The sequence below is a fragment of the Clostridium aminobutyricum genome (assembly GCF_017255415.1).
Taxonomy (GTDB): Bacteria; Bacillota; Clostridia; order Peptostreptococcales; family Anaerovoracaceae; genus Aminipila; species Aminipila aminobutyrica.
Genome location: NZ_JAFJZZ010000001.1, coordinates 286,731 through 344,401 on the forward strand (window position 1 = coordinate 286,731; position 57,671 = coordinate 344,401).

Here is a 57,671-nt window from a genome sequence, read left to right on the forward strand (position 1 = left end):
CATGAATATGCCGGAAATTGACGGAGCCCTTGTAGGAGGTGCCAGCTTGATTCCGGAAGATTTTATTGAAATCGTTAACTTTTAAGAATATGTATGGAGAGAAGGGAAAAAGAAGATGCCATTTATTGAAGACGTAATCGCACGTGAAGTGCTTGATTCCAGAGGAAACCCGACGGTAGAAGTAGAAATTTATTTAGAAGACGGCTCTATGGGAAGAGCAATCGTTCCTTCCGGTGCCTCTACAGGGGCGCATGAAGCTGTGGAGCTTAGAGATGGCGATAAGGCAAGATATTTAGGAAAAGGAACGTTAAAAGCGGTAGAAAATGTAAATGATATTATCGCGGAAGAAATCATCGGTTACAATGTGCTTGACCAGGTAGGACTAGACAAGTTGATGATTGAATTAGACGGAACGCCAAATAAGAGCAAACTAGGTGCGAATGCTATTTTAGCCGTATCCATGGCGGCAGCTGATGCAGCGGCAAATAGCCTAGGACTTCCTCTATTCCAGTATCTTGGAGGTGTAAACGGAAAGACTCTTCCGACACCTATGATGAATATTTTAAACGGCGGTTCCCATGCGGACAATACGGTTGATATTCAGGAATTTATGATTATGCCAGTTGGTGCTCCTTCTTTCAGAGAAGCCCTTCGAATGGGTGCAGAAGTATTTCACCATCTAAAGTCTGTTCTAAAAAGCAGAGGCATGAATACAGCTGTTGGCGATGAAGGCGGATTTGCACCGAACCTTGCTACAAATGAAGAAGCGATTCAGGTTATTATTGAAGCAATTGAAAAGGCGGGGTATAACCCGGGTAATGACATTAAAATTGCGCTTGATGTAGCGGCAAGTGAATTTTATGATGAAGCTGCAAAAATATATAATCTTGCAGGCGAAGGTGTGAAGAGAACAGCTGAAGAAATGATCGCTTACTATGAAATGTTGATTTCGAAGTATCCGATTATCTCTATTGAAGATGGACTTGCTGAAGACGATTGGGAAGGCTGGAAGGCTCTGACAGATCGAATCGGTCAGAAGGTTCAGTTGGTGGGAGACGATTTATTTGTAACCAATACAGCAAGATTAGAAGAAGGCATTGAAAAGGGTATTGCAAATTCCATTTTGATCAAAGTAAATCAAATCGGTACATTGACAGAAACTTTTGATGCTATTGAAATGGCGAAAAAAGCGGGATATACGGCGGTTGTTTCTCACAGAAGCGGAGAAACGGAAGATGTAACCATTGCCGATATAGTAGTGGGATTAAATGCAGGACAGATCAAGACTGGTTCTCTTTCCAGAACAGATCGAATTGCGAAGTACAATCAGCTTCTTCGAATTGAAGAACTGTTGGATACCTCCGGTCAGTATGCAGGAGCGAAAGCATTCTACAATTTGCGTGCGTAGTCGAGCAAATTATATCCGTTCTAACTTTGCGGCAAAGCCGAAAGGTGAATCGAGGAACTGATACAATTTGAAAGTAATGTACATTGGCGTAAAATCAACGTGTTTGAGGGCTTTTTTCTCCTTTATTCGAGAAAAAAGCCTTGATTTTTTGACAAGCTTATGATAGACTCAAGTAGTTAATCACGTGCAGGAGGTGAAGAGATGAAAACATTTCTTATGATAATACTTGCAATTGCTAGTATCGTTTTGATAGCTAGTATTTTATTGCAGTCCGGAAATAGTGCTGGCTTAGCTGGTTCGATCGGCGGAGGAGCGGAACAATTATTTGGTAAGAAAAAGAGTAAGGGATATGAAGCTGTATTAAGTAAAATTACAACTGTCGCAGCAGTTTGTTTCATTGCGGTTTCACTGGCTTTAGTATCTATTGAGTAGTAAGTAATTGATTAATTAACGTTAATATATCTTAGCTTCATTATTATTTTATTTCTATAAAAATATTGCTTTTACATTAAGAGGTGTCCAAGACGCCTCTTAACTTGCATTAAAAGTAAAGAGGAGGTATTATCAAATGAATCAATTTTTGCAAGTAGCTGCACCAATTGCAGCGATCCTTGCGCTGGTATTTGCGTACGGGCTTACATCTTGGATTACCAAGGTGGATGAAGGAAATGACCGGATGAAGGAAATTGCCGGCTACATCCGAGAAGGTGCCATGGCTTTTTTGAGGAGAGAGTACAAGACAATGGTATTTGTTATCGTAGTGTTAGCTTTACTGATTGGATTCTTCATTGACTATGTTTCAGGTATTCTCTATGTAGTAGGAGCGGTACTGTCGGTATTGGCAGGTTTCTTCGGCATGAATGTTGCAACAAGAGGGAACGTAAGAACCGCAAATGCAGCAATGGAATCCGGTATAGGCAAAGCACTGAAAGTAGCATTTCGTTCTGGTGCAGTAATGGGACTTTGTGTAACAGGCCTTGGTCTTTTAGGATTGGGCATTGTATTCTTAGTTCTTGACATAGCTACTCTAGAGCAATGTGTTACCGGCTTTGGACTTGGGGCATCCTCTATGGCCTTGTTCGGACGTGTAGGCGGTGGTATCTATACAAAGGCTGCGGACGTTGGTGCCGACTTAGTAGGTAAAGTGGAAGCCGGAATCCCGGAAGATGATCCAAGAAATCCGGCGGTTATTGCGGACAATGTAGGGGACAACGTAGGCGACGTTGCCGGTATGGGCTCTGACCTTTTTGAATCCTATGTTGGTTCTATTATTTCTGCGATCACGCTTGCTGCGGTAGCTGCAGCGAACTCCAACGGAGCATTTGATCAGACAGCAGCAGCATTATTCCCAATGGTACTTTCTGCAATCGGTATTATAGCGTCTATTATTGGTATCATGGGCGTTAGAGGTAAAGAAGGCGGAAACCCTTCTCAGGCTCTAAACATGGGAACTTATATTTCCGGTATTGTTGTCATCATAGCTTCGTTTATATTATCAAAGACAATGCTTGGAAGCTTTGACTATGCCATTGCTATTATCGCTGGTTTAGTCTGCGGTATTGCGATCGGAAAAATTACAGAAATTTATACTTCTGGAGACTATAAACATGTTAAGACTATTGCAGAACAGTCACAGACTGGTGCTGCTACAACCATCATTTCTGGTTTAGGTGTTGGTATGTTATCCACCGTATGGCCCGTTATCTTTATTTGTATAGGGATTTTTGTAGCATTCCAGTTCGCTGGGTTATATGGAATTGCTCTTTCCGCAGTAGGTATGCTTTCCACAACCGCTATGACTGTTGCGGTAGACGCATATGGTCCGGTATCGGATAATGCCGGTGGTATTGCAGAAATGAGTGAACTTCCGCACGAAGTTAGAGAAATTACGGACAAGCTTGATGCTGTAGGGAATACAACAGCTGCTATTGGTAAAGGCTTTGCTATTGCTTCTGCCGCATTAACGGCGCTTGCACTGTTCGCATCCTATGCAACCGTTGCGAAGCTTACGGAAATCAGCTTACTTGACCCAATGGTAATCATCGGATTATTTATCGGAGCAATGCTTCCTTTCTTATTCACAGCAATGACGATGAATTCTGTTGGCAAAGCTGCTAATCAGATGATTGAAGAAGTAAGAAGACAGTTCCGAACAGATAAAGGTATCATGGAAGGTACATCAAAACCTGATTATGCAACATGTGTAGATATTTCAACAAAAGCTGCACTTAAGGAAATGGTTGCTCCTGGACTACTTGCAATCATCGCTCCTTTAGCTGTAGGTATTGTTCTTGGTACAGAAGCCTTAGGCGGAATGCTTGCAGGATCACTTTCTGCCGGTGTATTGTTAGCGATTATGATGGCTAACGCTGGCGGCGCTTGGGACAATGCAAAGAAGTACATCGAAAGCGGACACTTCGGCGGAAAGGGCTCTGAGCCTCATAAAGCTGCAGTTGTCGGTGATACGGTAGGAGATCCGTTCAAGGATACCTCCGGTCCTTCTATCAACATTCTGATCAAACTTATGACGATTGTAGCAGTCGTGTTTGCTCCATTGTTTTTATCAGTTGGCGGGCTTTTATAATACGAAATCAATCATGAATGTGACTAATAGGTGTATCTCTTAGAGTACACCTATTTTTTATTGCCGTATTGTGACTCATACCAAAAAATATACTTAATAATTGTTGAGTATTACAATTATTGTTGACTAATGAAAAGAATCGTATTATTATATAATATAATAATACAAAAAATCGGGCAAATAATCACGTCGATATTTTTTTCAAAATGAAACTTAACCATAAATCGGCAGATTGAAAGAGAGGAAAGAAAGTCATGAAATACAATTTTCCAATTACAAGAACTACAACGCCTAAAGCGAAACCGGATCCGGACACTTTACGATTTGGTCAGCTTTTTACAGACCATATGTTTATTATGGAATATACAACCGGTAAGGGTTGGCACGACGGTAAGATTGTTCCTTATGCGCCGCTACAGATTGAACCTGCTGCTGCAGTATTTCATTATGCACAGGAAATGTTTGAAGGTTTAAAAGCCTACAAATCAAAGGACGGAAGAGTGCTTTTGTTCAGACCGGATATGAACGCAAAGAGAACAACAAGTACGAATGAAAGAATGTGCATTCCTCATTTAGATGAAGAATTAATGGTGGAAGCTATTAAGGCTGTTGTGAATGTTGATAAAGATTGGATTCCTGAAAAAAAGGGAACTTCACTATACATAAGACCATTTATTATTGCTGACGAACCGTTTTTAGGAGTAAGACCTTCTGACCATTATTTGTTTATGGTTATTTTAAGTCCTGTAGGACCTTATTATGAAGGCGGTCTCGCGCCTACCAAGATTTTCGTCGAAGATGATTTTGTAAGGGCCACTCCTGGCGGTACAGGATTTGCCAAAATCGGAGGCAACTACGCGGCTGGAATGAAGTCACAGGAGAAAGCACATGAAAAAGGTTATGAACAAGTATTATGGCTTGACGGTGTAGAAAGAAAGTATGTAGAGGAAATCGGAACTTCCAATGCGTTCTTTAAGATTCACGATGAAGTTATCACCGCACCTCTTTCCGGAACGATTTTACCGGGTATTACAAGAGACTCTGTCATTAACCTCCTAAAGCAGTGGGGCATTAAGGTTTCAGAAAGAAGATTGACCATCGAAGAGGTTTTTGAAGCCGGCAAACAAGGAAAACTGATTGAAATGTTTGCTACCGGTACGGCCGCTGTGATCTCTCCGGTAGGAGAACTTTCTTGGAAAGATGAAAAGGTTGTCATTAACAATGGTGAGATTGGAGAATTGTCTCAGAAACTTTATGACGAATTATATGGACTTCAGATTGGTGAAGTAGAAGATACATTGGGCTGGACAGTACAAGTATAAAAGAGTAAAGGACCGTGAACTATCCGTTTTTCGGTCCTTTTTATATGCATAAAATAAACAGTTATTCTATTGTTTGTTGTACGACGGAAAAATCAATTTCCCGCTCTTCAATATCGGCGCGTTGCACTTCAATTCGGATTCTATCCCCCAGTGCGTAAATTTTATTGGTATGATGACCGATAAATCGATATTTGGATTCATCATAATCGTAATAATCATCTGTCAACGCTTCCACGCGTACCAATCCTTCAATGGTATTTTCAAGCTGAACATAAAAACCGTAATTGGTGATGCCGCTGATTACTCCATCAAATTCTTGACCGATGCGATAAGACATATATTCGGTTTTTTTCAGCTTTTCAACTTCACGTTCCAATTCTTGAGCCGCGCGCTCTGCCTTTGATGACAGATCGGCTGCAATTTCGGTGATTTTTCTCAGCTGCTTGCTTCGTTTCTCGTTTAGCTTGCCTTCAATGGACTCTTTAATGATTCGATGAATCATTAAATCCGGGTATCTTCTGATCGGAGACGTAAAATGACAATAAAACTTTACCCCTAATCCGAAGTGCCCATTGCAGGCTACATCATAAAAAGCTTTTTTCATTGCGCGGAGCATTACAGTATTGACTACATTTTCGTATGTTTCACCTTTCACCTGTCTTAGAATATCGCTTAATACTCTTGGATGAACATTTTCAGTATTTCCTTTCATCAGAACACCAAAACCACGCACAAACGTTTTAAATTCATCCATACGGTCTTGGTCGGGTTTCTCATGAACCCGATAAACAAAAGGGGAATCCAGCCAATAAAAATGTTCCGCTATGGTTTCATTGGCAATCAGCATGAATTCTTCTATGATACGATTTGCAATACGTCTTTCAGCCGTTTCTATAGTGATTGGTATGCCTGAATCGTCTAATGTAATATAAGCTTCGTCAAAATCAAAATCAAGGCTTCCGCGGCTATCTCTGCGTTTATTTAAAATGGCAGCCAATTCTTTCATCATTAAAAGTTCTTCGTAGATATCATCGTACTTAGAAATTAAATCTATTGCATTTTTTTCTAACATATCGGAGACATCATCATAAACCATACGATGCATAGAATGGATGACACTTTTATAAATGTCATGACCAACCACATCTCCGTTCGTATCTATTTCCATGTTAATAGAAAGCGTTAAACGGTCTACAGAAGGGTTTAAACTGCAAATACCATTCGACAGTGCTTTCGGTAGCATAGGGATGACCTGATCCACCAGATAAATACTGGTGCCTCTTTTTAACGCCTCTTTATCCATTGCGCTGTCTTCTTTTACATAATGAGTAACGTCGGCAATATGCACTCCGAGTAAATAATTACCGTTACTTAGCTTTTCTATAGAAACTGCATCATCTAAATCCTTGGCATCTGCGCCATCAATGGTAATAATTTTTTTGTCTCTTAAATCAATTCTACCTATAAGTTCTTCAGCGGTGATCGGTTCAAAATCTTCTTTCTCCAACAATTTTATTTTCGAGATAGCTTTTGCCTCGGCATTTACTCTGCTGGGAAAAGTCTGAAACAAATTATATTGCCGGATTAAAGATTTTATATCTCCTCCAGGCTCACCGTTTCGACTGATCACTTCTATAATTTTTCCCTCTGCGCTATTTCCGTTTTCAGGGAATTTTGTTATTTGAACAACTACTTTATCACCGGTCTGCGAATTTCTAAAATCACTTTTCTTCACGAAGATATCGGCATTGCTAAACCGCTTATCATCAGGCACCACAAAACCGAAACGATTACTTTTTTCAAAAGTTCCTACGATCTCGGTAATCCCATGATGGAGTATCTTTTCTATAGCGCCTTCTCTGGATTTATTGGAATTACTAGGTGGATATAAGGATACCTGCACCGTATCACCATGCATAGCGCCGTTTATATTTTTAGCTGCAATAAATATATCTTTTTGTTCTGCAGGTTTGGAATTGCCTTTCTCTTCTTCATCTGACTCAGTTTCAGATATAATTGGTGTAACAAAGCCAAATCCCCTTTTATGCTTTGAAAGTATCCCTTCTATTACCTCTCCGTGCGTGGGTGGATTTTTATATATTCGGCGTGTAGTCGTACTATCTGATTGCTTATTCTTTTTCTCTTTATTAAAAATTATTTTACTCATATTATTATTATATCACAAAGTGATTCTTTTAAATATTTAATCTTATAAAGGAATGCATAAGTTTGTAAATTGCCCTTTAAAAAAACAAAAGGATGGAAAAATCCATCCTTTTTGTTTCATTATTGATTATCAGGCGTATTGGCTTTATTTGAGATGGAACCATCGGTGGTATTTGTATCATTTAGAGGATTTACATTATTCCTGTCATTGTCTAAAATACCATTGTTATCATCGTCATTTAAGATGCCATCTCGATTGTTATCATCATTCACAATCCCACCATTTGTTGTGTTTCCTGGGGTATCAGGATCAATTGTGGTAGGATTATTGTTTCCGCAACCTGAGAATGCCACCATTACCATAATCAATAAAAGTCCAAGCAAAATTCGTGCTTTCTTCAAATTATTCAACTCCTCTCTTTTTTCATTCTTATTATGAACCAATTTAAATATTTTAATCATAAATCCTAAATCAATATGAACTGAATTATTTACTATTAAATGTGAAGCATTAACATTTTAAAAAATTTTAAAAATATGATAAATTTATTGAGTGAAAATGATTTTATATACGAATGTATAATTGAGGAAATAAATTAATGAAAAAATATAGCATATTGGAAAGAGGAAACTATGAACGATAATGAGCTGATATTGCTTTTGAAGAGTGATCCGCAGGAAGGCCTGACAAAAGCAATTGATTTGTATGGGGGAACCGTTAAATGGATTATACAAAAAATTATAGGGAATCACTGTCAACAAGATACGGAAGAATGTGTTTCTGATACATTTGTAAAATTGTGGCAAGGAATAGATCGGTTTCAGAACGATAATGGGGTCCTTCTAAAAAGCTATTTGTATGGAATCGCAAGGCATACGGCTATTGATTTTTGCAGAAAGCGGAATGCACAAGAAGAACTGTTTCCGATTGAAGAAAACGATTTAGGTATCCATGTAGACGTCACGGAAGAACTGGCAAAATCAGAAAATATTCGAATTCTCCAAGAAGCAGTAGATGCTTTGCCTGAACCGGATCGAAAAATATTTATAAGGCGGTACTTTTTGCAAGAAAGGATTAACGCGATTGCAGAATCGCTTTCAATTAGTCCGAAGGTGGTAGAAAACAAATTGTACCGCGGAAAAAAAGTGCTCAAGGATTCGTTGATTGAAAGGGGAATAATATTATGAATAGATTGGATGAACTGATGGATTACTATCAATTGAAGGATGAAAAAGCGATAGAGGAAATGCCAATTGATGAAGATGAAAAGCAGCGAATCTTACATGCTGTTTTAGAGAAAGCAGGATTACAGGAAAAAGAAATAGTAAAAACATATTCAAAAAATATCCGCAAGAGACGATTAGGAATTTTACTAGCAGCTTGCATTTCGGTGTTTGCTATGGGGGCAGTTGGTTTTGCCGCGGTGAGTTTAAACGGTGGAATGCTCAGCTTCTTTAATCCTAAAAGTCAGGAAGAAACTGAATTGCTCAATAGCATCGGAATGATTATTGATAAACAAGTGTCCGCTAATGGGCTGACCATTGATGTGAAAGAAGCAGTGGGAGACAGCAACGCGGTTTATGTGATGTTTGACATTATAGCACCGGAGGGAATGGTCCTGGATAAGGAACAATATACTTTTGTAACAAATAATATTCAAATTGGAGGTGCTATAGGTAGTTACGGAATGGGATATTCTTTCCAGGAACTGGAGGATGCGAATAAAACGGACAATAGGATACCAATGATGTTATGTCTGAGTTCCAGTAAAAAATTAGTGGGGGAAAATATGACGATAAGCTTTGAAGATTTCTCCACTTATAAGACCGAAGAAGAAATGGCAACCATTCCGCAGATGACAGAACCGGGAACAGCTGGAGATGAAAATGATTGGTATCATATTCTTATACAAGGAGAATGGAAGATCACTTTTCCTTTAAATTATAAAGATAATTCTCTTTGTTGGAATGTGAATCAAAAGATAAGTTATAAAGATATGGAAGTAAATGTGAAACAAATAAGATTGTCTCCAATTTCCATCAATATGACTTTAAACAATTTGGATTTGAAACATCATGATGTGATGGAAGCACCTTGGCTCATTCATATGAAAAATGGTGATGTGATTGATTTGAATAAGTGCGGTCGAGGAGCTTATACCGGCTCTCTTAAAGGAACGATTATTGATGCACAATTTGATCAAATTGTTCGGCTCGAAGATGTTGAATCCATTGAATTTTGCGGTACTATTATTCCAGTAAAAATCTAAAGGGGAATGATGTTAATATAAAAAAGAAGGGGCATTCTATTTGAAGAATGCCCCTTCTTTTTTATAGGATATCGATTGTTGTTGGATTACATCACACCGTTCGGCTTTGAAATTGCGGAGAGCGCATCTCCTGCTTCATCTACGTAAATAGGCTTACGTGCAATATCGGCGAGGGAAATGATCCCGACTAACCGATCATTGGAGACAACCGGTAAACGGCGAACTTGATGCTTCGCGAGCAACATCGCCGCATCATGTGTATTCATATTTGGTGTTGCACAGGATACATCTCTTGTCATAACGTCTTCGGCTTTTGAAGCGTCTTTCCCTGAGGCAACAGCGCGTAATACGATATCTCTATCTGTTATGATACCTAGAACTCTACCATTATCGTTACACACAGGAATGGAGCCCACATTTTCTTGTTTCATCTGCTGAGCAACCTGTGAAAGTGGCGTTTCTGGACGCACACAGCTTACGCTGGGAGTCATAAGATCTTTTATTAACATAATTCTCATCTCCTTTATTTTTTATATGAAAAAAAAGCAGGCTTTTTGAATTTAGCTTGCTCTTTTCTGTTCTTTTTTATTCTACATTTCTAATGGTAGCTATATTTGTCCGGATTCCAGAAGGAAGGAACAAACAGTACAACTATGGTAAATAATTCCAAACGACCGACAATCATTAACATGCATAAAACAAGACGAAGCGGTGGGCAGTAAACGCTATAATCCGCATCACTAACTAAACCAAAACCTAACCCTGTATTAGAAATCATTGCCAATGAAGAGGACAAGGTTGTAAATAAATCGAGATTTTGAAGTGATAATAGAAGTGATGAAAAAACGATTATCACAAAAAACAACATGATGAATGCCGTGAGGTGAGATACTTTTTGTGCGGAGATGGCTTCTCCACCCAGTTTAACCGCATAAACGGAACGTGGGTGAATTCTTTTCATAAAACCACGGCCGATTAACTTCATAGCTACCAAGAATCGGATCACTTTGATGGACCCGCAGGTAGAAGAGGAGCACCCTCCTATTAACATGAGCATACAAAGGATACTCATACAAAAAGTAGGCCAAGATTCCTGTTCGACAATGGCAAAGCCTGAAGTCGTGGAAAAAGATACAACGTGGAAGATCCCATATCTCAGAGAATTCATAAAGTTATAGGAACCTGTAAAATACAAGGTGGCCACAACTAAAGCAGAACTGATTCCCAAGATAGCAGCGTATCCACGAAATTCAATATCATGTAAAACGATACGCCAATTTCTGTTCAATACATGATAATAAAGGGTGAAGTTAATGGATGCTAAAAAAGTAAAAGTACAAACAATAATCTCAATATACAAGCTATCATAGGATAGAAAGACATCATACATGGAGGTTAATCCGCTGGTGCTTACGCTGCCCATTGTCGTAATGATGGCATCAAATGTATCCATAGGACTGAGCAAAAGCAACAGGAATTCCAATATGGTAAAGGAACAGTAAAATAGGTACAGCATTTTAGAGGAATCGGAGATACGATTCGCCACCTTACTGAGGGAGATCCCCGGCACTTCAGCGTAGGCTAAAGAGTAGGCGCTGATTCCTAATGCCGGTAATATGGAAATGGCAAGAACCAATATTCCCATTCCGCCAAGCCAACTTGAAACGCCTTTCCACATGACCAGACTGTGTGGAAGGGATTCTAGATCAACGACAGAGGCTCCGGTTGTCGTAAAGCCGGCCACCGATTCAAAAATACCATCTACAAGTGCATAACCTGAAATCAGGTAAGGAAGTGCTCCCAATAAAGAAGCGGTAATCCAACAGGAAGAAACCACTAAATAGCCGTCACGCATTCTCAATTTTTGCGATTCAGGTTTTATAAAAATAAAACCGATATATCCAGACAATATTAAGATAAGCATCAATATGAAAAAGCTGGTAACTTCTCTCCATTCTTGATAAATAAATGCAGTAGCAAGAGGAACGGACATCGTTCCTCCGATAAGGACCGTTACAAGGCATAAAATTTTAAAAATTAAACGATAGTTAAATGACATAACAAAAACCTCTTATTTATCATAAAGCCAGAACTTACGAGTGAATAACATAAGAAATGTAAATAACTCAAGACGTCCTGCTAACATGAAGAGCGACAATAAAAATTTAACAGGGGATGAAAAGAAACCGAAGTTATTTACAGGTCCTACTAAATTAAAACCAGGGCCGACATTTCCTATGCAAGTAAGTACTGCACTGAAAGAAGTTACAATATCAATACCCTCTAAGCAGATTAGAATCGTACCTACCAGCACTGTTGCAATGTATAAAAAAATAAAGTTAGCAATAGATGAAACGGTATCGATACTAAGTTTCTTCTCATTTATTTTTACCGAAATAATCACATTCGGGTGAAGCCTTACTGCGATACCTCTGCCGATTAGTTTTAACATAACCAGTATGCGGATCACTTTGATTCCCCCTCCGGTGGAGGAAGAGCAGCCGCCAACGCAAAAGAGTATCAAAAGAACCATTTTGCTGAAAGTAGGCCAAACGTCATAGTCTGCCGACATAAAACCTGTAGTCGTCAAAATAGAGGCAACTTGGAAAGAAGAAAAACGTAACGATTCCCCTATCCCTTTGTAAATACCGGTTACAAATAAATTCAGCGTAATGAATAGGATCGCCATAGCTACTATCCAAAGATAAAATTTGAATTCGCTGTCTGCAAAAAGGTTTTTGATTCCGCCTTTATTTTTAAAAGCATAAAAATATAAGTTGAAGTTAATCGCAGATAAAAGCATAAAAGTAGTAATGATCCCATCAATTAATGGGCTATTAAAATGTGCGACGCTATCATTATAATTTGAAAAACCGCCTGTACCGACTGAGCCGAAGGTATGTGTAAGCGCATCATATAAATTTGTACCGGCAAGCAGTAAACAGATGACTTCCAAAAATGTAAGTATTAAATAAATCTGATACAACCGTTTGGCTGTATCAGAAATCTTCGGTGTAATTTTATCTAAGGTCGGTCCTGGTGCTTCTGAAGCCGCAATCAGGTTTGCACCTATTCCTAAAGAAGGAAGAAACGCAACAGCAAACACCAATATCCCCATACCACCGATCCAATTGGTAAAAGACCGCCAAAATAGAATTCCTTTTGGCAGAGATTCTATTTCTTTTAATATGGTGGCACCGGTAGTCGTTAAGCCGGAAGATGTTTCAAAAAATGCATCAAAAAAGTTGGGTATTGCGCCAGAAGCAATAAAAGGAATCGCCCCTACAACCGATGCTAAAATCCAACCTACAGACACGATAAGGAAACCATCTCGTGCAGTAAGACGGGTTCGAGTAGGAGTTATCCCAAAATAAATAACAAGCCCGATGAGCAAGGTAGAAACAATGGTTACGATAAAGGTAATAGCTGTCTCCAGCTCATTGTAAAGTATCGATACAATGAGTGGAAAAATCATTACTCCGCCCATTACCATCATCAGGGCTCCTAGGGACCTGAAAAATAGTTTGAAGTTTAAATTCATGATGCTTATCTCCTACTTAAAAAACTTGGTCTATTGCTCGTAAGCATTTTCTCAAGATCGGATAAGGCAGACAGCAACGACACGGTAATTACTCTATCTCCTTCTAATATCTTGGTTTCACCTGACGGAATGATGACATCTAAGCCTCGATGAAGAGCTGCAATGATCACCCCATCCGGTAAATGAAGATTCTTTAAAGGGGTATTGATGAGCGGCATATGCTTCTCTGCAATGATTTCCATGATTTCTGCTTGTCCTTGAATCAACTGTGAGGAAATAACACGTTTGGATCCTTGAATAAAACGAATAATGCTGGCTGCAGTGATATCCAGTGGATTTAAGGCCATATCAATCCCCATCTTTTCAATTAAGTCTGCATAACTTGCACGGCTAACTTTTGCAATAACATCTTCTATGTTATGCTGCTTAGCCATTAACGCTAAAAGAAGATTGTCTTCATCAAAGCCTGTTGCGGTAACAACCGCATCCATATCGTTCAAATTTTCCTCTTCCAATAAACTGATATCCGTTGCATCCCCATGTAAAATCATAACATCATCAAGGTGAGCCGCTAAATAATGGCAGCGGGCTTTGTCTTTTTCAATGATCTTTACGGCAATACCGAATTCTGCTAGTTTTTTAGCCAGATATAGACCGGTTTTTCCTCCACCGATAATCATCACTTTTTGCAGTCCGGTGTATTTACCCTTTTCATGTACTTTTGAAGAGAGCTTTTGAATCGGAAGCCGCTGTCCCATGATGTATAAACCGTCTCCTGCATGTATGGTAGTTTCTCCATGAGGGATGATAATCTTGCCGTTTCTTGAAATGGATACGACGAGCATATTCGGGAAAATTTGGCCGATATTAAACATAGAAACCCCAATAATCTGAGGCATCTTATTGGCAGGGAATTCAAGTAAGGATACTTTCCCGCTGGAAAATATCCCGTTGCTTAAAGAATACTTTTCGACTAAGTATTTGTATATTTCTACGGTAATAGCTAAGTCCGGGTTCACAATAAAGTCGATACCCATGGTTTCCTTTATAAAGCCCATTTGATTCATATGTTCAGGATCTCGCACTCTGGCAATAACCTTTGAACACCCAAGCTTTTTCGCAAAGGAAGCGATGACGATATTTTTTTCATCTCGATCGGTTGCAGCAAGAAAATAGTCGAACGTTCCTATTTTCATTTCTTCTAATATGCTGATTTGTTTTGCATTGGCATTGACCGTCAAAATATCCATGTGACTGGTCAGTTTTTGCAGTACTTCTTCATCCTTATCGATAATCGTCACGGAATGATCGCCTACTAATAGTGCTTCGGCAATTTTCAGTCCTAATTTACCAGCACCGGCTATAGCTATTTTCATTTTCTGTTTCCTCTTTTTCAATGTTATTTTAGACCTTCAGGCCTAGTGGATTAAATACGAAATGCTACTGTTTCCAATAGCGTAAAGTTATTATACCACTTGATTTTTGTTTCGCAACATTTATTTGCAAGATGGTATGAAATAGTCTAAAATGAAAGAAATAATAACATTAATATGCATATAAATCGTAAATAAATAGAGATAAATTGCAGAGTGAAAGTCAAAGGAGTAAAAAATGAAGATAAAACGTATTGTTGGAGGCAATTTGGAAAGCAACGGATATATTCTATATCAGAATGAGGGCGGACACTGTTTTGTTATTGATCCGGGTTATAATGCGGAAAAATTCGCTGTGCAAATTCAAAAAATGAAGTTAACGGCAGATGGTATTTTGCTGACGCATCATCATTACGATCATACCGGAGCTGTAGATAAACTCAGTGACTTGGTGGAGTGCCCTATTTATATGCACTGGGGTGATCTGGAGATCTATCGCGGAACGGTTCATCATACGTTAGAGGACGGAGATGTATTGGTACTGGATGGAGAGAACATAAAAGTGTTGCACACGCCGGGACATACGGAAGGAAGTGTTTGCTTTTACTCGGAAGACAGCAAGCTGGTGTTTACCGGAGACACTATTTTTAATATAGATTTGGGACGTACGGACTTAGAGGACGGATCGGACTATAAAATGGAACAGTCTATCCGAGACGTGATTGACAAGTGGGAAAATGATATAATGATCTATCCAGGACATGGCGACTCCTGTACGATGAAGTATGTACGGCAACATAATAAAGAATTCTTGGATATTATAGAAAGGTAATTTCAATGGCGATAAAATTAATTGCATTAGATTTGGATGGAACCACATTAAATAGTTTAGGTAAGCTATCCGACGTAAATAGGCAAGCACTGAATGCCGCTACTGCAAATGGCGTGCATGTTGTTATTGCCACAGGGAGGGTGCGGTCTGCACTGCCGGAAGATATTTTAAATGTATCCGGTATAGAATATGCTATCACTTCGAACGGAGCAGCCATTACCGATTTGCGGAAAGAGAAGGTTGTATACCAAAATTGTATTGCCTCAGAAGCCATTACGGGGGTCTATGAATTGTTAAGTCAATATCCTTTCATGGTAGAAATCTTCCTAAATGGAAAGGCCTTTGTAGAAAAACATATTTACGACAACATCGATAAGCTCGGATTCACACCGAAACATACCAATTACATTAAACAGACGAGACTCCCCTATGAAAATGTCTTAACGTATATGGTACAGAACCGCAGTATCATTGAAAATATTAACATCAATTTTGCGAATCAAGAGGATAGAATCATGATGAGGGAACGGTTAAAACAGCTCCACAAGGTGACCATAACCACTTCCTTTGATCATAATCTGGAAATCGGCGGAGAGACTACCAGCAAAGCGGATGCCTTGAGAAACCTTTGCACCACTTTAGGGGTAAATGAAAGGGAAATCATGGCCTGTGGAGACAGTCCGAATGATGAAGTGATGATGAGTGTTGCGGGACTTCCGGTGGCTATGGGGAACGCTAAGCCGTCCGTAAAAGAGATATCAAAGTATATTACCGGAACCAATGATGAAAATGGAGTGGCTCAGGCAATACATAAATTTGTATTAGGGTAAAAAGGTGGCTTCGCCACGCCCATATTTCCTATAAATAAAAAATAAGACCAGTCTTATGGAGAGAGGTAGGCTGGTTTTTTTTGTTTGTCTATTTGACAAAATATTACATTTAATATAAAATATAGAAAAAAGAACGGAGATAACAATGAATCTAGGGAGTTATGGGGAGGCAATAGCGGCCACTTATTTGGAATCAAAAGGATATAAAATAGTAGAAAAAAATTTTAGATGTAAGCTGGGTGAAATTGATATTATTGCAAGCCAAAGAGATATGCTGGTTTTTATTGAAGTTAAAACTCGAAGCAGTACAGCCTATGGACTTCCTTGTGAGGCTGTGAATAAAAAAAAGCAGCTGCATCTGATACGAACGGCAGCGTTTTATTTACTTAAAAATCATATAGGGGAAATAGACCAGCGAATGGATGTTGTTGAGGTTCTTTATAGGGAAGATCACGTTTACATACGACATCTGGAGAATGCTTTTTAAAGGCAAGGAGGAATACGATGTTTTCAAAGATATATACAGGGGTATTGCATGGGATTGATGCGGAGCTGGTAACTGTAGAAACTCATTTGGCACAAGGTTTGCCGTCTTTATCGGTAGTGGGTCTGCCGGACATGATGGTAAGAGAGGCTAAAGAGCGAGTTCGGGCTGCTATGATAAATTCCGGATATACTTTCCCGGCTAAAAGAATTACGGTCAATCTATCACCGGCACATTCCAAAAAAGAAGGAAGTCATTTTGATTTACCCATGGCAATGGGAATTCTCGCTTCTATGGGAACCGTAAGTAATTCAGCACTTCACGAATATGCCTTTTTAGGGGAATTATCATTAGATGGAAGAATCAATCGGGTAAATGGTGTACTTCCGCTTGTAATCGGACTAAAAGAGAACGGCTTGCGCAAAATTGTACTGCCTTTCGATAACATAAAAGAAGGCGCATTGGTAAAGGGCGTGGAATTGTATCCGATCAACGATTTGTCTTCTTTAATCGACCATTTTACAAGCAAAGAAGAAATACTGTCTTTTAAGGAGGGAGAAACCCGGAATCGAAAAAGGATTGATTACAAAGACGATTACTCGGACGTGAAGGGACAAGAGGCGGTAAAGAGAGCCATTACGATATGCTGTGCCGGTGCACATGGGCTGCTGCTGATAGGACCGCCTGGGGCAGGAAAATCCATGATAGCGAAGAGAATTCCGACCGTATTGCCTGAAATGACCTATGAAGAATGTTTGGAGGTCACAAAGTTATACAGCGTAGCAGGGGAATTGTCGAAAGAAAGACCTTTGATTACTGAACGGCCTTTTCGTGCTCCACATCATACTATATCCGGAGCTGCGTTAGCCGGAGGCGGGTCCAAACCGAAGCCGGGAGAAATTTCATTAGCTCACCTAGGGGTACTTTTTTTAGATGAATTGGCAGAATTTAATAGAAACACATTGGAACTGCTCAGGCAGCCGTTGGAAGACGATTGCATTACCATTTGCCGAACAGGAGGAACGTTTACCTTCCCTTCGGATGTGATGCTAATAGCTGCAAGCAATCCATGCAAATGCGGCTATTATGGAGATGCGACTCATGAATGTATCTGTACACAGACTCAAATCAATCAATATCGGTCAAAACTATCGGGGCCGCTATTAGATCGAATTGACGTTCATCTGGAAATTATCCCGGTGTCCTATAAAGAATTGGAGGGCTATGAATCGCAAGCTTGTAAAAGTTCCGATGAAATGAGAAAAGAGGTTGACCGCGCCCGGGATATTCAACTGGAAAGATATAAAAATCAAGGTATTTTATTTAATTCACAGTTAACGAACAGACTCGTGCAGAAATACTGTGAATTGGATTCAGACGGAAAAGAATTGGTTCAGCTGGCTTTTGAGCGATTCTCTTTAAGTGCCCGGGCACACCATAAAATTCTTAAACTGGCGAGAACTATTGCCGATATCGATGAGAAGGAAAAGATACAAGCCGTTCATCTTGCGGAAGCGATACAATACCGCAATTTAGATAAAAGGAGGTAAGCGTATACTATGAAAAGAGAAGACCGGATTCAATGTGTAGCGCTTTCATCGCCGAGTTATCCAGTACTTTTAAGGGAAATAGAAGACCCGCCGCAAACCTTATACTTCATAGGGGATATTCGTTTGGCCTCTATGCCTGCAGTCGCTGTGGTGGGATCTCGAAAGGCAACTTCCTACGGGAAGTGGGCGGCTTTTGAAATCGGAAAGCGGCTGGCAGAAAATGAAATGGTTGTTGTAAGCGGGATGGCATGGGGTGTGGATTCTTACAGCCATCAAGGGGCGCTTGAACTAAAAGGAAAAACGGTTGCCGTACTGGGATGCGGAATCGATCTTTGTTATCCGGCCGGCAACAGAAAACTTCGAAATCAAATTTTGGAGCAAGGATTGATTGTATCGGAATATCCACCGGGATATACTGCTAAAAAATTTACGTTCCCCTTGAGAAATCGAATTATCAGCGGATTATGTGCTGCTACGGTGATTGTAGAAGCAGGATTAAGCAGCGGTTCCCTTATCACCGCCGAAAGAGCCGCAGAACAAGGCAGGCATGTTTTTGCTCTTCCCGGAAACATCAACAGCATTCATTCAATAGGAACCAATAAACTGATCCAAGACGGGGCGTATCCTTTGGTCGTGGTTGATGATATTTTTGATGTCCTCGGTGTAAAAAAGAAAGAAAAAGAAAATAGTTTCAACCATTTGGGAGAAGATGAAAAAAAGATTCTGTCAGTCATTATGCAGGCCAGTGAAGTATCTATTGATTTTATTTGTAAACACGTAAAAATGGAACCTTCACAAGTCATCCCAATTCTTACTATTCTTGAAATGAAGGGAATCATTTATTCGTCTTTGGGAAAAATTTTTGTTGCAAATTTTAAATAATGAAACCATCATCAGAAATTGCAATCAGCGAAGAGTACCAAGTCACTTGAGACTATATAAATTTCCAAGAGAAGTAAAAATTGGAATACATCCAATACTTACTTCTTTATTTTTCTGCATATAATCAAATACTTTAAATGAGATACAAATTTAATCGTATTTACTCGACTAAGAATAATTTAAAAATGTTTTTTTTAGCCATCTCAATCATTATGATTTTCGGAATAAAAGGAATCATTTACTCGACTTTGGAAAAAATTTTTATTGCAAAGTAATCAAAATACAAATATAATCATTTTTTGTAATGTAACATACATATTTAATAAGTAAGAAATTTTCCGCAGGAGGATCAGTATATGGCAAATTCCAAGACTTTGGTGATCGTTGAGTCACCTTCTAAGGCAAAAACGATAGGAAAGTTCCTAGGAAGCAAATACAAGGTAGTTGCTTCTGTTGGACATGTTAGAGATTTGCCTAAAAGCAAGTTAGGAATTGACATTGACAATAATTTTGAACCGCAGTATATTTCCATACGAGGAAAAGGCGATGTAATCAAGGCGATGCGGCAGGAAGCTAAAAATGCCGATAAAATATATCTCGCAACCGACCCGGATAGGGAAGGGGAGGCTATTTCTTGGCATATTGCTTATCTACTAGGTTTAGATGACAAACAAGCTTGCCGAATCGTATTTAATGAGATTACTAAAAATGCTATTCAACATGCGGTAAAAAATCCAAGAACAATTGATGCAAAATTAGTGGATGCACAGCAAGCAAGACGTGTGTTGGACCGACTGGTTGGATATCAGATAAGTCCATTGCTATGGAGAAAAATAAGAAGAGGCTTAAGTGCAGGACGTGTTCAGTCTGCCGCGCTTAAGCTTATTTGTGATAGAGAAAATGCAATTCAGGCCTTTGAACCACAAGAATACTGGAACATTGCAGCAATATTATCAGATCAAGCAGAACGGAATAAAACATCTGCAAAGAAAAAATTTACTGCAAAATTAATCGAATATAAAGGGAAGAAGATCACTGTAAATAATAAAGAATCTGCGGAAGAGATCGTAAATGCTTTAAATCAGCATAAATATATTGTAAAGAAAGTTGAAAAGAAAGAGCGAAGCAAAAAATCATATGCTCCGTTTACCACAAGCAGCCTTCAGCAAGATGCAGCCAATAAGCTGAGCTTTTATACGAAGAAAACCATGATGATTGCACAGCAGCTATATGAAGGAATTGAAGTGAAAGGACATGGCACCGTAGGTTTAGTGACTTATATCAGAACGGATTCCGTAAGAATATCGGATGAAGCAAAGAGTGCTGCAAAAGAATTTATAGAAAGACAATACGGGAAAGAATATAGTGCAAATAATGTTTTTTCCAATAAGAAAAAGGATGTTCAGGATGCGCATGAGGCGATCCGGCCGAGTTATGTGGATCTAACACCGGAAGAGGTCAAGGAATCTTTAACAAAAGATCAATACAATCTTTATAAACTGATCTGGTCGAGATTTATGGCCAGCCAAATGACTGCCGCCGTTTATGATTCTGTAGCAGCGGAAATTGAAAACGGAGACTATACGTTAAAAGCAAATGGTTCTAAGTTAAAATTTGATGGGTATCTAAGAGTTTATCAGGAAAGCAATGAGGATGATGATGAAAAAATGCTGCCTCATCTGGAAGACGGCCAACAACTTGGCTTGGTAGAATTATTAAGCGAACAGAACTTCACGCAGCCTCCGGCAAGATATACGGAAGCCAGCTTAGTAAAGGATTTGGAAGAAAAGAATATTGGAAGACCTAGTACTTACGCGCCTATTATTGCAACGCTGATGGAGCGAAAATATGTATCCAGAGAAAAAAAGTCTTTGCTGCCGACTGACTTGGGGTCCATTGTTACTCAATTGATGGAAAAGTATTTCAAAGAAATTGTAGATGTTGGTTTCACTGCAGAACTGGAAGACCGACTGGATGACATAGAAGTAAAGAACTTGGATTGGAAAGTTATTGTTGACGATTTCTATAAAGTATTAAAAGATGAGATTGAGGTTGCTGATAAAGAAATTGAGAAGGTAAAGCTGGAAGATGAACTGACCGGAGAAATCTGTGAACTGTGCGGCAAACCTATGGCTAAGAAAAGCGGGCGGTTTGGGGATTTCATTGCATGCACAGGCTATCCGGAATGCAAAAATACCAAACCTATTATTAATAAAATTGATGCGCAGTGTCCAAAATGCGGGAAGGATATTATTGCAAGAAAGGGTAAGAACGGTAGACTGTTCTATGGCTGCAGCGGATATCCGGAATGCAATCAAGTATATTGGAATAAACCGACGAATAAAAAATGTCCGGAATGCGGAGCTTTATTGCTCGAAAAAAAGACAAAAAATAGTTCTTTCGTGTGTTCCAATAGTGAATGTGGGTATAAAGAGTAAGAGAAAGCGAGGGACGATTAAATGATAGAATTTCATGCAACTACCATTGTAGCAGTAAAACGAGGAGAAAATGACATCTGCATAGGGGGAGATGGTCAGGTAACTATGGGTGAAAAAACCATCATGAAGAGTAAAGCAAAAAAGGTAAGGAAGATTTATAAGAATTCTGTTATAACAGGTTTTGCGGGATCTGTTTCCGATGCTTTTGCGTTAACAGAAAAATTCGAAAAGAAACTGGATGAGCATTCCGGCAACTTAAAAAAAGCTGCGGTATCATTGGCTCAGAATTGGCGGTCCGATAAAGCCATGAGAAATTTGGAAGCCTTAATGATTGCAGCAGACAAAGAAAGTATGCTTTTAATTTCCGGTAATGGAGAAGTGATAGAACCGGATCAGAATTTTATAGCGATCGGCTCCGGTGGAAATTATGCCTATGCAGCAGCAAGCGCCTTATTTAATAACACGCAGATGAGTGCAGAGGAGATTGTAAGGGAATCGCTGAGAATAGCGGCTTCTATTTGCGTTTATACCAATGACAATATTTCTGTTGAAAAATTATAGGAGGAAGACATGAGCGAATTATATAGCATGACTCCAAAACAGATTGTTGCGGAGCTTGATAAATATATTATTGGACAGGACGAAGCGAAAAAATCGGTAGCTGTTGCCTTGCGAAACCGATATAGAAGAAGCTTGCTGCCCGAAGAAATGAGAGAAGAGATCACTCCGAAGAATATTTTAATGATGGGACCTACAGGGGTCGGTAAAACGGAAATAGCAAGAAGACTTGCTAAGCTGATGGATGCGCCGTTTGTAAAAGTCGAGGCGACTAAGTTTACTGAAGTTGGGTATGTCGGCAGAGATGTTGACTCAATGATAAGAGATTTAGTAGAGGCTTCTATTCGTATTACGAAACAGAATAGATTACAGGAAAAGTATTCGATTGCGGAAGAAATTGCAGAGGAAAAAATCATTGAAGCCATTATTCCGGGAAAGAAGAAATCTTCCTCCGGCAGCAGCAACCTAAGAGGACCATTTGACTTTATTTTAAGCGGAGGATATCAGGGCCAAAAATCTCAGCTTGAACAGGGAGAATCGGGTACTGCTGAAGTCAGTGATGTAGAACTGGCCAGAGAGCAGGTAAGACAGCAGCTTAGAGAAGGCATGCTGGAAGAACAGTTTATTGAAATTCAAGTAAATGAAACACCTAAATCTAGCTCGCTGGACTTGGGAAATGAAGGTATGAGTATTGCTATCGGTAATATCTTCGGTGATATGATGCCTCCAAAAAAGAAAAAGAAAAAGGTTCGCGTGAAAGATGCTCGAAAGATATTACGTGAACAGGAAGCTCAGAATTTAATTGACATGGATCAAGTAACCGAAGAAGCTTTACAGAGCGCGGAACAGGATGGAATCATTTTTATTGATGAAATTGATAAGATTGCCTCCGGCTCCACTTACAGATCCGGAGCGGATGTGTCCAGAGAAGGTGTACAGCGAGATATCTTGCCGATTGTCGAAGGCAGTGTAGTAAATACGAAATATGGGCCGGTAAAAACGGATCATGTCTTATTCATAGGTGCCGGTGCGTTCCATACCGCTAAACCGACCGATTTAATTCCTGAATTGCAAGGAAGATTTCCAATACGGGTGGAACTGGAGAATTTAACAAGAGAATCTTTCGTGCAGATTTTAACGGTGCCGGAAAATGCATTGTTAAAGCAGCATAAGATGCTCCTGGAAACAGAAGGTATCAAGCTTACGTTTACTGAAAGTGCTATAGAAGAGATTGCGACCATGGCTTTCCTGATGAATGAGCAGACAGAAAATATTGGAGCGAGAAGACTTCATACGATTATGGAAAAACTTCTTGAAGATATTTCGTTCAACATTCCGGATATGAAGGAAGAAGAAATTATTATTGATGAAGAATATGTAAAGGAAAAGTTTGTAGAAAAGATTCATGTAGATGATATAGACAAATTTATTCTTTAAATTTTCGAAAATAAACAGATTGGTACTGCTTTTATAGGATCAATCTGTTTTTTCATTTGATAATGCAGAAGTTGACCGAATTGTTTGCAATAGCAAAAGTTTTTCGAAAAGTCAAAAAACACCTTGATTACTTGTATGAAAAAAGATATTATGTTATAGAGGAAAAATTGAGGCAATAAAAAATATGTAAAGATGATGAGTATAAAAGGAGAATATAGGAAAGTATGGGAAAAGACATTTTAAGTAAAGTGAGAAAGTTGAATTGGGTGCTTCAAGAAAGTGCCGCGGGTGCTTTTTCGTTTGATGAATTATGTAACATTCTGAGTGACCTCATGGACGCAAATGTTTATATCACAAACAGAAAAGGTAAAGTAATCGGTGTACACTATAAAATTAAATCAGACAGCTCTACTATTACTGACCCGGAAACAGGAAGCGAAAAGTTTCCTAATGAGTATAATGATGCTCTCATGAAGGTTACTAAAACAGAAGCGAACTTAAAAGCAGAAGATGCTCTTGAGATTTTTAAGTATGATTATGATACATACGATAAGCTTCACACCATTATTCCTATTTTAGGCGGAGGCCAGAGATGGGGAACTCTTATCTGCACCAGATATCAGCCTGAATTTAATAATGAAGATTTAGTGTTGGGCGAATACGGTGCTACTGTAGTCGGATTAGAGATACAGAGAAGGAAAACAGTAGAGATTGAAGAGGATGCCAGAAAGAGAGCGGTCGTTCAAATGGCGATAGGCACGTTATCTTATTCCGAAATTGAAGCGGTACAGCAGATCTTTGCTGAATTAAACGGATCAGAAGGATTGCTGGTAGCAAGTAAAATTGCAGACAGGTCCGGTATCACCAGATCGGTTATCGTCAATGCACTTCGTAAATTGGAGAGTGCAGGCGTTATTGAATCCCGTTCACTAGGAATGAAGGGAACCCACATCAAGATATTGAATCCAAAGTTCTATGATGAACTTGCCAAGATGGATATATAGCTTTCATATAAATCAAAGTTTGCACAAACCACCCTCTTGCAGCATATTTTAATATAGCTGTTTGGGGGTGTTTTTATGTTTGGGTGGCGTTCTAGACAACGGTTTAAAGCTTGTGGTCACAAAAAAAGAGGGGGAACTATCGTTTTTTGTTTTATTATTATTTTAGTTTTAGCGATATCGAGCGTCTGGCGTTTTTATGCGGTCATACATCCCTCTATTGATTCAATCGCACAAATTAAAGCAAAGGAAATGGTAACCTATGCGATCAATGAAGCAACCTGTAAACAGTTTTTTAAAGAATCAGCCAATATAAACAATTTACTTATCATAAATACAAACAATGAGGGAAATATAGAACTAGTGCAGTCCAACACGGTTGCGATGAATATCTTAGCAGCAGAATTAAGTAAAGAAATAAAGCAATCCTATGCAAAGATGGAACCTTCCGTCATACCGGTGCCGTTAGGTACGATTTTAGGGAGTCAGATTTTGTCTCAGAGCGATTTAAAAGTAAACTTGAAGGTATTACCCCTAAGTGTATCTAGTTTGAATTTTTACAGCGAATTTGAGACGAAAGGAATTAATCAGACCAAATATAAAGTATACATAGAATTGACTAGCAAAGTTCGAGTTTTGGCTCCGTTTTCTTCTAAAAGCATGGAGATTAAAAACGTTGTGTTAGTAGCGGAGGCTGTTATTTTAGGAAAAGTACCGAACAGCTATGTGGTTGTACCAAAGGAGAATCTTTTAGATGCAACAAATGGGCAGGAACTTTAAAAAGAGGATGGAATGAATCGTCAAAGCTGCATATTCCTTTAGGGATGGCTTTATGATATAATGAATATAATTAATTGAAGCTGGGGAATTTCCGTATGGCACCTACCAGATCTTTGGAGCATACGGCGACACAGCTTGTAAGATATAATGAATGCAATGATTGATCCGGCGTTGCCGTAAGGAAGCATTCATTGAATCATACAGCGACACAGCTTGTAAGATATAATGAACACTATGATTGAATACGGCGTTGCCGTAATGTAGTGTTCATTGAATCCCACGGCGACATGCTTGTGTGATATAATGGGGGTTTATGTTAAGATTTAATGAAAATAATGAAGTAATTGAAAAAGAAGAATACAAAGCCATTCTGGTTGGATTACAGATGAATGAAGATATTTCGTATTCGATGGAAGAATTGGAAGGGCTTGCTGAAGCTGCAGGTATGAAGGTTTTAGGACGCATGATTCAAAACCTGGAAAGACCTAATAATACCACCTATATAGGAAAGGGCAAGGCGGAAGAGCTGGCGGAGCTATGCAGTAATATGGAGGCCGATACGGTACTCTTTAACGACGAACTGTCGGGTATGCAGCTTCGAAATTTAGAAGATGCTCTTAATGTGCGGGTAATTGACCGAACGATTCTTATTTTAGATATTTTTGCTGCCAGAGCCGTATCCAAAGAAGGTAAACTGCAGGTGGAACTGGCACAATTGCAATATCGTATGCCTAGGCTTATTGGATTTGGCAAAAGCTTATCTAGACTCGGTGGTGGAATTGGAACCAGAGGACCGGGAGAAAAAAAGCTGGAAACTGACAGAAGACATATTCAAAGAAGAATGGAAGACATTAAAACAGAAATCGTTGAGATTAAAAATAACAGAACCGTACAAAGGGCAAAACGTGAGAAATCAGGACTTCCGATAGTTGCGTTGGTGGGATATACCAATGCCGGTAAGTCCGCCATTATGAATAAGCTTTTAGCCTTGGTGGAACGAGAAGAAAAAATGGTGTTGGAAAAAGATATGCTTTTTGCAACCCTTGATACTTCACAAAGAAGCATTAAGTTGGACACCAATTATGAGTTTATACTGATCGACACAGTAGGCTTTGTCAGCAAACTGCCTCATGCTTTAGTAAAAGCTTTTAAAGCTACTTTAGAAGAAGTAAATTATGCGGATTTACTTTTGCATGTGGTAGACGCATCCTATGAAGCGAATAACTTTCATATAGAGGTCACCAACAAGGTTTTATCTGAAATAGGAGCCGGAAATAAGGAAAAAATAGTAGTGTATAATAAAATTGATCTTGTAGAAGGAGAAGTTTTGCCTTCTGGAGATACGGAGTCTATCTATATTTCTGCTAAACGCGGAGACCATTTTGAACAATTGGTGGATATTATTAAGGAAAAACTCTTTTCTGACAGAATAAGGGCCAAGCTTCTTATTCCTTTTGGCAGAGGGGACATTTCTTCTTATCTATGCGAAAAAGCCTTGGTCATGTCCATGGACTATGTGGAAACAGGAACGTTATTTGATGTGGAATTATCTCATGCAGATTATAGTAGGTTAAAGGAATATGATACGGTATAATACAATTTTAAAAGCTGCATCTGTCGAACAAATCATTGATAAGTCAAAATTCATCGCATCCGTCTGCCCTGTGGAAAACAAGGTGGAGGCGGATGCCTTTATCGCTGAAATAAGGAGCAAATATAAAGATGCTACACACAATGTGCCTGCAATGGTCATCGGAGATAAGTTCCAAATCCAATGGGCCAGTGATGATGGCGAACCGCAAGGAACTGCCGGTGCTCCAATTGTTCAAATGCTTGTAAAAGAAGGTGTAACCAATCTTGCTGTTGTTGTGACGCGATATTTCGGAGGCATAAAACTAGGTACGGGAGGATTGGTCCGGGCTTATACCAGTTCGGCTAAGCTGGGACTATCAGAAGCAGGACTTTGTGCTGTGAAAGATATGCATGTTGTGTTGGTGAAATTAGATTATACATATTTAAGCAAGCTGCAAAACTTATCCCAAAGCGAGGACTTTGAGATTCAACATTTAATTTATGAAGATGCAGTAACAGCTCAATTATGTACAGACCCGGAAAATGAGTTCAATTTAAAAGAAATGCTGAGCAATTTAACGGGAGGAACTGTTCTGTTTTTGGAACAGAAAGTGGAGCAGATCAAAGTATCGATTGGATAGAATGGCTGAATTGTAAGCATTTGGCGTAGATGAAACGGCACTCTGAGTTACTCTTTAAAATTAAGGTTAAAGTTTTAATAAGAAAATGTAAAAAAAGTGTTTGACATGGATATCATGCTATGCTAAGATATAAATCGTCGCTGAGAAATGTGACAAATTGTTCCAAGGTAGCTCAATGGTGGAGCACTCGGCTGTTAACCGATAGGCTGTGGGTTCGAGCCCCACCCTTGGAGCCAATTTTTTCAACAGATATAGCTTTTATAGTAAGACGGGAGTCCTATGCAGAAAGCTGACTGAGTAAAGAAGGAATTGGAAATAAATAAAAAAAGTGCTTGACAAAGGCTACGACGCAGAATATAATAATCTAGCGCGCTGAAGTTAAAAAGCACGAAAAAACGAAAAATAAATAAGAAAATAAAAAACAAAAGAAAAAATGCTTGACACGATGGACAAGATAATGTATGCTAAATAAGTGTGTCGAGCAGTTCAAAACTACTTAACACGAAATGATTTGGGCGTTTAGCTCAGCTGGGAGAGCATCTGCCTTACAAGCAGAGGGTCATAGGTTCGAGCCCTATAACGCCCACCAAATCAACAAGGCCTGGTAGTTCAGTTGGTTAGAATGCCAGCCTGTCACGCTGGAGGTCGTCGGTTCGAGCCCGATCCAGGTCGCCAAATTTAACTAGTAATTAAGAACATACGCTGGTGTGGCTCAACGGTAGAGCAGCTGATTTGTAATCAGCAGGTTGGGGGTTCGATTCCCTCCACCAGCTCCAATTCAATAAATTTCGAGGGTTTCCCGAGTGGCCAAAGGGGGCGGACTGTAAATCCGTTAGCTGAGCTTTCGGTGGTTCGAATCCACCACCCTCGACCAATAAATTAAAAATTAATAAACCTATACATGCGGAAGTGGCTCAGGGGTAGAGCATCGCCTTGCCAAGGCGAGGGTCGCGAGTTCGAATCTCGTCTTCCGCTCCAATTATGCGGATGTAGTTCAATGGTAGAACCTCAGCCTTCCAAGCTGATGGCGTGAGTTCGATTCTCATCATCCGCTCCATTTTTTTAGCTAACTTGTTAGCTATTGTGGGCTCATAGCTCAGCTGGATAGAGCAACGGCCTTCTAAGCCGTGTGTCCGGGGTTCGAATCCCTGTGGGCTCACCAATTTGATATTGAGAATGGGGTATAGCCAAGCCGGTAAGGCAACGGACTTTGACTCCGTCATTCGTAGGTTCGAGTCCTGCTACCCCAGCCATACGACCCATTAGCTCAGTTGGCAGAGCACTTGACTTTTAATCAAGGTGTCCCGAGTTCGAATCTCGGATGGGTCACCAATTAAAGGTGTAGAGAGATAAAGTAGTAGAACTCATAGATGATGGAGAGGTGTCCGAGCGGTTTAAGGAGCTGGTCTTGAAAACCAGTGACTCCGAAAGGGGCCGTGGGTTCGAATCCCACCCTCTCCGCCACAAAGTAGTATTAAGCTTGGAGAAGTACTCAAGTAGGCTAAAGAGGACGGTTTGCTAAACCGTTAGGGTTCGTAAGGGCCGCATGGGTTCGAATCCCATCTTCTCCGCCACATATATAGGGGTATAGCTCAGTTGGTAGAGCGATAGTCTCCAAAACTATGCGCCGTGGGTTCAAGTCCTACTACCCCTGCCAATTTCAACTGAATAGTATATTATCGGGGTGTAGCGCAGCTTGGTAGCGCAACTGGTTTGGGACCAGTGGGCCGCGGGTTCAAATCCTGCCACCCCGACCATTTTAAAAGACATGGGCCATTAGCTCAGTTGGTCAGAGCGTCCGGCTCATAACCGGCAGGTCCCGGGTTCAAGTCCCTGATGGCCCACCATATATAATTAAATAAAAATGATACGCCCAGATAGCTCAGTAGGTAGAGCAGAGGACTGAAAATCCTCGTGTCCTTGGTTCGATTCCGAGTCTGGGCACCATTTTTTACAAAAGTAGTTCCTTGCAGACAATGTGTCCGAGGGGCTATTTTTTTATTCTAAAAAGTTTTAATGGTAGCTTTTTATGATATTCTGTCCATATCGCAAGCGATATCTCCTCCGTAAAAAAAAATCTCTTAGCTATAAAACTAAGAGATACGGGGATAGTCAATTGACTTAAAGAATATGTACGCTGTTAAAAAATAATATAGTAACAAGATAAGAAACACCGGCAATAATGCAGGAAAATGCGATCACCTTCGATTTAATCTTAGATTCCTTATCAAATACAGCCATAGAGGTGATGAAAGCGATGACAAGGCCCACAAGAGCGATCAGGGTCATCGTGTTAATTATGGCAGTATACCCTTTGAAAAAGAAACAAAGTCCGGTCAGAAGTGCAACGGTCAATAAGTATTTTATCGCTCCTCCATTATTGAAGATGACGGGAACCAGCAGCGCTGCCCATATGATCCCGATTAAAGCACATTTCGAAATTAGCCATAATAAATCCATTCTTATTTGTATCCTCCATTTGTAATAAGATAATTATATTTGATTTTACCATGAAATTCAATTAAAATGATAGAAAAGGATAGGAGGAAGAAGAGTGGCACAATTATATTATAGATATAGCACGATGAATGCAGGAAAGTCCATAGAATTAATTAAAGTGGCATACAACTACGAGGAAAGAGGTAAGCGTGTTCTTACACTGGTTCCTAGTGTTGATAATAGATATGGAACGGGGATTATCACTTCTCGTATAGGGATTCAGAGGGAAGCCGTGATCGTTGGTGAAGATACAAATATTCTGGAACTGTTTTTAGAAGAAAGTAAAAAGAAGAAAATTGACTGTGTCTTGGTGGATGAATGTCAGTTTCTAAGAAAGCATCACGTTCAAGAGTTAGTCGAAATTGTGGATAGCTGTGATGTTCCGGTACTGGCCTACGGATTAAAGAACGATTTTAGAAATGAGCTCTTTGAAGGCTCGTATTACATGCTGGTGTATGCAGACAAAATTGAAGAAATTAAAACCATCTGCTGGTGTGGAAGAAAAGCGACGATGGTAGCCAGAGTGGTAGACGGCAGATTTGTAAAACAAGGAGAACAGGTACTGGTAGGCGGAAACGACATGTACATATCGCTTTGCAGAAAACATTATAACGACGGGAGACTTGCATCGGAAGAGTAGCAAGTCTCTTCTTTTTATCTTAAAAGCGATCACTGGCAGGCTGCTTTTCTCTTGCTTTTTTTCCTTGCCAAGTCCCACGGTTTTTAAGCTCCCTATGAATCCCGTTGAGAATGCTTCTCTTCTGAAAACTCCATTCGGGACTGATCAGAATAGGACGAGGAGCGTCAGCCGTCATTCGGTGTATCGTAATTTCCGGCGGAATGATTTCAAGAGCGTCAACGACAAGACTGATATATTCTTCCATGCTGTTAAAAGGAACATAGTCAGGATAATTTTTTTCCATTTGTGAACCCCTTACGACATTTAATAAGTGGAGCTTGATACCAAAAATATTATCTTGGCAAACATATCTCACAGAATGTAACATCTCTTCTTTGGTTTCACCCGGCAATCCCAAAATAAGATGAACGACAGTGCGTATATTTCGTTCAGATAGTCTTTGAATGGCTTCATCGTACACATCAAGTGTATAACAACGATTGATCAGGTCTGCAGTTCGATCATGTGCTGTTTGCAAGCCGAGCTCCACCCATAAAAAAGTTTTCTGATTGATCTCGGAAAGCAATTCATACGTCTCTTCCGTGATACAATCCGGCCTTGTTGCGATGGCAATTCCTGATATTTCCGGGTTTTTCAATACTGAATCATATGTTTCTCTTAATTCTTTTACAGGAGCGTAGGTGTTGCTATAACTTTGGAAATAGGCTAAATGTTTGCTATTGGGCCATTTATCGGACAAAAGTTTAATTTGTCCGTCTATATCACTGGCGAAATCACCGGAACCGTCTGCAGAGCAAAAAATGCAGCCGCCTGTTCCTTTACTGCCATCTCGGTTTGGACAGGTAAACCCGCCTTCCAAGGAAAGTTTGATCGTTTTTTGACCAAAATATTTCTTTAAATAAGCTCCGATGGTGTTGATCGGCTCTTGTTGGTTAATCAGATTGTTAATCATTTGAATTCCTTTTTACTGAGTAATTTCATAACTATTATACCACTATACCACAAAAAATCACACGGCGACACGGCTTGTGTGGTATAATAATTACTATTGATTTAAATGAAACAAGCTGAAATGAAGAGTAAGAATGAACTCTAGGGGGAATTCAGATGAAAAATATAAAAGAATCAAAACCAGCAAGCATGATAGAACATGTTTGTTTAAAAGAAAACTCTTTAGTAATTTTAGAAGATATGACGGATGTGCCGAAAGGCAGACCGATGTTGTTATTGCACAGTTGCTGCGGCCCGTGCAGTACGTCGGTAATAGAGCGTTTATCAGGAAATTATAGGATCACGGTGTTTTTTTATAATCCCAATATTACGGATCAATCGGAGTACGATCGAAGAAGACAGACTCAGTTGGATTTTATTGAGCACTATAACCAACGTGCGGTTGAAGAAAACAAGGTATCTTTTCTGGAAGTTCCTTTTGATGCAGGAGAATTTTATCAGGCAGCCAAAGGGTTTGAGTTAGAACCGGAAGGTGGAAGAAGATGCGTTGAATGTTTTAAACTGAGAATGGAAAAAACCGCAGAAGTAGCCAAACTTTCAGGCTTTGAGCTATTTGCGACGACATTGACGGTCAGTCCCCATAAGGATTACGAACGGATTACAAAGATTGGATTGGATTTGGCGTTGAAGTATGGACTGTCTTTTTTAGATATGGACTTTAAGAAAAAGGCAGGATATCAAAGAAGTATTGAATTATCGAAAGAATATGGACTCTACAGACAGAACTATTGCGGATGCAGCTTTTCTGAACGAGAATAAATTGGTGTTATATGAAATATGTAAATGTTGCGATTGATAATAATAATGATAATACAGACCTCCTCTATACCTATGGTTCCCAATTTGATCAAGTGAAAGTTGGACAGAAGGTTTTAGTGCCTTTTGCAAAAGGGAACCGGCTAAAGGATGCGTATGTTTTTGAGGTGAGGGATTCTCTGGAACAAGAGATAAAGGGTCTCAAGTATATTGATCGCATTGACAGTGAAATTTCTCTGACGGAAGAAATGATGGAAACGTGTAAATGGATGAGGACGCGTTATCTATGTCGGTACATGGATGGAATCAACTGCTTCATACCGTCAGGAGCCGTTTCAAAACGAGGTAAAAAAAGGATTCCTTACCAAGACAGCCTTGGACAGTTTGAACCGATTGATGCCTTGACGGAAGAACAAATTCATGCAATCCATTGTGTTCAGCCTTCTATTGAAAAAGAGCAGCACGAACTCTTTTTAGTGCATGGGGTGACAGGAAGCGGTAAAACGGAAGTCTATATCCAGCTGATTAAAAAAGTGCTGGAAAAAGGTAAAAATGCAATCGTGCTTGTACCGGAAATCTCACTGACTACCCAAGTAATACAACGATTTATCGGACGGTTCGGACAGGAAAATATAGCCGTTCTTCATAGCAAATTATCGTTAGGAGAACGTTATGACGAATGGATGAGGATTCGAAACGGGCAAGTGCGCATTGCGATAGGAGCCCGGTCAGCCGTCTTTGCTCCCTTTGACAATATCGGGATTATTATAATGGATGAGGAACATGAGTCGACATACAAGTCGGACATGTCTCCCAAATACGATACGCTTGAAGTCGCGATAAAAAGAGTAAAGGCGTTTAACGGAGTTCTTGTGTCAGGCAGTGCAACACCGTCGGTAGTTTCCAACTTTAGGGTACAACAAGGCATTTATAAAAAAATAGAATTAAGGGAAAGATATAATAAGCTTGCCCTTCCGAAAGTTGAAATAATTGATATGCGCCAGGAATTGAAGAACGGAAACAAGTCTATTTTCAGCCAAACTCTTTATCAACGGATGCGGGAGTGTTTACAGTCCGGAAGGCAAGTGATCTTATTTTTAAATAGAAGAGGATATTCGACCTTCATTTCCTGCCGGGAGTGCGGATATGTGATGAAATGCCCGGAATGCGGAATTTCCTTAACGTATCATAAAGCACAAAATGCCGCTGTTTGTCATTATTGCGGACGGATGATGCCATTGCCGAACCATTGTCCGGAATGCAACAGCAAGTACATAAAGCATTTTGGGACGGGTACGGAAAAAGTGGAAGAAATGACTGCAGAACTGTTCCCTGAGTATTCTATTGAACGGTTGGATTTGGACTCCATAAAACGAAAAGGAAGCCTGGATAAAATTCTGGATAATTTTCGAAAAGAAAAAACCAAGATTCTCATTGGGACTCAATTGGTTGCAAAAGGCTTGGATTTTAAAAATGTAGGGCTGGTTGGAATCATCTCTGCGGATGTCATGCTGAATATTCCTGATTTCAGGGCGGCAGAGCGGACCTTCCAATTGATTACGCAGGCTGCGGGCCGGGCCGGTAGAGGAGAGGAAGAAGGCAATGTCGTGATACAGTCCTATAACACCGAACATTACAGTATTCTAGCGGCCTCCCATCAAGACTATCAAATGTTCTATGATATGGAGATATTACTCCGAAAGCACATGTGTTATCCTCCTTATAGCGATATCCTTCAAGTCATTATTTTAGCAGGAAGTGAAGAGGCTGCTGCGAACGGTTCTTTACAGGCGGAAATGATGATAAAAAAAGCATTGTCGGAAAAAGCGGCAGAGAATGTATTCCCGCCGCAGCCGCTCATGTTGAACAAGCAGAAGGAAACCTATCGATATTACATCTTAATTAAATGCCCGAGCGGGAAACGAAATGAGTATCTCACGGCCATTCATCAGGTGAAGAAGCATGTTAACACAGGCAAGAAAACGGCATTTTCTGTATCTGTAGATATCAATCCATATAGTATTGTATAGAGTTGTATTCTATGAAAAACGCATTTAATGGTTTATAGACGCGTAAATATATGATATAATGAACGCTACGATAAATCCAGCGTTGCTGTAAGGAAGCGTTCATTGAATCATACGGCGACACCGCTTGTATGATATAATAAGTCCTTAATTAAAAATATATACAATAAACTGGACGTAAGGAACCATCGAAGCTGTATCCTATCAATAATTATAAAAAGCAGCTTTGTGGTAGAATGGGTGAATTTATTTGAATAGGTTAAACTGGAGGTTGTAATGGCACTTAGAAATGTAGTACTGGAAGGCGATGAAATTTTAAGAAAGAAATGCCGTGAGGTTACACAAATAGATGATCGGATTCGAGGGATTCTGGATGACATGGTTGAAACGATGAGAGAATACAATGGCGTTGGTATAGCAGCACCGCAGGTCGGGGTGATGAGAAGAATGATCGTGATTGAAATAGACGACGAGGAGGTCATTGAGCTGATCAACCCTGAAATTTTAGAAACCAGAGGTTGTGTCGGAGCCGATGAAGGATGCTTAAGTGTGCCTGGTTATATCGGTTATGTAGAACGGCCGGAATATGTGAAGATTACCGGACTGGACCGATATGGCAATCAGGTGGTTCATGAAGGAGAAGGCCTGAAGGCTGTTGCTTTTTGTCACGAAAACGACCATTTGGATGGCGTATTGTATGTTGACAAGGCGAAGAATTTCAGAAAGGTAGAAGAAGAATAGGATGAAAACTATTTATATGGGTACGCCGGAATTTGCAGTTCCCGGTTTAGAAGCACTCTATAAAAGTGGACATGAAATCGGCTATGTGGTGACTCAACCCGATAAAGCAAGAGACCGAGGTAAAAAGGTTCAATTTACACCGGTAAAAGAAAAAGCACAAGAATTAAGTATTGAGGTGTTGCAACCGGAAAAAATAAAGGGAAATGAAGAATTCCTTCAAAAATTGAAAGGATACGCACCGGATTTAATTGTCGTGGCGGCTTATGGAAAACTATTGCCGCCGGAAATCATTCATTTGCCAAGGCTAGGCTGTGTAAATATTCATGCCTCTTTACTTCCTCGCTTCAGAGGGGCCGCACCGATTCAGCGTTCTATTATGGAAGGGGATGAATATACAGGCATTACGCTCATGTATATGGAAGAAGGGCTGGACACGGGGGATATGATTGCAAAGAAACAGACCCCAATCCTTCGAAAAACAGCAGCGGAACTTCATGATGAACTTGCCTTGCTCGGCGGAGAATTACTTTCGGAGCAATTGACCAATATTGAATCCGGCAATATCGTAAGAGAAAAGCAAGAGGATTCTTTATCGACGTATGCACCGATGATCTTTAAAAAGGACGGAGAACTTGATTTTTCAAAAGATCCGGTCGTACTGGAAAGGTTGATTCGGGGGATGGATTCTTGGCCCGGAGCCTATACAGAATACAAAGAACAGATGATGAAAGTATGGGGTGCAGAGCCGCTTGAAAAGGTGTCTGGTGAACCCTATGGAACCATACTCTCCGTAACGAAAAAGGGATTGGAAGTATCTGCAGGCGGAAAGACTCTTCTTATTACGGTAATACAGATGCCGGGCAAGAAACGTGTCTCGGTCGAGGATTATCTAAAAGGAAATAAAATAGAAGTCCATGAAGTATTAGGGGGAAAAAATAGGGATTAAGAGGTGATAAGAGATGGTTTTTGATTCAACGATTATTCTATTGATTCCGGCGATGCTATTTGCATTTTATGCGCAGGCAAAAGTAAGTTCTGCTTATAAGCGGTATGCTGCGGTCGGAAATCGAAAAAGAATGACAGGAGCTCAGGCAGCAAGAAGAATTCTGGATAGTAACGGATTGAATGATGTTCGCATTGAGATGGTAAACGGGACGCTGTCGGATCATTACGATCCGAGGAAAAGAGTGCTCCGATTGTCTCCAAAGGTGTATAATGAACCTTCTATTGCATCGGCAAGTATTGCTGCTCATGAGTGCGGACACGCCATTCAGCATGCGAAAAGCTATATGCCTTTGACGTTTAGAAATGCGATTGCACCGATTGTCAGTATCGTATCCAACTTATCATGGCCGTTATTAATCATAGGTATGATAGCGGTGAATGCGGGTTATTATACAAATGGGACATTAATTTTTGATTTAGGCATTTTGTTTTTTGCCGGTGTGGTAGTATTTCATGCGGTGACGTTACCGGTTGAATTTAACGCCAGCCGGAGAGCGATTCAGCAAATGGAGAGTTTAGGTGTCATTTATCAAGAGGAAGTCCCTGCTGCAAAAAAAGTATTGTCGGCGGCTGCAATGACGTATGTTGCTGCATTGGCTGTGGCTGTTGCCAATTTAATTAGAATTCTGCTGATAAGGGGAAGGGAACGATAACATGGACGCAAACAGAAAGACTGCCTATTTGACATTAATGGATATTGAATTAAAGAAATCCTATTCTAATATTGCATTGAATCATCATATTATCTGCGGAAAACCAAATTCGCCGTCTTTTGTAAGGGAACTTGTTTATGGCGTTCTTGAAAATAAGCTGTTATTAGACTATATGTTGGGCCATTTTGTTGCGTCAGGTATCACTAAAGTGAAGCCGAGTGATTTAACCGTTCTTCGGATGGGTGTTTATCAGCTGGGATATATGGATTCCGTACCCGAATATGCGGCCGTCAATGAAAGTGTGCTTTTGGCAAAGAAATATTGCAGAGGACGTGAAGGATTTATTAACGGCGTTTTACGGGCCTATATCAGGGAAAGGAATTCCATTAAATTACCGGAACAATCGGAAGATCCGATTCATTATTTATCGTTAACCTATTCTTGTGAGGCTTGGATTGTTGAGCTTTGGCTGGATCAATACGGCTTTGAAATGACGGAAGCGATCCTTCGCTCTTCTCAGGGAAATCCGGGGCTTACTGTTCGTATCAATACGCTTAAGACGACAAAAGAGAAATTGATGGAACAATTGCACGATGAAGAGTTTGAAGCAGATCCGGGCAAAGTTTGTGACAGGGCGCTATGTATTGTAAAAGGAAGCGGTGTACTAGAAAATAAACTTTATACGAAAGGACTTTTTTCGGTTCAAGACGAGAGTTCTATGAAAGCAGTGGAGATTCTAGATCCGCAGCCGGGAGACTTTGTGATTGACTTATGCGCGGCACCGGGAGGTAAAACGTTAGCGATTTCAGAAAGAATGAACAATCAAGGAAAAGTGATTGCGACGGACATTTATATTAGAAAATTAGACATTATCAATAAAGAGGCAGAGCGACTAGGCGTATCGATCATTGAGACCTTAGCTTGGGATGCCACAAAGATTCACGCGGATTGGATTGGAAAGGCAGATAAAGTTTTAGCAGATGTTCCCTGCTCCGGTCTTGGCGTGATACGAAAAAAACCAGAGATAAAGCATAAGAAAAGATCCAATGAAATGGATCTTCTGCCAATAAAGCAGATGGATATTTTGGCAGCCGCTTCGAACTATGTAAAAACAGGTGGAATTCTTCAATACAGCACCTGTACAATAAATAAACAAGAAAATCAAAAAGTAGTAAAAGAGTTTTTAAGAAAAAATAAGGCCTTTAGTATACTGGAAGAGCGTCAGTTTATGCCTCATATTGAAGGTACAGATGGTTTCTATGTGTGTAAAATGGTTAAAAGTGATAGCTTGATTTAGCGTCAATGGGGAGACTATGGTTCAAGTAGGATTTAAAAGCGATCGAGGCTTAAAGAGAAAAAATAATGAAGATGCTTGTTTTGTGATTCCTGAAGATAAACTTTATATTGTCGCTGACGGTGTCGGCGGCGGGAATTCAGGAGAGGTAGCAAGTCGCCTTGTAGTAAGTCATATTGCCGAGAGGGTGAAAAAAACACCTATAAAAACGGCAAAGAGAAGTGAGGATATCAAAGCGTATCTGGTCCAATCCATTAAAGAAGCGAATGAATTGATATGCAAAATGGCAGAAGAGGATCCGGAAACTCACGGTATGGCAACTACAGTTGTTTTGGCGTATATAAACAGGCGTAAATTGTATGTGTTAAATGTAGGTGACAGCAGGGCTTATTTATTGCGAGACTATCAGCTTACGCAGATTACAGAGGATCATACATATGTCAATACGTTAATAAAATCTGGAGCAATATCGGAGGAAGATGCGAGAACGCATCCTCAAAAAAATATAATAACCAGAGCATTGGGTGGAGAATTATCGGTAGAACCCGATATTTTTGAAGTCAAATTGATGAAAAACGATATCCTATTACTTTGCACAGACGGTTTACATGGTGAGGTAGAAGATCGCAAGATTTGCGAAATATTAAACTCAGGGATGCCGATGTCGGAACTGTGCAATCAACTTATTACAAAAGCAAATCGCTCTGGCGGGAATGATAATATCACAGTAGTCTGTGTAAAAATATAAGGGAGGATTCATATGGGTAGCAGAGTCTTAGCAGGCAGATATGAATTACTGGAACAAATTGGTGAAGGCGGCATGGCCGTTGTATATAAAGCAAGATGCAGAGTTTTAAACAGATATGTAGCAATTAAAATTTTGAAGCCTGAATTTACGAAAGATTTAAAGCTGGTAGAAAAGTTTAAAAAAGAATCTCAGGCAGCGGCAAGCTTAGTACATCCCAATATTGTAGGAGTATATGATGTAGGGAAGGAAGGCAACATTAACTATATCGTGATGGAGTTGGTAGAGGGTAAGATCCTCAGCGACATGATTAAGGAAAATGGCCCCTTTGACTATAAGAAAGCAATTGATATCACACAACAGATCGCAAGAGGGCTGAGCTGTGCGCATAAAAATCACATTATACATAAAGATGTAAAGCCGCATAATATCTTGCTTACAACGGATGGTGTGGCAAAAATTACGGATTTCGGTATTGCAAAATTTGTGGATAATGCCACAATAGTGGGCAATACGGATACGGTGATGGGTTCGGTGCATTATTTTTCTCCGGAACAGGCAAGAGGTGGATATGTAGATGAGAAATCAGATATTTATTCCTTGGGAATTGTTCTTTATGAAATGATTACGGGAACGGTGCCTTTTGATGGGGAAAACCCGGTTACCGTTGCATTAATGCATATTAATGATGAAATTATACCTCCTTCAAAAGTGGTAAACGGAGTACCCCCTGTATTGGAGCAAATTATTATGAAAGCGACCAATAAAATCCAGGTGAACCGGTTTAAGTCTGCGGATGAAATGGCAGATGCTCTGAAAAACGTGGATTTGATCTCCAGTATTGTGGGGGAGGCAACCTATCTGAAGGTGGGGAAAACAGAGAGGGAGCCGGAAGTCGGAAGGGATTCCGCCGCTGATGGAGAGGGGATCAATAAAGCAAAAAAGGAAAGCGCTACGGACATGAAGAAAAACGGAAAAAAGAAAGTTCGATTAAATAAGGTGAAAATTGCAGCGATCATCATCGCATTGGTTTGTGCTATTCCGGTAAGCGGGTTGATTTATGCATTGGTTTCCGGATTTGTTTCTGTCAAAGAAGTAGAAGTACCGGATTTGTCAGGACAAACGGTGGAAGAAGCGACAAAGGCGCTTGAAGATCTGGGTCTAAAGATAGAAACGGGAGATCAAGTGTACGATAGCACGTATGGTGAAGGTGAAATTGTTTCCCAGTCCCCTGAAGCTGATTCTAAGGTGAAAGAAGGTAAAACCATCACGGTCAACATAAGCAAAGGCGCCAAGGAAGGAACAATACCGAACTTAGTTGGAAAGTCTTATGAAGATGCCGTATTCTTAATTGAAAAATATGGCTTTAAGGTAGGTTCTGTAACCACCGGCAAAAGTGAGATGCCAAAAGACGTGGTGATTAGTCAGTCCCCAGAGGGCGGAGAAGAAGCTTCACCGAGGGAGAAGATTAATTTTGTGGTAAGTGAAGGAAGAGCTGAAGGAGAAGTAACGATGCCGTCTCTTATCGGAAAGGATATCGATACGGCTACATCAGATTTACAAAAATTAGGGTTAGCTGTCGGGGATATCGGCTATGATATGAGTCAGGCCTATAACAAAAATCAGGTTATGTGGCAGCAATACGGAGCGGATGAAACCGTTATGAAAGGAACCAAGGTAAATTTGAAAGTCAGTACAGGAACGGAGCCGGCGGGACCGAAATCAATCGCATTAGATGTTGATTTCAGTGAAGCGAAGAACTTAGTATTTTTCTTAACGGTAACGGTTTCAGATGAAACAGGGACCTTTAATGTAATCTCCAGAGAACAGCGATTGAAGGATGATCTCGGTGAAGTAGTATCGTTTACAGGCACCGGACAGGGAACAGTAACCGTTATATTCGATAATGATGTTGTGATGAAGAAAAGTGTAAACTTTAATACCGGAGAAATTAATTAATGGAAGGAATCGTTGTGAAAGGAATCGGCGGCTTTTATTACGTAAAAGCAGAAGGCCAAGTCATTCAATGTAAGGCACGAGGAATTTTTAAAAAAGATGGTATTAAGATTGCAATTGGAGATTTAGTCCGTATTGAACTCAATGAGGGAAGTGATGCAACAATCACTGCAATACATGAAAGAAGAAACTGTTTTATCCGGCCTCCGATTGCGAATGTGGACTGTTTTGCCGTAGTAATGGCGGCAGCAGACCCTGAACCCAATCTTGCTATTATTGACCGATTTTTAGTGATGGCAGAAAAAAGTAATATGGACGTCATTTTATGCATCAATAAGGTGGATATAGCGAAGCCTGAAATGATCAATCGATTAAAAAATATATATGAAGATATCTATCCGATGGTGTTTTTAAATGCAAAAACTGGGAGTGGTATTGATGAATTAAAAAAGTTGATGACCGATAAGAAGTGCGCTTTGGCAGGGCCTTCCGGTGTCGGCAAATCGACGATTTTAAATGCGCTGGAACCAAAAGTTACGGTAGAAACCGGAGAAATCAGTGAAAAGACAAAAAGAGGGAAACATACTACCAGACATGTTGAAATCTTTGATACAGATTTCGGAGCGTTAGTATTTGACACGCCGGGTTTTACTTCTTTTGAAATTCTTGAAGCAGAAGAAGAGGAACTACAGCAGTTCTATCCGGAAATGCTTCCTTATCTGGGCGGATGCAAATATGATAATTGCAGGCATATAAAAGAACCGGAATGCAGCGTGCTGGAAGCCGTGGAAGACGGCGCTATCAGTCAATCAAGGTACAACTCGTATGCAGAACAATATAAAGAAATCAAGGAAAAGAAGAAGTATTGAGCTTGTTTGATATAGGATAGGCAAAAGGAAGGAAAAAATAAATTATGATCAGATTAGCCCCATCAATATTATCCGCGGATTTTTCCTGTCTTGGGGAACAGGTTGGAATCATTGAAAAAGCCGGAGCACATGTCATACATATTGATGTAATGGATGGACATTTTGTACCCAATATCAGTTATGGCGCTACGGTGATGAAAAGCCTTTGCGGCAAAACCAAACTGCCTTTTGATGTACATTTAATGATTGAAAATCCGGATCGGTATATAGCAGATTTTGTTACGGATCAGACTGAATTTATTGTGGTTCATCAAGAAGCCTGTCCTCATCTTCATAGAACGATTCAATATATAAAGTCCTTTGGCGTGAAAGCTGGCGTAGCCATTAATCCGGGCACTTCGCTGAGTACGCTGGATTTTATTTTAGAAGAAGTGGATCTGGTTTTAGTCATGTCAGTCAATCCGGGATTTGGCGGACAGAAATATATTCCTTCGGCATTGGCTAAAGTAGAAGCACTGAAGCAAATTAAAGAGTTGCATAGCCTGAACTATGAAATTGAAATTGACGGTGGCATCAATTTAGAAAATGTGAAGACTGTGACAGATGCAGGTGTAGAATTAGTTGTGGCCGGCTCTTCCGTATTCGGAGCAGAAGATATCGATGCGAGAGTGAAGGAATTCTTAAAGATTTTTGAACAATAGAAATAAAAGAAATAAAACAGAGACTGTCTGACGTAGAAAATAAATTCTACAGAAAGCAGTCTCTTTTTCATGATAAAAATAGTGATACAAGATAATGTATTTGGATTGCCAGTGCCGAAAGATATTTTGAGAAATGTCTATCTTTTCAAATTTCGTGAGTAAAGCTTTCAGCGAGCATGAATATGCGAAGAAAAGCACTGTTTGAGCGTAGCGAGTTTGCTTTTCTACCTGAAAGCTAAGAACGAAATTTATAAAAAGATTCATTTCGAAAACCGATCTTGAGACATTGGCTGTCCAAATAAATACATTTCGTGTTAGTTCTTTTATAATCAACTAGATTGTTATTATATTTCTTTATTACACGATTTTTAAGGTCCAATCTTCTACATTCCAGATATCTGTAATCCAATCTTCGTAGAAAAGCGGTTCGTGGCAAACAAGAAGGATAGAGCCTTTATATTCTTGAAGGGCTCTTTTTAATTCGTCTTTTGCTTCTACGTCCAAATGGTTGGTAGGTTCGTCGAGAATCAGCCAATTGGCTTCTTTTTGCATTAATTCACAAAGTCGTACTTTCGCATTCTCGCCTCCGCTTAATACCCGCATTTGACTTGTGATATGTTCATTTGTCAAACCGCATTTTGCCAAGGCAGAACGAACTTCTCCGTTGGTATAGGAAGGGAAACGCTCCCAAATATAATCGAGGGCCGTAATTTCGCTGTCTCTTCCCGCTTCTTGTTCAAAGTAACCCGGATATAAATAATCGCCCAGTTCAACTTCTCCGGAAATGGATTTTAATTTACCGAGAATCGTCTTTAAAAGCGTTGTTTTTCCCAATCCGTTTGTGCCGGTGATGGCCAATTTACTGCCTCTTTCGATTTCAAAATGAAGAGGTTTGGTCAACGGTTCGTTGTAACCGATAACCAAGTCGTTGCATTGTACGAGATATCTGCTTGGCGTTCTGGCCTCTTTAAACTGGAAGGATGGCTTTGGCTTTTCTCTCGGTCTTTCAATGACTTCTATTCTATCCAACATTTTTTGTCTGCTGTTTGCCATACCTCGGGTTGCCACACGGGCTTTATTTCTGGCAATGAAATCTTCCATCTTCTCAATTTCAGCCTGCTGTCGTTCATAGGCTCGTTCTTGCTGATTCGTTTTGATTTCATGCATGTGCAAGAAGTTATTGTAGTCTCCGGTATATCGAGATAATTCTCCGTCATTGACATGATAGATGACATTAACAACGGAATTTAAAAACTCAACATCATGAGAAATTAAGATAAAGGCATTTTCGTATTCCTGTAAATACCGCTTTAACCATTCAATGTGTTCAAAGTCCAGATAGTTGGTCGGTTCGTCCAACAATAGGATGGAAGGGTCTTCCAGCAAAAGTTTTGTCAGCAAAACTTTTGTCCGTTGACCGCCGGAAAGCTGGGAAACGTCTTTATCAAGGCCGATAGAAGCAAGTCCGAGACCGCCGGCTACTTCATTGATTTTTGCGTCGATGATATAGAAACCGCTGTGCTCAAGAATTTGCTGGATTTCTCCGGCTTCTTCCATGAGTGCTTCAACATCTGATCCTTCTTCAGCCATCTGATCATACATGGCCAGCATTTTTTGCTCCAGTTCAAACATATGCTTGAAAGCTTCCCGAAGCACTTCTCGAATGGTCATACCTGCCTTCAAAGAGGAATGCTGGTCTAAATAGCCCACCGTAACATTTTTTGACCATTCTACTTTTCCGGCATCCGGTTGAATTTTACCGATTATAATATTGAGAAAGGTTGATTTCCCTTCGCCATTTGCGCCAATAAGTCCAATATGCTCGCCTTTTAATAAACGGAAGGAAGCATCTTCTAATATGGTTCGGCCTCCAAAGCCGTGAGATACATTTTCAACTATTAATAAGCTCATTTTTTACTCCTTTTTTAATCATACAGCTAACATTCTATTGGGAAAATGCTGAAAAGTCAATCCTTGTCTTTGAAAAACAGCCACTTTTCGAGACTCGAATTTGACAAATAAATCAAAGCTTTCCGAAGTGAAACTTTTCAACAATTAAATGTAAAAAAATAACATAAATTACAAATATGTGTTGACAAAACAAATAAGAGAGTTATAATAAATTAAAAATGGAAAAAAATGTAAACAGAAAGGACGACAGAATGCATCAAACGTTTCGACTTATAAAACCAATCATAGGATTGCTTCTTATTGTATTATCAGTCAGCATCATTGCTTGGTGGGAAAGTGTGGGGAGAGAGGAACTTCTTATGGAAAAGGTGTTGGTTGCAAAACAGGATATTGAAAAAGGAACAAAAGCAGAAAGAGGATTGTTTATAGAAGTAAATACGACGGAGGAAGCTACGGTGAGACATGCCTTAAAAAGTGATGATTTCCGCCGGATAGAAGGATTGGAGGTCAAGCAGCTTATTCCTAGGAACAGCCAAATTGTTACGTCGTTTTTTGCTTTGAAAGGTTCAGAGATTAATGCAGAGCATACCATATTTCCAATCAAAGAGGAATGGATTGATGCCAGAAGCAGTTCGTTAAGAAAAGGGGATACGATTGACTTGTATAATGCAGAAGGGAGCCTTTACATCGGTACTTTCAAAATCGCTTTTGTGAAGGATTCCAATGAACAAGAGGTAACTGCTATGGATGGAAGTTTAGAAGGAGACAGCATCTTGGAACGGGGTTCTGCCACTTCTATCATATGCTTCGTTGAAATCTTGGCCAGCTTGGAGGAATATAAACAAATTATAAATTATGCAGAAGGCGGAATGCATTTTCTGCTGATACAAAGAGAGGAGGGAGTGGATGAGTAATCTGTTTGCCTTTCATGGCATTGACCACAAGGTAGGGGTAACCATGATTGCTCAATCGGTTGCCGAATTAATTGCGCAGCATAACAGAGAACTTAACGTTTTATTGATTTCCCTGAATGGAAGGAAGAGTGATGAATATCTGAGAGAGGATGTCAAGAGCATTGATCATTTCAAATTGCAGTTAGATAGTAAATTGATCGTTGAAAAGGATTTTATGAGGGAGTGCAGATATAAAGATAATCTGTATGTATTAGGTGGAATCGCCAATGAACAGGAAGAACGATATTACTTTCCGGAAACGGTAAAATATCTCATCACTTCGATTCAAAATGGGTTTGACATCATGATAGCAGATACGGGAAGCTGTATCGATAACGGACTGGCTTTTGGAGCGCTTTGCGTTGCAGGTAAAAATTTTCTCATTGTGACGCAGCAAGAATCCAATTTAAAGCGCTATGAAGAACACATTCATTTGTTCCACCATGCTGAAATAAACTTTGAGAAAATATTAATTAATCACTATCAGGAGGATGATCCATACAATCTTTCATACATCACACAACGAATTGAGGTAGACAAAGAGAAACTTTGTAAGATACAAGCTTCCAATTTCAGCAGACAAGCTGAAATCGAACATAAAACATTCATAGACTTTAAGTTTGATAAGTACACGGATGATATTAAGAATATCTCCAATCAAGTATTGGCTGGTTCGGGATTGCCGACTATACAACCACAAAGGAGAGGAAAATGGAAAAATTTTATCTAGATAATTTTCTGGCAGAAGGCGGACGGATAAAGACAAATAATTTTTTAAGTTTTGAATCTCTTTGCATGTTAATCAACTTGGAATTTCAAAAAGAATGGGAAGATGAAAATGAAAACATCCAGCGGATGATTATGATCCAAAAAAATGCGATTATCGGGTATGAGAAAGAAGTAAACTTTTTTAAAAGTAAAATAAAAGCCTTTATTAAGAAAAGGAATGCGGAAAACACACCATATCCTACTTGGTATAGAAGCCTTGAGGATGCGGTTTACCATGAAAATTGGGGATTGGCAGGAATCGGAGAATGGTTTGCTCCCGGTTATGAAAATAGCAGCTCCTGTAAAGTATTAGGGGATCGAATTTATTTTCAAGAAGCCGGAAGGATGGTGTTAAAACCGCAGAAAATTTCACAATCCAGAAGAGAACAGTTGATTCGGGCATTTCTGCTGTCCATGCCGGAAGAACGGCTGGATAAAGATTTTCATGAAATCTATACTTTAGACGGAACTAGGATCACCATATTTAGAGGAAGTTCCGTAAAAACAGGACAGGATGTCATTGTATTTAGAAGATACATCATTCCTACCTATACGTTTGAAGAGCAGGCAAAGCGAAATACGATACCGTATGAGAGTATTCCCTTATTTAAGGAGATGGTCAAATTGGGATTCAATATTGCAGTCACAGGAGCTATGAAAAGTGCTAAGACTTCATTTTTAGCCACTTGGCAGAGTTATGAAGATCCCTCACTGGAAGGTGTAATGCTCGAAACCGATCCAGAGATTAGTCTGCATAAACTGATGCCTACGGCACCCATTGTGCAGGTCTTGGCAAAGGACGAAAAATTGAAGACAATTACGTCCCATTTACTCAGAAGTGATGCAGATTATCTGATTATGGCAGAAGCCAGAGATGGTATCGCTTTGGACACGGTGCTGCGAATAGCCAGCAAAGGTACACGAAGGCTCAAGATTACCTTTCATGAAAGGAACCCGATGGATTTTCCTTATGACATTGCCGCTGAAGTCGTATTAAGTTTAGGCGGGAATCCGGAGCTTATTGCAAAGCGTGTAGCGGGGAGTTTCGATTATATTTTTCACTTCATACAACTAAAAGATAAAAGCCAAAAAAGATTGAAAGGGATTTATGAAATTTCATTTGATAAAGCGACAGCAACGATTAAAATAGATCCCATTTGTTTATATGAACACAGTACGGATCGTTGGAAATGGTTTTACAGGATGAACGAAGATAAAGAAATTGCGGCAAAAGAAGAAGACGAAGAAAGCTTTTATCACTATGATTCCCTGCTCAGAGGATTAGCGAAAAGCAGAGAGGGTTCTTATGCAGACTGTTAGTATGATATTAATAGAGACCACGTTATATGGGGTATTTTTCATTGGATGGTATCTCATTTACAACAAAGAAGTAACACTTTACTCCGCTCGATTAAAAATGCACTGTCGTTTAAAAGCTCGTAAAAATATGTTAGAAGGATTGAATCCCATTGAAAATCACTTTGAACAATTAACAAGAGCAACGATCAAGATAAAAGGACGTTATTTGATGCTGTTTACTATAAGTGTATTTGTTTTAGTGCTGATAGTGGGGTTTAGAAGCCTGTCTGCGTTTATGGCATTTTTATTTGCCGTATCCATCGCTTCCATACCATACATATTGTTACGCATACGCCTTGAGACCATTCGAAGAAAGAGCAGTTTTGAAGGAGAAATATTAATCAGTAATTTTTTAAATCAATATAGGGTTTCCAATTTCAATATTTATGAAGCGTTAGAAAAAGTAATTTCAGAAAGTAAAAATACAAAAATAAGCAATAAACTTATTTTGCAAATGCTCTTAGAACTTAGAGGTACTGCGAATCCGAAAGAAATAAAAAAAGCAACGGACAAGTTTAACCAAGTCATTCATACGAACTGGGCCAGGATGTTTTCCTACAATGTACGGCTGGGAGCAGAAAAAGGAATCAACGTTTCCATGGCAATAGAAGATATTTTAATTCAGCTTAGAGAAGCCAGGATGCTTTACGAAGAGCGGAAAAGGCTGAATTCCGAAGCAGTGAGAATTGTTGTTTACCTCATTCCTATTTTATATTTGTTTACGTTACTGATGTCAGTTCGTTATATTGGAATAAACCTTGGTACCTATATCCATAACCAGTTTTTTACAAAAGAAGGCTTCATCTTGCTTACTTTGAGTGTGTCTATGTTTTTGTTCAATATCGCCTTAATTGAGATCGTAGGAAAACAGAAATTTGATTTTTAGGAGGTAGAAATGATAGGTTATGCGATTTATCTTCCGTTTTTCGCCATGATAGTAACAGGAATCCACTTATTAATTGGTGTTCGTAAAGGGGGAATTTTAACAAAGTATTATCGAAGAGGGTTGAAAGAAAATAAAGAAGGGATAAAATACAGTTTTCAAGCAATTAAAAAATATGTTCAAGAAAAATGGAAGCGGATGAACAAGAAAAGAAGAATAGAGACAATGGACAAGGAAATATATGATGCGATCTCTTTTCTAAGAAATATTATTTCCATAGAGAGGGGAAAACAAGTCAGCACCGATTTTATTATTGAGCAGCTATCGGAAAGAGAAGGACTGTTACAGCCGGTTTATATTAAAATGTTAAGTTTATTACGGTTAAATAAAAAGAAAGAGGCGGCCGGGGTCATGTCGGAAGAGCTGCAAACGCCTAATGGAAAAGAATTTGCCAGTTTACTTTTAAAGTGGGATGAAATCAATCCTCAGGAGCTGACAGAAATTCTTTTGTCACATCAAAAAAGTATCAAAGAATTTCGAATCACCGCTCAAAAACATAAAGACGAAGTGGTCAGCGATTTAATCTATTTTCCGGTGGTCATGAATGTAGTATTTATATTTATCAATTTTATTTATGTAGGGTATTTCATCAGTCAGAAGGAAATACTGCAAACGATATTATAGGGGGAGTTTATGAAACAGATCATTGTTCTTGCGGCTTTTATTGCGCTAGGTTTATGCATTTCCGGCATTGTACTGGGGTTTGAAGATAATATTGAGACGATTGGGACGAAGACAGAGTCTGCCATTACTTCCGTATCCAATAGTATTTCAGGGATCGGCGGAAGTTGATATGAAGCAATATGTTGTACTATCCAGCCTCATTGTGCTTGGACTTTTTATATACAATATCATTGCCGGAAATGACGGGGATTCCATCCTGCATTCTCTTCAGCAAGTGTGGACGTTAAACTTGGATGTCAGAACCTATAGTCCATAGGAGGACCGATGAAAGATTTTATTGTATGCATGGCTATTATACCAATACTGATTTTGTTTATGATTCAAATTGGGGTAGATCAAAACAATAATCAGATTATTGGAGTGATTCAATCTATAACCTATGCCGCAAAAGAGGATGCAAAGCAAGCCGGAGGATTTACACCGGAAATAAGACAAAGCCTGATAGACGGTATCAGTGAGAAAACGGGGATATCGGCAGGTAAGATTAAGGTAACAGCCGATCAACATATAAAATACCGATATTCTGTCGGTGAAAACAGACTCATCCATTATAGAGTGGAGGTAGAAATCGAAAGTATTATGGCGGGAGATGAATTTTATGGGATACGAGACGAAGATAATCGCTATACCTACGTGATAGACAGCTATACTGCAAGTGAAAAAGTATAGAAATGAAAATAAGGGGCAAATTATGAAGGTATTTATTGTTTTTGTAAGCCTTCTCATTGTATATGTCAGCGCATTGGTTTATCAGGGGGATTTAGGACGGTATGTGCATGAGCAGGTATTGCTGAAAGAAGCTGCCGAGGAATGCGCAGCCGGTGCAGCATTATTGATGGATAAGGAAGAATATGCGAATGGAAAGATGGTTTTTGATTATGAGGCCGGTCAAAAATACGCGCAAGAATATCTGGAGTACATAAAAAGAAATTCAAGAGTTTTGTCGGCAGGAGAAGTAGACTATAAAATAGAATTTGAAGATGATAAAATAGGATATTTCTCTTCAAACACGGATAAAATCCCTGCGGTAACGGTAGAAATCAAAGTTCTGACAGAGGATTTATTTAAACTACCTTTTCTAAATGTGACAAGCTTGGAAAGAAGAGCACGATATGAATTGCCAGAGTAAGAAAAAAGGAAAAGCGGCTTTAAAAAGGGCGACAGTTAGTGCGATTGTCGCTTTTTCTATTCTTTGGATTGCTATAGATGAGGCAGAGTTGAATCCTGTCTACAAACCGGATTACCAGAGGATTTCTCTGGCCTATGTGCTAGAAGATGTAAAAGAAGCCGGACAATTCGGGCAGAAAGAAAATCAGGAAGAAGAGTTATCTGAACAGGATTATGAAACTATCTTCAGACAGACCGGTTTAGGAAAGGCGGCAGTGGATTATATCATAAAACACAATAAGGACTATGAAAGTGTCATTAAAAAGTATCAAAAAATATTTTTTGATGGTTATCCCTATACTTGTGCTAAAATAGGATTATTGACATACAATGAACGCATGCGTGACGAAAACGGCAACAAGATATTGGGTAATAAAATTATTGACCTGCAACCGGGGGATGTGCTGGTGAGTTTATCTACTCATACGATGGGATATCGACACGGACATTGCGGACTGGTTGTGCGCAAGCCTGAAAAAGGCAAAGATGCGGTGACAATAGAAGCGGTATATCTGGGAGAACCCACGGAATATCAATCGATAAAAAAGTGGTACTCTTGCCCAACCCTTGTTCATCTAAGGATTTCTGAAGAGGCAGCCCGGTCAAAAGGGTATACACAGGAGGAATTAGGTAAATTATTGGTTGAGTACGCAAAAGAAAACTGTTTAGGCATTGATTATGGACTTGTACCTGAACTGTCCAATATGAATAGTGACACCATTCGCAAAACGCACTGCTCTCATTTGATTTGGTATATCTTTAAGCATTTTGGATATGATGTGGACAGCAACGGAGGACTGATTGTAACCCCGGCTGATATAGCGGCAAGTGATTTGTTTGAAATTGTACAAATATATGGAATTGATCCGGACTTTAGGAGGAAAACAGATGAAAACATTGGAAGAAGTTTTGAAGGGAATTAGAGGTGCAGACGAAACAGCGATAGAGGAAGCACAGAAATACATGGATTGCTTGATTAAGCCTCTTGGCAGTCTGGGGAAGCTTGAGGCGATGGCCGTCAAGATGGCAGGTATTACAGGAAAAATAAAAAACAGTGTTGAAAAAAAATGTTCCATCGTCATGGTAGCAGATAATGGCGTATGTGCCGAAGGAGTTGCAGGAACGCCTCAGGACATCACGTTAATTCAGGGAATGAACATGACAAAAGGAATTTGCGGAATGGGTGTTTTATCGGCCCATGCTGGTGCAGATATAAAGGTTGTCGATGTCGGTATTATGTCCGATTATAATAATGACAAAGTATATAACAGAAAAATAAAATATGGTACGGACAATTTTGCCAAGGGCCCTGCCATGACTCGAGAAGAAGCCATAAGGGCTATAGAAATAGGAATAGAAATGGTGGAAATTGCAGTATCAGAAGGCTATCAGCTGATTGGTACGGGGGAAATGGGAATCGGAAATACCAGTTCAACAAGCGCGGTATTTATGGCCATGACGGGAGAATCCGCTGAGCGTGCTGTTGGAAAGGGAGGAGGGTTGACGGATGAAGCCCTTATACATAAAAAGCAGATTATAACCGAAGCCATAAAACAGAATAAGCCTGATCCAAAAGATCCTGTTGATGTCGTTTCAAAGGTGGGAGGATTGGATATTGCCGGCTTGGCAGGCTGCTTTTTAGGCGCTGCCTATTTTCGGGTTCCAATTGTGATAGACGGCGTCATTTCGGCCCTTTCTGCTTATGTAGCAGCACAAATGAATCCTTTGGTGAAAGATTTTATTTTCTCCAGTCATAAATCGAAAGAACCGGTATATGATTTGATCTTTAAAGAACTGGAAATGGAACCGTTTTTGGATATGGATATGAGATTAGGTGAAGGCACTGGCTGTGTGCTCGCCTTTCCTATCATTTCAGCAGCCTGTGCTGTCATGAACATGGCTACATTTGATGATATCAAATATGATCAATCCTATCGAATTGACATTCGAAAATAAGCCTTATTTTAGGGGTGACATTTTCGCTCGATAGTTTACATACTGACATTATCGCAAGATAACAACAAAAGCCTTATTTTAGGGGTTGAAAAAAATCTCTGAAGTGGTATAATGAATGCATTATATTTAATTCAATATTTTGAACACGTTGATGAGACGAGTAAAATGGGAAATATTTAAAGAGAGAAGTCGGCTGCTGGAAAGGCTTTAATAGGAACCATTTGAAAACTACCTCGGAGTGGCCCCAATCCGGTCCGGTGATTCCGTTATAATCAAAAGAGTGGTTTTGTAATTCTTGAAAATGTACTCCAATATATATTTTGATAGGAGAGACAGGAAATTACTAAGCAATTAGGGTGGAACCGCGAGAAAGATAACTCGTCCCTTTCTGTAGATATGCAGGAAGGGATTTTTTATGTAGAGATATACTTACCTGCTGGGTCTGAAAATTAATTTTAAACAGGAGGAATTAGTTCATGAAGATTGTATTGAAAGATGGCTCTGTAAAAGAGTATGAAGAAGCAAAAGCTATTATTGATATAGCCGCAGATATTAGTGAAGGACTCGCCAGAGTAGCATGTGCCGGTGAAGTAAACGGTGAAGTGGTAGATTTAAGAACCATTATTGATCAGGATTGTGAGTTAAATATTTTGACAGCAAATGACCCGAAGGGTTTAGCAGCTTATCGTCATACCGCATCCCATATTCTTGCGGAAGCTGTAAAACGTTTATATCCGGAAGCAAAACTTGCAATCGGCCCTTCCATTGATACCGGTTATTACTATGATTTTGAACACGAACCGTTTTCCAGAGAAGATTTAGATAAAATCGAAGCGGAAATGAAGAAAATCATCAAAGAAGGAAAACCGATCGAACGATTCACGATGCCGAGAGCGGAAGCCATCCAATTCATGGAAGAAAAGGGTGAACCGTATAAAGTGGAATTAATTCAGGATTTACCTGAAAATGCAATCATATCGTTCTATAGCCAGGGTGAGTTTGTGGATTTATGTGCAGGACCGCATTTGATGACTACCAAACCGATTAAGGCGTTTAAGCTGATTTCCTCCTCCGGTGCATACTGGAGAGGCAGCGAAAAGAATAAAATGCTGACAAGGATTTACGGAACAGCTTTCACAAAGAAAGAAGAATTGGCTGCATACCTTGTTCATTTGGAAGATATCAAAAAGCGCGACCATAACAAGCTTGGACGTGAAATGGAACTGTTTGCGACTGTCGATGTGATCGGTCAGGGACTTCCTCTTTTAATGCCGAAAGGTGCGAAGATGATTCAGACCCTTCAACGATGGATTGAAGATGAAGAAGAGCGCAGAGGTTATGTAAGAACAAAGACTCCGTTGATGGCAAAGAGAGATTTATATATCATTTCCGACCACTGGGCACATTATAAAGAGGGGATGTTCGTATTAGGCGATGATGAAGATGAGAATGCAGAAGTATTTGCACTTCGTCCGATGACATGTCCGTTCCAGTATTATGTATATAAGCAGAGTCAGAAGTCCTACAGGGATTTACCGCTTCGCTACGGTGAAACGTCTACTTTATTTAGAAATGAAGATTCCGGTGAAATGCATGGCTTGACTCGAGTTCGTCAGTTCACCATCTCAGAAGGACATCTGATCGTTCGGCCGGATCAGATTGAAGAAGAATTTAAAGCTTGTGTAGACTTAGCAAAATACTGTCTAACAACGTTAGGCCTTGAAGAAGATGTAACGTACCGTATGTCCAAATGGGATCCGAACAATACCGAAAAGTATATGGGAACGGCTGAAATGTGGGATGAAGTACAAGATATGATGAGAAATATCTTAAATCATATCGGCATTGACTTTACGGAAGCAGAAGGTGAAGCAGCCTTCTACGGTCCGAAGCTGGATATTCAGGCAAAGAATGTTTATGGTAAAGAAGATACCATGATCACTATTCAGCTTGATATGTTCCTTGCAGAACGTTTTGACATGTCCTTTGTGGATAAGGATGGCGAGAAAAAGAGGCCATATATCATTCACAGAACATCCATGGGATGCTATGAAAGAACCCTGGCTTGGCTGATTGAAAAGTATGCCGGTAAATTCCCTACTTGGTTATGCCCGGAACAAGTTCGAATTCTTCCTATCTCAGAAAAATATCATGACTATGCAAGAGAAGTATATGAGCAACTGAGAAATAATGGTATCCTTGTGACCATGGATGAAAGAAGCGAAAAGATTGGATATAAGATTCGTGAAACCAGACTGGATAGAGTTCCATATATGCTTGTTGTAGGCCAGAAAGAAGCAGAAGAAGGCGTGGTTTCCGTAAGAAGCCGTTTCAACGGAGACGAAGGCCAAAAGCCGCTGCAGCAGTTTATCAGTGAAATCTGTGAAGAAATCAGAACAAAAGAAATCAAGCAGATCAATGTGGAAGAAGAAAAATAATTGATTTTTCGGATGCAGCCGTATTGTTGCATCGATTATAAAAAATAAACCGTTACGCCTTCATTTCGAATCGTAACGGTTTTATTTTTTTGATAGAGCATCTAAAACGCCCCGAATGGATTTTTCTTTGACTTGGATGGTATAGCTAGGTTCACGAATTTCGTGAAGGCTATGTGCATCCGATGAACTGATAATCCGGCAAGATTTAAGATAAGGATTTGTTTCTTGCAATTGTTTTAAGTTTGACAGGTGTCGAAGTTCTGCACAGTCAAATTTACTGTCCGGCGGAATGAAACCCAGATTGGAGATAATACTGGCAGAGGTTTTGTCTAGGTGGGCGGGAACCATAATTCCATCATACTCGGCAAGGAGACCCCACAGTTCATCAAAGCTGATGGTGGTGGAATTTATCAGTAAATTTGGTATTTTTTCTACCGGGTTATCCTGATTGTCATAAACAATTTGTTCCCCAAAGACTTCTTCCCTATTGGCAATCGGGATGAGTCGCTGATAAACCAGCGCATCAAATCTCATGGCGGCTGATAGGCTGTAAAAGTAGCATAAGACATGTACTTCTTCCTGAGTGGTCAGTTCCATCCCCGGGATAGCCAAGATCCCAAACTGCTTTGCATAGGACATTACGGCCGGTATATTCTTGCATGAATTATGATCTGTCACCGCTATGGCATCCAGTTTTTTCAGTTTAGCCATAGCGACAATATTACCGGGTGTCATATCATTATTGCTGCAAGGTGAGAGGGAGGAATGGATATGAAAGTCGTAAGATAAATGTAGCATATTAATACTCCTATAGTAGTTGGTGTACAGCAAGTGCAGCCTCGAATATCGGTAAATCCGTGTAGAATATGGTGATTCCTTGGACCTTCGCTTTTTGTAATGTTGACTCATCTAATGTACTGCCCTCAGCAAATACGATGCAAGCCACATCCGTTAAAGAGGCCACTGCTAAGGTATTGATATTGCTCATCACGGTTACCCAAACAGAGTCTGCGGGAGCTCTGCCCATCGCAATGCTTAACAAATCACAACAAAAAACTTCACGGATAGATTGTTGGGGGTTGCTTCCCAAATGAACCACTTTAAAAATGTCTTTTTCAACGAATTCCTTTACATTCATTATGAACCTCTAATCCACATCGTGATTTAAATGGCTGTCTAAAACAGCAATCTCATTGATATATTCCTTTAAAGTTTGTACATAACCATATACACTGTCTTCATTAATAACCGTATCATTTGCAAAAGAAGTCGCGTCCATTGATAATTTATGAATTTGGTCTTTGAGGATATGAATACAAGCATGCTCATTGGCATTCCCCTTTACGATATCCTCTGCAAGCGCTTTGCAGGTAGGAGCACCACAAATACCGCAATCTAGTTTTGGAAATTTTTGATAGATCTCCTGTACCTGAGTCATTAATGCCGCTCCTTCTATGAAGTTATCACCTAGCTCGAAAACGGGCTCATAGACAACATCAACGTCCCAAAACAAATCACGGTCACTTATTTTACGATGTTCTGAGATATATCGAATCGGAAGGCTCTCGTTGATCTTTTTTAATTTTGTCTGTGCAATAAACGGATTCTCTACATTCAGTACACCGCCTACGCAGCCTCCGCTGCAAGCATCCAGCTCGATATAACGTAAACCGCTTAATTTTTCATCTTCCAAATCTTCTAAGACTCGAATGACATTTTCGATGCCGTCTGCTGCTAAATACGCATCCGTTTCCAATGCCAGGGCTTCTCCGCCTCCTTTTCCCCAGCCGACCCCTATTCTTCCTGCATTCGAAAGAATTTTAGTGGTTTGTGCGGCCTGTTTCATGTTAGCGAGGATAAGAGAGTAGACATCAGAAATCCCTATTGCACAGTCTATCTCGGTTTTCTCTATTCCTAAGGGCGCTTTGACATAAGTGATTTTCGATGAACAGGGTGATAAAAAAATAATACCGATTTTTTCGGACGGGAGACCGGTTTTGCGCATGGCCGCCCTTCGTGCGAAAATAGCCGCAATTTCAACAGGGGGATTAATGGGTAAAAGATGCTCGATTAAATTTGGAAACCGCACACGAATCAAGCGTACAACGGAGGGACAGGCGGTACTGATGTAAGGCCAGTTCTCTCTATGTATATCTACATATTCTTTCGTAGCGGCCGATACGATTTCTGCGGCAGCTGCTACTTCGTATACATCATTAAAACCAAGCTCTAAAATGGCCGTAAGGATGATGTTCACATCTGTGACATTGTTAAATTGACTATATAAAGAAGGTGCAGGGAGTGCAACCGTATATTCATAGTCTTTGAGGCATTCTATCGAATCGCGTTGTATTTTTTTTGCATGGTTCTGGCAAGTTCGTACACATTCACCGCAGTCTATGCAAAACTCTTTTGTAATACATGCTTTCCCGTTTCGAACGCGGATAGCCTCAGTCGGGCATCTTTTTATGCAATTAATGCATCCGCTGCAAAGTTCTTCTCGCAGATAAACGGAATGGAAAAATTTGTCCATATCAGCTACCTCTTATTCATTTGATAAATTGATTGCTATGGTCAGCGTAGTCCCAACGTCAAGAACGGTTTCGATGTTCATATCATCCGAGCACTTCTTGATATTAGGGAGACCCATACCGGCTCCGAAACCTAAAGAACGGGCACTGGCAGAAGCTGTGGAATAGCCTTCTTCCATCGCTTTGTCGATATCTTCAATGCCTGGACCTGAGTCTTTTAGAACCATAATGATTTGATTGGGGGTAAGGTTTACATCAATGGTACCTCCTTGAGCATGAATGACCATATTGATCTCTCCTTCATAAAGGGCGATAGCAACCCGCCGGATAATATCCGGCGAAACCCGGAGGTGTTTCAGCGTGTTTTTTACATCGCTGCTCGCCTCACCGGCACG

At 39.8% G+C, this 57,671-nt stretch carries 55 protein-coding genes, 16 tRNA genes and 1 other annotated feature (2 of these 72 cut by a window edge); of the genes, 58 read left to right on the forward strand and 13 right to left on the reverse strand.

The features are described 5' to 3' along the window. The 5 genes from tpiA to JYB65_RS01405 all read left to right on the forward strand — a co-directional run. Positions 1-85 carry the 3' end of a triose-phosphate isomerase gene (gene tpiA / locus JYB65_RS01385; RefSeq protein WP_206581743.1) on the forward strand. Its footprint begins 662 nt before the window's first position, so the window shows 85 of its 747 coding nt (coding positions 663-747); its start codon lies beyond the left edge, outside the window; the stop codon is at positions 83-85. A gap of 30 nt (positions 86-115) precedes the next feature. Further along, positions 116-1,408, forward strand: coding sequence for a phosphopyruvate hydratase (eno, locus tag JYB65_RS01390; protein ID WP_206580795.1), 1,293 nt, complete (start codon positions 116-118; stop codon positions 1,406-1,408). Between the two features lie 201 nt (positions 1,409-1,609). Further along, positions 1,610-1,840 carry a preprotein translocase subunit SecG gene (gene secG / locus JYB65_RS01395; protein WP_206580796.1) on the forward strand — a complete coding sequence of 77 codons (231 nt, stop codon included), beginning with the start codon at positions 1,610-1,612 and terminating at the stop codon, positions 1,838-1,840. 136 nt (positions 1,841-1,976) lie between these two features. Next, positions 1,977-3,992: a sodium-translocating pyrophosphatase gene (locus tag JYB65_RS01400; protein ID WP_206580797.1), complete on the forward strand. Its 2,016-nt coding sequence runs from the start codon at positions 1,977-1,979 to the stop codon at positions 3,990-3,992. 254 nt (positions 3,993-4,246) lie between these two features. After that, complete coding sequence (locus JYB65_RS01405) at positions 4,247-5,314, forward strand: branched-chain amino acid aminotransferase (RefSeq protein ID WP_206580798.1); 1,068 nt, start codon at positions 4,247-4,249, stop codon at positions 5,312-5,314. Positions 5,315-5,375: 61 nt separating this feature from the next. Here the strand turns inward: JYB65_RS01405 and rnr are convergent, their stop codons facing one another. Both rnr and JYB65_RS01415 read right to left on the reverse strand, forming a co-directional pair. Continuing rightward, positions 5,376-7,481, reverse strand: a complete 2,106-nt coding sequence (gene rnr / locus JYB65_RS01410; protein ID WP_206580799.1) for a ribonuclease R — start codon at positions 7,479-7,481, stop codon at positions 5,376-5,378. A gap of 119 nt (positions 7,482-7,600) precedes the next feature. Next, a complete protein-coding gene (locus JYB65_RS01415; protein WP_206580800.1) occupies positions 7,601-7,882 on the reverse strand; it encodes a hypothetical protein in 282 nt (93 codons plus the stop codon). 231 nt (positions 7,883-8,113) lie between these two features. On the opposite strand from JYB65_RS01415, the gene JYB65_RS01420 reads away from it, so the two are divergent. After that, positions 8,114-8,668: an RNA polymerase sigma factor gene (locus JYB65_RS01420; protein ID WP_206580801.1), complete on the forward strand. Its 555-nt coding sequence runs from the start codon at positions 8,114-8,116 to the stop codon at positions 8,666-8,668. Beyond that, positions 8,665-9,750 carry a DUF4179 domain-containing protein gene (locus JYB65_RS01425; RefSeq protein WP_206580802.1) on the forward strand — a complete coding sequence of 362 codons (1,086 nt, stop codon included), beginning with the start codon at positions 8,665-8,667 and terminating at the stop codon, positions 9,748-9,750. The genes JYB65_RS01420 and JYB65_RS01425 overlap by 4 nt, the downstream gene beginning before the upstream one ends. 86 nt (positions 9,751-9,836) lie before the next feature. On the opposite strand, the gene JYB65_RS01430 is transcribed toward JYB65_RS01425, so the two are convergent. From JYB65_RS01430 to trkA, 4 genes are all read right to left on the reverse strand, one after another. Beyond that, positions 9,837-10,268 carry a CBS domain-containing protein gene (locus JYB65_RS01430; RefSeq protein ID WP_206580803.1) on the reverse strand — a complete coding sequence of 144 codons (432 nt, stop codon included), beginning with the start codon at positions 10,266-10,268 and terminating at the stop codon, positions 9,837-9,839. 80 nt (positions 10,269-10,348) lie between these two features. Next, positions 10,349-11,809 carry a TrkH family potassium uptake protein gene (locus JYB65_RS01435; protein ID WP_206580804.1) on the reverse strand — a complete coding sequence of 487 codons (1,461 nt, stop codon included), beginning with the start codon at positions 11,807-11,809 and terminating at the stop codon, positions 10,349-10,351. A gap of 12 nt (positions 11,810-11,821) precedes the next feature. Next, positions 11,822-13,291, reverse strand: coding sequence for a TrkH family potassium uptake protein (locus JYB65_RS01440; RefSeq protein ID WP_206580805.1), 1,470 nt, complete (start codon positions 13,289-13,291; stop codon positions 11,822-11,824). A gap of 5 nt (positions 13,292-13,296) precedes the next feature. Beyond that, complete coding sequence (gene trkA / locus JYB65_RS01445; RefSeq protein WP_206580806.1) at positions 13,297-14,667, reverse strand: Trk system potassium transporter TrkA; 1,371 nt, start codon at positions 14,665-14,667, stop codon at positions 13,297-13,299. Positions 14,668-14,902: 235 nt separating this feature from the next. On the opposite strand from trkA, the gene JYB65_RS01450 reads away from it, so the two are divergent. The 28 genes from JYB65_RS01450 to JYB65_RS01585 all read left to right on the forward strand — a co-directional run bounded on the left by JYB65_RS01450 (position 14,903) and on the right by JYB65_RS01585 (position 29,616). Next, positions 14,903-15,496 (forward strand): MBL fold metallo-hydrolase, encoded by a 594-nt coding sequence (locus JYB65_RS01450; protein ID WP_206580807.1) that lies wholly within the window; start codon positions 14,903-14,905, stop codon positions 15,494-15,496. A 5-nt stretch (positions 15,497-15,501) separates the two neighbouring features. Beyond that, positions 15,502-16,326 carry a Cof-type HAD-IIB family hydrolase gene (locus JYB65_RS01455; RefSeq protein ID WP_206580808.1) on the forward strand — a complete coding sequence of 275 codons (825 nt, stop codon included), beginning with the start codon at positions 15,502-15,504 and terminating at the stop codon, positions 16,324-16,326. Positions 16,327-16,465: 139 nt separating this feature from the next. Then, positions 16,466-16,813 (forward strand): YraN family protein, encoded by a 348-nt coding sequence (locus JYB65_RS01460; RefSeq protein WP_342366625.1) that lies wholly within the window; start codon positions 16,466-16,468, stop codon positions 16,811-16,813. A 17-nt stretch (positions 16,814-16,830) separates the two neighbouring features. Beyond that, positions 16,831-18,360, forward strand: a complete 1,530-nt coding sequence (locus JYB65_RS01465; RefSeq protein WP_206580810.1) for a YifB family Mg chelatase-like AAA ATPase — start codon at positions 16,831-16,833, stop codon at positions 18,358-18,360. 9 nt (positions 18,361-18,369) lie between these two features. Beyond that, positions 18,370-19,242 (forward strand): DNA-processing protein DprA, encoded by an 873-nt coding sequence (dprA, locus tag JYB65_RS01470; RefSeq protein ID WP_206580811.1) that lies wholly within the window; start codon positions 18,370-18,372, stop codon positions 19,240-19,242. Positions 19,243-19,598: 356 nt separating this feature from the next. Then, positions 19,599-21,680, forward strand: coding sequence for a type I DNA topoisomerase (gene topA / locus JYB65_RS01475; RefSeq protein WP_206580812.1), 2,082 nt, complete (start codon positions 19,599-19,601; stop codon positions 21,678-21,680). 21 nt (positions 21,681-21,701) lie between these two features. Further along, positions 21,702-22,241: an ATP-dependent protease subunit HslV gene (gene hslV / locus JYB65_RS01480; RefSeq protein WP_206580813.1), complete on the forward strand. Its 540-nt coding sequence runs from the start codon at positions 21,702-21,704 to the stop codon at positions 22,239-22,241. A gap of 9 nt (positions 22,242-22,250) precedes the next feature. After that, positions 22,251-23,675 carry an ATP-dependent protease ATPase subunit HslU gene (hslU, locus tag JYB65_RS01485; protein ID WP_206580814.1) on the forward strand — a complete coding sequence of 475 codons (1,425 nt, stop codon included), beginning with the start codon at positions 22,251-22,253 and terminating at the stop codon, positions 23,673-23,675. Between the two features lie 224 nt (positions 23,676-23,899). Further along, positions 23,900-24,679: a GTP-sensing pleiotropic transcriptional regulator CodY gene (gene codY / locus JYB65_RS01490; protein WP_206580815.1), complete on the forward strand. Its 780-nt coding sequence runs from the start codon at positions 23,900-23,902 to the stop codon at positions 24,677-24,679. A gap of 75 nt (positions 24,680-24,754) precedes the next feature. Continuing rightward, the gene (gene yunB, locus JYB65_RS01495; RefSeq protein ID WP_206580816.1) at positions 24,755-25,456 is read left to right on the forward strand and encodes a sporulation protein YunB; all 702 of its coding nucleotides are present in this window, start codon (positions 24,755-24,757) and stop codon (positions 25,454-25,456) included. A gap of 313 nt (positions 25,457-25,769) precedes the next feature. Continuing rightward, positions 25,770-27,050, forward strand: coding sequence for a GTPase HflX (gene hflX, locus JYB65_RS01500; protein ID WP_209010471.1), 1,281 nt, complete (start codon positions 25,770-25,772; stop codon positions 27,048-27,050). Next, a complete protein-coding gene (locus tag JYB65_RS01505) occupies positions 27,037-27,669 on the forward strand; it encodes an IMPACT family protein (protein ID WP_206580817.1) in 633 nt (210 codons plus the stop codon). Before hflX ends, JYB65_RS01505 begins: the two co-directional genes overlap by 14 nt. Before the next feature lie 161 nt (positions 27,670-27,830). After that, positions 27,831-27,905 (forward strand) — tRNA-Asn (locus JYB65_RS01510). Between the two features lie 277 nt (positions 27,906-28,182). Then, a tRNA-Val gene (locus JYB65_RS01515) sits at positions 28,183-28,258 on the forward strand. 9 nt (positions 28,259-28,267) lie between these two features. Next, positions 28,268-28,344, forward strand: a tRNA-Asp gene (locus JYB65_RS01520). A 26-nt stretch (positions 28,345-28,370) separates the two neighbouring features. Beyond that, positions 28,371-28,445 (forward strand) — tRNA-Thr (locus JYB65_RS01525). 13 nt (positions 28,446-28,458) lie between these two features. Beyond that, positions 28,459-28,543: transfer RNA gene (locus JYB65_RS01530), tRNA-Tyr, on the forward strand. Between the two features lie 29 nt (positions 28,544-28,572). Next, positions 28,573-28,647 (forward strand) — tRNA-Gly (locus tag JYB65_RS01535). Positions 28,648-28,652: 5 nt separating this feature from the next. Then, a tRNA-Gly gene (locus tag JYB65_RS01540) sits at positions 28,653-28,726 on the forward strand. Between the two features lie 28 nt (positions 28,727-28,754). Further along, positions 28,755-28,831, forward strand: a tRNA-Arg gene (locus tag JYB65_RS01545). Between the two features lie 15 nt (positions 28,832-28,846). Then, a tRNA-Gln gene (locus tag JYB65_RS01550) sits at positions 28,847-28,922 on the forward strand. Positions 28,923-28,925: 3 nt separating this feature from the next. Then, a tRNA-Lys gene (locus JYB65_RS01555) sits at positions 28,926-29,001 on the forward strand. A gap of 43 nt (positions 29,002-29,044) precedes the next feature. Further along, positions 29,045-29,133 (forward strand) — tRNA-Ser (locus JYB65_RS01560). A gap of 18 nt (positions 29,134-29,151) precedes the next feature. Continuing rightward, positions 29,152-29,243 (forward strand) — tRNA-Ser (locus JYB65_RS01565). 7 nt (positions 29,244-29,250) lie between these two features. Next, positions 29,251-29,326: transfer RNA gene (locus tag JYB65_RS01570), tRNA-Trp, on the forward strand. A gap of 23 nt (positions 29,327-29,349) precedes the next feature. Then, a tRNA-Pro gene (locus JYB65_RS01575) sits at positions 29,350-29,426 on the forward strand. 13 nt (positions 29,427-29,439) lie between these two features. Continuing rightward, a tRNA-Ile gene (locus tag JYB65_RS01580) sits at positions 29,440-29,516 on the forward strand. A 24-nt stretch (positions 29,517-29,540) separates the two neighbouring features. Continuing rightward, positions 29,541-29,616: transfer RNA gene (locus tag JYB65_RS01585), tRNA-Phe, on the forward strand. Positions 29,617-29,790: 174 nt separating this feature from the next. On the opposite strand, the gene JYB65_RS01590 is transcribed toward JYB65_RS01585, so the two are convergent. Beyond that, entirely contained in the window at positions 29,791-30,129 is a 339-nt protein-coding gene (locus JYB65_RS01590; protein ID WP_206580818.1) for a hypothetical protein, read from the reverse strand. A gap of 94 nt (positions 30,130-30,223) precedes the next feature. Between JYB65_RS01590 and JYB65_RS01595 the strand changes: the two genes are divergently transcribed. Beyond that, the gene (locus tag JYB65_RS01595; RefSeq protein WP_206580819.1) at positions 30,224-30,808 is read left to right on the forward strand and encodes a thymidine kinase; all 585 of its coding nucleotides are present in this window, start codon (positions 30,224-30,226) and stop codon (positions 30,806-30,808) included. A 19-nt stretch (positions 30,809-30,827) separates the two neighbouring features. On the opposite strand, the gene mnmL is transcribed toward JYB65_RS01595, so the two are convergent. Continuing rightward, entirely contained in the window at positions 30,828-31,760 is a 933-nt protein-coding gene (gene mnmL / locus JYB65_RS01600; RefSeq protein ID WP_206580820.1) for a tRNA modification radical SAM protein MnmL/YtqA, read from the reverse strand. Positions 31,761-31,915: 155 nt separating this feature from the next. Between mnmL and JYB65_RS01605 the strand changes: the two genes are divergently transcribed. From JYB65_RS01605 to rpe, 10 genes are all read left to right on the forward strand, one after another. Next, positions 31,916-32,578, forward strand: a complete 663-nt coding sequence (locus JYB65_RS01605; RefSeq protein WP_206580821.1) for an epoxyqueuosine reductase QueH — start codon at positions 31,916-31,918, stop codon at positions 32,576-32,578. An 11-nt stretch (positions 32,579-32,589) separates the two neighbouring features. Continuing rightward, positions 32,590-34,605, forward strand: coding sequence for a replication restart helicase PriA (priA, locus tag JYB65_RS01610; RefSeq protein WP_206580822.1), 2,016 nt, complete (start codon positions 32,590-32,592; stop codon positions 34,603-34,605). 273 nt (positions 34,606-34,878) lie between these two features. After that, on the forward strand, positions 34,879-35,343 hold the full coding sequence (gene def, locus JYB65_RS01615) for a peptide deformylase (RefSeq protein ID WP_206580823.1): 465 nt from the start codon (positions 34,879-34,881) through the stop codon (positions 35,341-35,343). A 1-nt stretch (position 35,344) separates the two neighbouring features. Continuing rightward, positions 35,345-36,289 (forward strand): methionyl-tRNA formyltransferase, encoded by a 945-nt coding sequence (gene fmt, locus JYB65_RS01620; protein ID WP_206580824.1) that lies wholly within the window; start codon positions 35,345-35,347, stop codon positions 36,287-36,289. Between the two features lie 13 nt (positions 36,290-36,302). Then, positions 36,303-37,001: a zinc metallopeptidase gene (locus tag JYB65_RS01625; RefSeq protein WP_206580825.1), complete on the forward strand. Its 699-nt coding sequence runs from the start codon at positions 36,303-36,305 to the stop codon at positions 36,999-37,001. A gap of 1 nt (position 37,002) precedes the next feature. Then, a complete protein-coding gene (gene rsmB, locus JYB65_RS01630; RefSeq protein ID WP_206580826.1) occupies positions 37,003-38,298 on the forward strand; it encodes a 16S rRNA (cytosine(967)-C(5))-methyltransferase RsmB in 1,296 nt (431 codons plus the stop codon). Between the two features lie 16 nt (positions 38,299-38,314). After that, entirely contained in the window at positions 38,315-39,043 is a 729-nt protein-coding gene (locus JYB65_RS01635) for a Stp1/IreP family PP2C-type Ser/Thr phosphatase (RefSeq protein WP_206580827.1), read from the forward strand. Between the two features lie 12 nt (positions 39,044-39,055). Next, positions 39,056-40,999, forward strand: a complete 1,944-nt coding sequence (gene pknB, locus JYB65_RS01640) for a Stk1 family PASTA domain-containing Ser/Thr kinase (RefSeq protein ID WP_206580828.1) — start codon at positions 39,056-39,058, stop codon at positions 40,997-40,999. After that, entirely contained in the window at positions 40,999-41,865 is an 867-nt protein-coding gene (gene rsgA, locus JYB65_RS01645) for a ribosome small subunit-dependent GTPase A (RefSeq protein WP_206580829.1), read from the forward strand. Before pknB ends, rsgA begins: the two co-directional genes overlap by 1 nt. A 44-nt stretch (positions 41,866-41,909) precedes the next feature. Beyond that, positions 41,910-42,566, forward strand: a complete 657-nt coding sequence (gene rpe, locus JYB65_RS01650) for a ribulose-phosphate 3-epimerase (protein WP_206580830.1) — start codon at positions 41,910-41,912, stop codon at positions 42,564-42,566. 357 nt (positions 42,567-42,923) lie between these two features. On the opposite strand, the gene JYB65_RS01655 is transcribed toward rpe, so the two are convergent. Then, positions 42,924-44,477, reverse strand: coding sequence for an ABC-F family ATP-binding cassette domain-containing protein (locus tag JYB65_RS01655; protein ID WP_206580831.1), 1,554 nt, complete (start codon positions 44,475-44,477; stop codon positions 42,924-42,926). 251 nt (positions 44,478-44,728) lie between these two features. Between JYB65_RS01655 and JYB65_RS01660 the strand changes: the two genes are divergently transcribed. The 12 genes from JYB65_RS01660 (at position 44,729) to thrS (ending at position 54,745) form a co-directional block, all read left to right on the forward strand. Then, positions 44,729-45,391, forward strand: coding sequence for a CpaB family protein (locus JYB65_RS01660; protein ID WP_206580832.1), 663 nt, complete (start codon positions 44,729-44,731; stop codon positions 45,389-45,391). Further along, on the forward strand, positions 45,384-46,160 hold the full coding sequence (locus JYB65_RS01665; RefSeq protein ID WP_206580833.1) for a CpaE/TadZ family protein: 777 nt from the start codon (positions 45,384-45,386) through the stop codon (positions 46,158-46,160). The genes JYB65_RS01660 and JYB65_RS01665 overlap by 8 nt, the downstream gene beginning before the upstream one ends. Beyond that, positions 46,142-47,518, forward strand: a complete 1,377-nt coding sequence (locus JYB65_RS01670) for a P-loop NTPase family protein (RefSeq protein ID WP_206580834.1) — start codon at positions 46,142-46,144, stop codon at positions 47,516-47,518. The genes JYB65_RS01665 and JYB65_RS01670 overlap by 19 nt, the downstream gene beginning before the upstream one ends. Continuing rightward, on the forward strand, positions 47,505-48,443 hold the full coding sequence (locus tag JYB65_RS01675) for a type II secretion system F family protein (protein ID WP_206580835.1): 939 nt from the start codon (positions 47,505-47,507) through the stop codon (positions 48,441-48,443). Before JYB65_RS01670 ends, JYB65_RS01675 begins: the two co-directional genes overlap by 14 nt. Before the next feature lie 9 nt (positions 48,444-48,452). Continuing rightward, positions 48,453-49,124: a hypothetical protein gene (locus JYB65_RS01680; RefSeq protein WP_206580836.1), complete on the forward strand. Its 672-nt coding sequence runs from the start codon at positions 48,453-48,455 to the stop codon at positions 49,122-49,124. 9 nt (positions 49,125-49,133) lie between these two features. Next, positions 49,134-49,292, forward strand: coding sequence for a hypothetical protein (locus JYB65_RS01685; RefSeq protein ID WP_206580837.1), 159 nt, complete (start codon positions 49,134-49,136; stop codon positions 49,290-49,292). Between the two features lies 1 nt (position 49,293). Then, a complete protein-coding gene (locus JYB65_RS01690) occupies positions 49,294-49,440 on the forward strand; it encodes a hypothetical protein (RefSeq protein ID WP_206580838.1) in 147 nt (48 codons plus the stop codon). Positions 49,441-49,448: 8 nt separating this feature from the next. Next, complete coding sequence (locus JYB65_RS01695; protein ID WP_206580839.1) at positions 49,449-49,853, forward strand: hypothetical protein; 405 nt, start codon at positions 49,449-49,451, stop codon at positions 49,851-49,853. Positions 49,854-49,875: 22 nt separating this feature from the next. Continuing rightward, positions 49,876-50,313: a hypothetical protein gene (locus tag JYB65_RS01700; RefSeq protein WP_206580840.1), complete on the forward strand. Its 438-nt coding sequence runs from the start codon at positions 49,876-49,878 to the stop codon at positions 50,311-50,313. Next, on the forward strand, positions 50,297-51,274 hold the full coding sequence (locus tag JYB65_RS01705; RefSeq protein WP_206580841.1) for a hypothetical protein: 978 nt from the start codon (positions 50,297-50,299) through the stop codon (positions 51,272-51,274). The genes JYB65_RS01700 and JYB65_RS01705 overlap by 17 nt, the downstream gene beginning before the upstream one ends. Further along, complete coding sequence (gene cobT / locus JYB65_RS01710; RefSeq protein ID WP_206580842.1) at positions 51,240-52,307, forward strand: nicotinate-nucleotide--dimethylbenzimidazole phosphoribosyltransferase; 1,068 nt, start codon at positions 51,240-51,242, stop codon at positions 52,305-52,307. Before JYB65_RS01705 ends, cobT begins: the two co-directional genes overlap by 35 nt. Before the next feature lie 139 nt (positions 52,308-52,446). Further along, positions 52,447-52,696, forward strand: a binding site (T-box leader). An 87-nt stretch (positions 52,697-52,783) separates the two neighbouring features. Beyond that, positions 52,784-54,745, forward strand: coding sequence for a threonine--tRNA ligase (thrS, locus tag JYB65_RS01715; RefSeq protein ID WP_206580843.1), 1,962 nt, complete (start codon positions 52,784-52,786; stop codon positions 54,743-54,745). An 81-nt stretch (positions 54,746-54,826) separates the two neighbouring features. Here the strand turns inward: thrS and JYB65_RS01720 are convergent, their stop codons facing one another. The 4 genes in view from JYB65_RS01720 to JYB65_RS01735 are tightly spaced (at most 12 nt apart) and all read right to left on the reverse strand, a layout consistent with a single transcriptional unit that may run on beyond the window. Continuing rightward, the gene (locus JYB65_RS01720) at positions 54,827-55,543 is read right to left on the reverse strand and encodes a PHP domain-containing protein (RefSeq protein ID WP_206580844.1); all 717 of its coding nucleotides are present in this window, start codon (positions 55,541-55,543) and stop codon (positions 54,827-54,829) included. A gap of 10 nt (positions 55,544-55,553) precedes the next feature. Next, positions 55,554-55,883, reverse strand: a complete 330-nt coding sequence (locus tag JYB65_RS01725; protein WP_206580845.1) for a hypothetical protein — start codon at positions 55,881-55,883, stop codon at positions 55,554-55,556. Positions 55,884-55,892: 9 nt separating this feature from the next. Further along, on the reverse strand, positions 55,893-57,278 hold the full coding sequence (locus JYB65_RS01730; RefSeq protein WP_206580846.1) for a [Fe-Fe] hydrogenase large subunit C-terminal domain-containing protein: 1,386 nt from the start codon (positions 57,276-57,278) through the stop codon (positions 55,893-55,895). Between the two features lie 12 nt (positions 57,279-57,290). Next, a protein-coding gene (locus JYB65_RS01735) for an ATP-binding protein (protein WP_206580847.1) crosses the window boundary here: on the reverse strand, positions 57,291-57,671 show its 3' portion. 57 nt of this gene lie beyond the right edge of the window; the window shows 381 of its 438 coding nt (coding positions 58-438); its start codon lies beyond the right edge, outside the window; it ends in the stop codon at positions 57,291-57,293.

What these genes read in the sequence shown, in the direction of transcription:
- eno (WP_206580795.1), top strand. Translation starts at nt 116, where the DNA reads ATGCCATTTATTGAAGACGTAATCGCACGTGAAGTGCTTGATTCCAGA.
- secG (WP_206580796.1), top strand. Translation starts at nt 1,610, where the DNA reads ATGAAAACATTTCTTATGATAATACTTGCAATTGCTAGTATCGTTTTG.
- JYB65_RS01400 (WP_206580797.1), top strand. Translation starts at nt 1,977, where the DNA reads ATGAATCAATTTTTGCAAGTAGCTGCACCAATTGCAGCGATCCTTGCG.
- JYB65_RS01405 (WP_206580798.1), top strand. Translation starts at nt 4,247, where the DNA reads ATGAAATACAATTTTCCAATTACAAGAACTACAACGCCTAAAGCGAAA.
- rnr (WP_206580799.1), bottom strand. Translation starts at nt 7,481, where the DNA reads ATGAGTAAAATAATTTTTAATAAAGAGAAAAAGAATAAGCAATCAGAT.
- JYB65_RS01420 (WP_206580801.1), top strand. Translation starts at nt 8,114, where the DNA reads ATGAACGATAATGAGCTGATATTGCTTTTGAAGAGTGATCCGCAGGAA.
- JYB65_RS01425 (WP_206580802.1), top strand. Translation starts at nt 8,665, where the DNA reads ATGAATAGATTGGATGAACTGATGGATTACTATCAATTGAAGGATGAA.
- JYB65_RS01430 (WP_206580803.1), bottom strand. Translation starts at nt 10,268, where the DNA reads ATGAGAATTATGTTAATAAAAGATCTTATGACTCCCAGCGTAAGCTGT.
- JYB65_RS01435 (WP_206580804.1), bottom strand. Translation starts at nt 11,809, where the DNA reads ATGTCATTTAACTATCGTTTAATTTTTAAAATTTTATGCCTTGTAACG.
- JYB65_RS01440 (WP_206580805.1), bottom strand. Translation starts at nt 13,291, where the DNA reads ATGAATTTAAACTTCAAACTATTTTTCAGGTCCCTAGGAGCCCTGATG.
- trkA (WP_206580806.1), bottom strand. Translation starts at nt 14,667, where the DNA reads ATGAAAATAGCTATAGCCGGTGCTGGTAAATTAGGACTGAAAATTGCC.
- JYB65_RS01450 (WP_206580807.1), top strand. Translation starts at nt 14,903, where the DNA reads ATGAAGATAAAACGTATTGTTGGAGGCAATTTGGAAAGCAACGGATAT.
- JYB65_RS01455 (WP_206580808.1), top strand. Translation starts at nt 15,502, where the DNA reads ATGGCGATAAAATTAATTGCATTAGATTTGGATGGAACCACATTAAAT.
- JYB65_RS01465 (WP_206580810.1), top strand. Translation starts at nt 16,831, where the DNA reads ATGTTTTCAAAGATATATACAGGGGTATTGCATGGGATTGATGCGGAG.
- dprA (WP_206580811.1), top strand. Translation starts at nt 18,370, where the DNA reads ATGAAAAGAGAAGACCGGATTCAATGTGTAGCGCTTTCATCGCCGAGT.
- topA (WP_206580812.1), top strand. Translation starts at nt 19,599, where the DNA reads ATGGCAAATTCCAAGACTTTGGTGATCGTTGAGTCACCTTCTAAGGCA.
- hslV (WP_206580813.1), top strand. Translation starts at nt 21,702, where the DNA reads ATGATAGAATTTCATGCAACTACCATTGTAGCAGTAAAACGAGGAGAA.
- hslU (WP_206580814.1), top strand. Translation starts at nt 22,251, where the DNA reads ATGAGCGAATTATATAGCATGACTCCAAAACAGATTGTTGCGGAGCTT.
- codY (WP_206580815.1), top strand. Translation starts at nt 23,900, where the DNA reads ATGGGAAAAGACATTTTAAGTAAAGTGAGAAAGTTGAATTGGGTGCTT.
- yunB (WP_206580816.1), top strand. Translation starts at nt 24,755, where the DNA reads ATGTTTGGGTGGCGTTCTAGACAACGGTTTAAAGCTTGTGGTCACAAA.
- hflX (WP_209010471.1), top strand. Translation starts at nt 25,770, where the DNA reads ATGTTAAGATTTAATGAAAATAATGAAGTAATTGAAAAAGAAGAATAC.
- JYB65_RS01505 (WP_206580817.1), top strand. Translation starts at nt 27,037, where the DNA reads ATGATACGGTATAATACAATTTTAAAAGCTGCATCTGTCGAACAAATC.
- JYB65_RS01590 (WP_206580818.1), bottom strand. Translation starts at nt 30,129, where the DNA reads ATGGATTTATTATGGCTAATTTCGAAATGTGCTTTAATCGGGATCATA.
- mnmL (WP_206580820.1), bottom strand. Translation starts at nt 31,760, where the DNA reads ATGATTAACAATCTGATTAACCAACAAGAGCCGATCAACACCATCGGA.
- JYB65_RS01605 (WP_206580821.1), top strand. Translation starts at nt 31,916, where the DNA reads ATGAAAAATATAAAAGAATCAAAACCAGCAAGCATGATAGAACATGTT.
- priA (WP_206580822.1), top strand. Translation starts at nt 32,590, where the DNA reads ATGAAATATGTAAATGTTGCGATTGATAATAATAATGATAATACAGAC.
- def (WP_206580823.1), top strand. Translation starts at nt 34,879, where the DNA reads ATGGCACTTAGAAATGTAGTACTGGAAGGCGATGAAATTTTAAGAAAG.
- fmt (WP_206580824.1), top strand. Translation starts at nt 35,345, where the DNA reads ATGAAAACTATTTATATGGGTACGCCGGAATTTGCAGTTCCCGGTTTA.
- JYB65_RS01625 (WP_206580825.1), top strand. Translation starts at nt 36,303, where the DNA reads ATGGTTTTTGATTCAACGATTATTCTATTGATTCCGGCGATGCTATTT.
- rsmB (WP_206580826.1), top strand. Translation starts at nt 37,003, where the DNA reads ATGGACGCAAACAGAAAGACTGCCTATTTGACATTAATGGATATTGAA.
- JYB65_RS01635 (WP_206580827.1), top strand. Translation starts at nt 38,315, where the DNA reads ATGGTTCAAGTAGGATTTAAAAGCGATCGAGGCTTAAAGAGAAAAAAT.
- pknB (WP_206580828.1), top strand. Translation starts at nt 39,056, where the DNA reads ATGGGTAGCAGAGTCTTAGCAGGCAGATATGAATTACTGGAACAAATT.
- rsgA (WP_206580829.1), top strand. Translation starts at nt 40,999, where the DNA reads ATGGAAGGAATCGTTGTGAAAGGAATCGGCGGCTTTTATTACGTAAAA.
- rpe (WP_206580830.1), top strand. Translation starts at nt 41,910, where the DNA reads ATGATCAGATTAGCCCCATCAATATTATCCGCGGATTTTTCCTGTCTT.
- JYB65_RS01655 (WP_206580831.1), bottom strand. Translation starts at nt 44,477, where the DNA reads ATGAGCTTATTAATAGTTGAAAATGTATCTCACGGCTTTGGAGGCCGA.
- JYB65_RS01660 (WP_206580832.1), top strand. Translation starts at nt 44,729, where the DNA reads ATGCATCAAACGTTTCGACTTATAAAACCAATCATAGGATTGCTTCTT.
- JYB65_RS01665 (WP_206580833.1), top strand. Translation starts at nt 45,384, where the DNA reads ATGAGTAATCTGTTTGCCTTTCATGGCATTGACCACAAGGTAGGGGTA.
- JYB65_RS01670 (WP_206580834.1), top strand. Translation starts at nt 46,142, where the DNA reads ATGGAAAAATTTTATCTAGATAATTTTCTGGCAGAAGGCGGACGGATA.
- JYB65_RS01675 (WP_206580835.1), top strand. Translation starts at nt 47,505, where the DNA reads ATGCAGACTGTTAGTATGATATTAATAGAGACCACGTTATATGGGGTA.
- JYB65_RS01680 (WP_206580836.1), top strand. Translation starts at nt 48,453, where the DNA reads ATGATAGGTTATGCGATTTATCTTCCGTTTTTCGCCATGATAGTAACA.
- JYB65_RS01685 (WP_206580837.1), top strand. Translation starts at nt 49,134, where the DNA reads ATGAAACAGATCATTGTTCTTGCGGCTTTTATTGCGCTAGGTTTATGC.
- JYB65_RS01690 (WP_206580838.1), top strand. Translation starts at nt 49,294, where the DNA reads ATGAAGCAATATGTTGTACTATCCAGCCTCATTGTGCTTGGACTTTTT.
- JYB65_RS01695 (WP_206580839.1), top strand. Translation starts at nt 49,449, where the DNA reads ATGAAAGATTTTATTGTATGCATGGCTATTATACCAATACTGATTTTG.
- JYB65_RS01700 (WP_206580840.1), top strand. Translation starts at nt 49,876, where the DNA reads ATGAAGGTATTTATTGTTTTTGTAAGCCTTCTCATTGTATATGTCAGC.
- JYB65_RS01705 (WP_206580841.1), top strand. Translation starts at nt 50,297, where the DNA reads ATGAATTGCCAGAGTAAGAAAAAAGGAAAAGCGGCTTTAAAAAGGGCG.
- cobT (WP_206580842.1), top strand. Translation starts at nt 51,240, where the DNA reads ATGAAAACATTGGAAGAAGTTTTGAAGGGAATTAGAGGTGCAGACGAA.
- thrS (WP_206580843.1), top strand. Translation starts at nt 52,784, where the DNA reads ATGAAGATTGTATTGAAAGATGGCTCTGTAAAAGAGTATGAAGAAGCA.
- JYB65_RS01720 (WP_206580844.1), bottom strand. Translation starts at nt 55,543, where the DNA reads ATGCTACATTTATCTTACGACTTTCATATCCATTCCTCCCTCTCACCT.
- JYB65_RS01725 (WP_206580845.1), bottom strand. Translation starts at nt 55,883, where the DNA reads ATGAATGTAAAGGAATTCGTTGAAAAAGACATTTTTAAAGTGGTTCAT.
- JYB65_RS01730 (WP_206580846.1), bottom strand. Translation starts at nt 57,278, where the DNA reads ATGGACAAATTTTTCCATTCCGTTTATCTGCGAGAAGAACTTTGCAGC.